The following is a 57671-nucleotide window of genomic DNA, read 5'->3' as shown; positions in this document are numbered from 1 at the left end:
TAACGAGTTATCTTTCTTTAAAAAAATCACAGGGCTCCCTTTAGGGTTGGGGCTAAACCTCTGTTTTTTTTAATTTCCAGTAGAAGTTTATTAAGTGGAATGATAATTATATTTTACTTTTTTAGCTCATTACTTTTTTATTTTTAGCGGTACTCGCTGAATCTTTGATTTATCTTGATGAACCGTTGGTCTTCGCTCAGGGTGACGGTAACAAAAAATTATTCATGGGTTAATATTGTTTTTTTTGTATTCATGACCCGAGCCTGAAAGGCGAACAGATGAAATAATCTCCGATTTTACTGCCTGATCCCGATAGCTATCGGGATTTAATGATTAAAAATGTGTTCTTTATTTACCTGACAGCCAATGGCTATCTTCCTTTTAATTTCTGATATTTCTTGAGGGTTTAAATTTAAGGGCGGATTTAATAGTGAAGTTTTGACTCTAAGGGGCATAAGATTATCGACAGGACTTCATGGTAATTGTTATGAAATAAAAGAATAGTTATTGAAGCTTTAAAAGCATTGCACTCACAAAGTGCAAAATATATATTATTTTAGCCTAGGTTAGACTCCATAAGTATTAATTTTTAAGAAATGGCTGAGAACAAAATTTGGCTTTCGACTCCCCACATGGGTGGCACTGAACAGAAGTATATTCAAGAGGCTTTTGATTCTAATTGGATTGCTCCAATAGGACTAAATTTGACTGTTTTCGAACAAAATTTAGAAAACTATTTGGGGTTGGGAAATGTTGCCGTTTTAAATTCGGGGACGGCGGCGATTCATTTGGGATTAATTCTTTTGGGGGTGGAGTCAGGGGATGAGGTGCTTTGTCAAAGCATGACCTTTTCGGCCTCTGCCAATCCAATTTTATATTTGGGGGCAACGCCTGTTTTTATTGATAGCGAACCTGAAACTTGGAATTTGTGCCCCGTTGCACTTGAAGCAGCCATTGTAGATAGAATTGCTAAAGGCAAAATTCCAAAAGTGATAATAGCGGTCGATTTGTATGGTACTCCTTATAAGATCGAGGCGATACGAGCGATTGCTGAACGCTATGGGATTCCTATTCTTGAAGATAGCGCAGAGGCATTGGGTAGTTGTTATAAAGGACAAAAATGCGGAACTTTTGGTGATATTAGTGTTTTATCTTTTAATGGAGGGAAGGTGATAACGACGTCGGGTGGAGGAGCGATTGTAGCTAATTCTGCAGTGTTAAAACAGAGGGCTATATTTTTAGCGACGCAAGCAAGAGAAGAGACACCGCATTTTGAGCATACCGAAATTGGATATAATTATCGAATGAGTAACATTTGTGCAGGAATTGGTCGAGGTCAAATGGAAGTTTTGGATGCTCATGTAATTTTAAGAAGGGAAATGCATGAATTTTATGTGGGTGTATTCAAGGATATTGCGGGGGTAACGGTTTTTACCGTACCCAATGACCATTTCTTTTCAAATTATTGGTTAAGTACCGTTTTGATAGATCCTAAAAAGACACTTGGAATTACTAGGGAAGCAATGCGATTAGCACTAGAGAAAGCAAATGTAGAATCACGTCCGTTATGGAAGCCGATGCATTTGCAGCCTGTTTTTCGCGATTTTCCTTATTATGGTAACGCTATTGCTGAGACCCTTTTTGCCAATGGACTTTGTTTGCCATCTGGTTCTAATCTTACAGAAGAGGATCGAAGTAGGATAAAAGCGGTGGTTTTCAATTTGTTCAGCGCGTAAAAAGAGTGAATAGGCCTTTCTGCCGTTGGGCAAAGAAAAAGGAATAAAAAAATTTTATTTGAATGCAATTAGTAGTAATTTTGACATTGTCTAAATATATATATTTTGAGTAATCATGCAAATCCCGATTCGACACCTATTCTCAAGAATTTTTTTTCTCGGGAGAATCTAAGGTTTAATATTCATAATCTAAGTTATCTGCCTAGATGGATTATCGTTATGATGGATTGCGCCGTTTTAATGGTGGCCTTTTTTTTTACCTATCTGCTGTTTAGAGGTACAGGACTAGATTATATTGTGACTACACATACGGCATTGTATCTTAGTTTTCTGTTTGGGGTTAATATATTCTTTTTTTGGTTGTTTAGAACCTATTCTGGAATTATAAGGCACTCTTCTTATATCGATGCTGTTAAGTTGTTGTTTTCACAAATGGCTGTTTTAATAATACTCTTGCTATTAAACTTTGCTTTTGAATTATTCTATGGGTATAAGGCCTTTTTAAATACCGCGCTTTTTATTAATATGGTTCTTTCTTTTTGTGGGCTGTTTATGTATCGTGTGATTGTAAAACAGACTTTCGAATATTATTTTTCAGAAAAAAGCGACATAAAATTATCGAGAACAATAATTTATGGAACAGATGCCAATGCGATATCAGTTGCTAATGCTTTAAAGTTAGAGTCTCCTCCTCGTTTTAAAATTGTGGCGTTTGTAGATAAGAATGATCAAAACTCATCTAAGCGGATGTTGGATTTACCTATTTTGATTTTAAAGAAGAAACTACCTACTCTCATGCGTTCCATTGGGGCTGAAGGCGTTATTATCGCCGATAAAAGTTTGTCAAAAGAAGAACGATTAGTCATTGTAGATCAATGCTTAGAGTTTAATTATAAGGTGTACATTATTCCCTTGATTACGGACTGGGAAAATCAAAAGGAGATCTCGCAAAAAGTAAAAACGATACAAATTGAGGATCTTCTGGAAAGAAAGCCAATTGTTTTGGATAATAAATCCATTTCGAAACAATTAAAAGATAATACCATTTTAATTACAGGTGCAGCAGGTTCTATCGGGAGCGAAATTGTAAGGCAGGTATTGCTTTATAATCCTAAAAAGATTATTATCCTGGATCAAGCTGAAACGCCATTGCATCATTTGAGATTAGAGACTGAAGTGCTGCCTACGAATTCCAAAATTAGGACGGTTGTAGGGGATATTAGAAATAGAGAGGCAATGGATAGGGTTTTTCGACTTTATAGACCCCAAGTAGTTTTCCATGCGGCAGCTTACAAGCATGTGCCCTTAATGGAAGAAAATCCTTCTCAAGCGATTCTTACCAATATTGGCGGGACTAAAAACCTTGCCGATTTATCCTGCCTGTACAAGGTTAGGAAATTTGTAATGATTTCTACAGACAAAGCCGTCAATCCTAGTAATGTAATGGGTGCAAGTAAGCGTATTTCAGAGAAATATGTGCAGTCCTTATCATTAAAAACGGAGCGAAAAGTAGGGGAAAAGACGACTAAATTTATTACTACCCGTTTTGGTAATGTTTTGGGTTCAAATGGGTCTGTAGTGCCGCTGTTTACTAAGCAAATTGCCGAAGGAGGACCGATTACGATTACCCATCCGGATATTATAAGGTATTTCATGACTATTCCAGAAGCTTGCCAGCTGGTTCTTGAGGCGGGTGCGATGGGTAAAGGGGGTGAAATTTATATTTTTGATATGGGGAAACCGGTTAAAATTATTGATTTGGCGAGAAAGATGATTAAGTTGGCGGGATACGTGCCGGATAAAGAGATAAAAATCCAAATTGTCGGTTTAAGACCTGGGGAGAAGTTGTACGAAGAATTGCTTAATGATACCTCCAAGACGATTCTTACGCATCACGAAAAAATAATGATTGCAGAGGAAATTCAAGACGAATTTGAATCTTTGCATGCTGATATTGAATCTTTAATCGATAATGCAGATTTTTTAGGGAATGATGAAATTGTAATGAAAATGAAGAAGATCGTACCGGAATTTAAAAGTATGAATTCTACTTTTGAATTGTTGGATGTGAAATAGGAACTAATTAAGTTTGATTAAAAAAAGCTCACAAGGATTTATCTTTGTGAGCTTTTTTTGTTTAGGGCAGTTGATTTTTTGTGGTTCTTTTGAATTTATTACTTCCGATAAGGAATGATAATTATATTTTTCTTTTGTCTTGATACAAAAGAAATACCGTTTGTGTATTCAATTCAGTATTCCGAAGGAATTCGGAATACTGTTTTCATATTACAACGGCATTGTACCGGAAGGTTTGTTAATACGATGTGCAACCCGATGGCACAACAAAAAATCAAGCCTGAAAATCAAAAGCTTGAAAACTGCTTTTTACCTGACAGCCATTGGCTGTCCTCCTTTTAATTTCAAATGTTTTTTCGTTGTTTTTTTTCGTTTTTAATTTAAGGGCGGGGCAGGAATCGATTCCGATCATGTTATTTTTTGTCCCACCAGATTGCATCATTTTTTGCAATGACTGGGAGAAATTAAAAAAGGGGAAACGAATGGGTGCTTCACTTGCGATTGCATATTGTTTTTTGAATTACTATTTTACTTTTTTCCTTGATGAAAAAAGTAACAAAAAAATCAAGCCTGAAAATTAAAAACTCAAAAACTACCTCAAAACTCTGTTCCGCAGCCCGAGCCGTTCGCCTTTCAGGCTCAACTTGCGGACTGCTGCCACTCCGTTTTTTCATTGTTTTTTAACGTTTTTAATTTAAGGGCGGGGCAGGAATCGATTGCGATTTCGTTATTTTTTACCTGAACCAGATTGCTTCATTCTTCGTAATGACTGGGAGAAATTAAAATAGGGAAAAGGGATGGGTATTTTGGGTATTTTTTAATTTTTTCCCCCAACCCTAAAGGGAGAAATTAAAAAAGGCGTGACCTTATTTGGTTTTAAAAAATTGGTTGTTGGCTATGGCTTCTTTTAAGGGTGTGACATCTTTTAGTGTTACTTTTTGTTCGAAAGCTGCAATATGATTGTCATGATGCACGTCAGATCCTACGTAAGCGTACATTCCTTTTGCCAGTAACTGCTCTGCTACTTTAGCGATTTGAGCGCCGTAATAGCCTACAACCGACAATAAATTGAGCTGAAATAGGCAACCTGCTCTTTTTAGTTTGGCATATTCATTAAAATTGTTGTGGTAAAACAAGTACCGTTCTGGATGTGCTAATACTGGGATGTAACCTGCTAGCTGCAAGTCAAAGAGAATGGAGTACAACTGAATGGGCGCATTGATGTATGACATTTCGACCAAAACATAGTTGTCTTTAAGGGTCAATAGGTCATGGGATTCAAAAAGGCGCACGAATTGGTCGTCCATAAAGTATTCGGCGGCGGCGTGGAAAGGAATTTTGATATTGTTTTTCTCAAACTGCAGTATTGTTTCCGTTTTTTTGGAGACGATCCCTTCGCGGGTATTCTCCCAAACATGCTCCCTAATATGGGGTGTGGTAATGAAATGCGTCACTCCAAAACCTTGAAGTGCTTGGGTAAGTCGCAACGTATCCTCAAAAGTTCTGGCGCCGTCATCGATTCCCGTTAATAAATGAGAATGAATATCGACATGGCCTTCTGGGATGAGGTCTTTTAAAACTGGCTTATTTTTGGAAAAGAAAAACACTGCTTTATTTTTAAAAAATGATACTACAAAGGAACACTATTTTAGGAGTTAGTTCGTATAAAAATATGTATTAGCCCAGTTAATATGAAAAGTAAACAATAGCAATTACGTACTTGCCGATGGTTTCTTTTCTTGAGGTGGTGGTAATCGTTAGCTACTTTGCTGTTTTCGATAAAGGGTTTTCGAAAAGGGATGTAGCATTTTTAAGATTAAGAATTCTAGTGTAATAAGGTAGTAGCATGGAGTTCTTTTTCTTCATCGAATTACATGGTTTTCGTAAATAATTTTAATTCTAAGTTTCTATGTGTTAAAATCAAAATTTGGAGACTAGTAATCAAAAATTAAGCACAATATTTGGGGCAAAAGGTTATATTTGTGCCCTATCAATACCACGAAGGGTTAGAATTTTGGAATACAAAGATTTAACCTGGGAATAGCCGCTTAGCATCCATACATGAATTACCAAGAAAAAACAGATACCGATTGGTTGTTTGAGATAACACCCAAAAACAAGTTCTTCTCCCTCAATCTCAATGAAGTTTGGCAATACCGGGATTTGCTACTGCTTTTTGTGAAAAGAGATGTGGTGACTGTTTACAAGCAAACCGTTTTAGGACCACTTTGGTATTTGATTCAACCTTTATTCACCTCGATTACCTTTACGATCATATTTAATAATCTGGCCGGTATCAGTACCGGAACCGTGCCTCCTTTTTTGTTTAATTTGGCAGGAATAACGGTTTGGAATTACTTTACGGCTTGCCTTACGGGAACGTCCAATACTTTTGGTGCGAATGCTGGAATTTTTGGTAAGGTGTATTTCCCTAGGTTGATCGTGCCTATTTCGATCGTGATTTCTAATTTGATTAAATTTGGAATCCAGTTCCTCATTTTCATCGTTTTTTACATTTATTATTACAGTCAAGGCGCTTTAGTTAGTTTGAACGCCGCTGCAGCATTCTTCCCCTTGCTTATTGTCTTGATGGGCGTTTTAGGATTGGGATTGGGGATGATTATTTCGTCTTTGGTAACCAAATACAGGGATTTTAGTTATCTAATTGGTTTTGGCGTGCAACTGCTGATGTATTTATCGGCGGTGATGTATCCTATGGCTTTGATAAAGGAAAAAATTCCGAGTTATGGCTGGCTGGTTCAATATAATCCACTAGCTTACGTCATAGAAACTGCGCGCTATATGTTATTGAATGTGGGGCAAATTTCGGTTTTTGGGTTGCTGTATACATTTGCTGTAACGGTGATTGTATTTTTAGTAGGGGTGTTGATTTTTAATAAAACGGAGAAAAGTTTTATCGATACCGTTTAAATTCCTCCCCCCCGGCCCCCTCCGAAGGAAGGGGAGTCGTTGCGAAGTCTTTGTCCTGTTAGAGGGTACTAGCGAATAAAAAAATAAAGTAGCAGCTGTTGTCATTAAATTGTGACTCAGAATGCGGAGCCGTGGACGGGCGTTAGGTAATTCATGGTTTGTTATGTATAATTAACAGCTTCAATTCAGCTAACCTTATAAGTTATTGAAGGTGTTCAACCCTTTATTTTTGAAGTGATAGTATAAGATTCATTCGAAATGGAAAAAGATAAAAAATGAAAACAGCATTAATTACAGGTGTTACAGGGCAAGACGGTTCTTATCTCGCAGAATTTTTACTTTCAAAAGGATATACCGTTCATGGAATTAAAAGAAGAGCTTCCTCGTTTAATACCGAAAGAATAGACCATCTTTATCAAGATCCACATGCAGAAAATCAAAAATTTATTTTGCATTATGGTGATTTGAGTGATGCTACTAATTTAATTAAAATCATTCAAGAGACCCAACCTGACGAAATTTATAATCTTGGTGCAATGAGTCATGTTAAAGTTAGTTTTGATATTCCAGAGTACACCGCAAATACGGATGGGATAGGAGCACTTCGTCTTTTGGATGCTATTCGCGTATTAGGTTTAGAGAAAAAAACAAAAATTTATCAAGCTTCAACTTCAGAGATGTATGGTTTGGTTCAAGAAGTACCACAATCAGAAACGACCTCTTTTTATCCTAGGTCTCCTTATGCTGTTGCAAAAATGTACGCTTATTGGATTACGGTTAACTATCGGGAAGCCTATGGAATGTTTGCTTGCAACGGGATTTTATTTAATCATGAAAGCCCGATGCGTGGAGAAACATTTGTGACTAGAAAGATTACTCGAGGAATAGCTCAGATGGCTCTTGGATTAGAGAAAACCCTTTATATGGGTAATATTGACTCTCAGCGAGACTGGGGACATGCTAAAGATTATGTCGAGGCCATGTGGTTAGTTTTGCAACACGATCAACCGGAAGATTTTGTCATCGCGACTGGAATTACCACTAGCGTTAGGGATTTTATTATTATGGCATTTAATGAAGTGGGTGTAACACTTGCATTTAATGGAGAAGGAATAGTTGAAGTTGGTGTTGTTGTTTCCTCCTCTAATGCTGAGTTTTCATTCGAAATTGGGCAAAAAGTCATTCAAATCGATCCCGCTTATTTTCGTCCTACGGAGGTTGATTTGCTCATAGGTGACAGTACGAAAGCCAAAACTAAATTGGGCTGGCAGCCAAAATACACTTTAGAGATGTTAGTTAAAGAAATGGTTCAAGCAGATGTAGCACTGTTTAGAAAAGAAAAATATCTTAAAAATTTTAAATAAGAAGCAGTAGGATATGGAATTCAATTCAAAAATATACGTGGCAGGACATCGCGGAATGGTGGGTAGTGCCCTTGTTGAAAACCTCGAAAGAAAAGGGTTTGTAAATATTATTACAAGAACTTCACAGGAATTGGATTTAACGAACCAACTGGCTGTGAAAACGTTTTTTGAATCAGAAAAGCCAGAGTATGTTTTTTTGGCTGCAGCCAAAGTAGGTGGGATCGTAGCCAATGACACCTATAGTGCTGATTTTATTTATGAAAACATACTTATTCAGACGCATGTAATTCATGAAAGTTATAAAAACAAGGTCAAAAAACTGCTTTTTTTAGGTTCCTCTTGTATATATCCAAAATTAGCACCCCAGCCATTAAAAGAAGAATATCTTTTGACGGGTTTGTTAGAAGAAACGAATGAGTCTTATGCTGTAGCAAAAATAGCGGGTATCAAGATGTGCGAAGCCTATCGAAAACAATACGGATGTTCTTTTATATCGGCAATGCCTTGTAATTTATATGGTTTTAATGATAATTACGACTTACAAAATTCACATGTAATTCCGGCCCTACTCAGAAAATTCCATGAGGCAAAAAGCAGTAAATCGCCAGAAGTTATCGTTTGGGGTACGGGAACGCCATTAAGGGAATTTCTTCATGCTTCTCAAATGGCAGATGCCTGTGTGTATTTAATGCAAAATTATGACGATGGTGGTTTTGTAAATGTTGGCTCTGGTAGCGAAATAAGTATTGGCGACTTGGCTAATATGGTTAAAGAGATTGTAGGTTTTCAAGGAGAAATTATTTTTGATACTACAAAGCCTGATGGAACACCAAGAAAGATAATGGACGTATCCAGACTTAGTTCACTAGGGTGGAAAAATGCGATTGCGCTAAAACAAGGAATCGAAAAAGTGTACAACGAAAAATTTTGTAAATCTTGAAACTTCCATTCCTGAACCGCTAAAACGCGATAAACAAAACAATGAATAAAGATATAATTCTAAAAGCCGAAAACATCTCAAAACAATACCGCTTAGGACAAGTAGGTACAGGTACGCTGAGTCATGACTTGAACCGTTGGTGGCATCAAGTACGTGGCAAGGAAAACCCCTATTTAAAAATTGGAGATACCAATGACCGTTCTACTAAAGGTTCTAGCGACTATGTATGGGCATTACAAGATATTAACTTTGAGGTAGAGCGAGGTGAAGTATTAGGGATAATTGGTAAAAACGGGGCGGGGAAATCAACGCTGTTAAAAATATTATCTCGGGTTACCGCACCTACAACGGGTAGTATTAAGTTTGGAGGTCGGGTGGCCTCTTTACTGGAAGTGGGAACAGGTTTTAATGGTGAAATGACCGGCAGAGAAAATATCTTTTTAAACGGTGCCATTCTGGGTATGACCAAAAAAGAGATTGCCTTTAAGTTAGACGAAATTATTGAATTCTCGGGTTGTGAACGTTATATTGACACTCCTGTAAAGCGTTATAGCTCTGGAATGACGGTACGTTTAGCCTTTGCCGTTGCGGCTTTCTTAGAGCCTGAAATATTAATTATCGATGAGGTTTTGGCCGTGGGTGATGCCGAGTTTCAGAAAAAAGCCATTGGTAAAATGCAGGATATTTCTAGGCAAGGAGGGAGAACGGTGCTGTTTGTGAGTCATAATATGGCGGCGGTCCAGAAACTGTGTACTAAATGTATTTTGTTGCAGAACGGGAGATTTGTTACGCAAGGAAAAACAGAGGAGGTGATTCAGTCTTATTTGGATCAATCGAATGTTAATCAAGCAGAATATTTGTTTGAAAAACCCAAATCGGCACAAATTTTAGCGTACACTGCCAAGTTAAGAATAGAAGATCTTGAAGGAAAACTAATGCCCGAAATTCCAGTAGGAAAACCTTGGCAAGTTAAAATATTTGTAGAGCTTCTTGAGCCTATCACAAATATGGTAATTGGTTTAGGAATGCAGGATATGCAAGACACAGCGATACGAACAGCGTGGTCTATAGCTGAAAATAGAGATAGCGGTAAATATGTTGCTGTTTTTATTGAAAAAAACATCGATTTTAACCCTGGACAATACAAATTAATAATTGGACTTTCTAAAGGGTTGCAAAGTGTACAATATCTTGACGAAGATATTATTATGACCTTTTCGGAAGTTATAGATACTCAAGCGGAATCAATAATTAGTAACAAAAGTGGTTTGATTAATAATCAAATGGAGGTTAAAGTTATTAAAAATTAAATCTATGTTTGATAGAACAAGTTATATCCTTTCTGACACTCCTTTAAAAAAAGACTTATTAAGGTTGTTTAAAAAAGAAGATAAATTAATTATCTTGGATATTGGAGGTTGCGAAGGAGAAGAATCAATAAGGTATTCCAAATTGTTCCCAAATGCAGAAATATTTATTTTTGAACCTTTGCCTTCAAATCAAGATTTAATAAAACAAAACTTTGCTAACTATAAAATTGATAATATAAAGCTTCTGCCTGTTGCTTTGTCAGACAAAGATGGTTTTGCGGATTTCTATGTGTCTTCTGGACATCCTGAAGATCAACAAACAGAATTGGACTGGAATTTTGGGAATAAGTCAAGTTCCTTACTGGAGCCTGAAGTATCTACAATTCATAAATGGTTGGAATTTAAAGATAAAATTAAAGTTCCGACAATGACCTTGTATACTTTTGTTGAACAAAATAAAATAGATAAAATAGATTTTGTTCATATGGATGTTCAAGGTGCGGAATTAAAAGTATTACTAGGAGCAAAGGACAATCTAAAAAACATAAAAGCAATTTGGCTCGAAGTATCCGATATTACGATTTACAAGAATCAGGTTTTAAGAAAAGAGATAGAAAGATTCATGAAAGAGAACGGATTTTATCTCGTCAAAACAGAAATGGAAGGTATTGCTGGGGATCAATTTTATATAAACAATAAGGAGCGTTCCCTTTTGTCTTTTTTTAATAATTTAAAGAATATTAAAATGCGGTTGAGCTTGAAAAATATATTTAGAAACAAAGAAAGTTTGCTCATTAATGAACATAAGAAAACATCTTACTCTCAAAGTGGAGAAGATTTAATTGTTAAGTTTATTTTTGATTGTATCGGTATATCAAAGCCAACTTATTTAGATATCGGTGCTCATCATCCCTATTATATCAGTAACACAGCATTGTTTTATGAAAACGGTTCAACTGGAATAAACATTGAACCCGATCCATTGCTTTTTAATGATTTTTTAATACATAGAAAAAATGATATTAATTTAAACATTGGAGTCAGTGACAAGAACGACGAATTGGACTTTTATGTTATATCATCGCCCACTTTAAATACTTTCTCAAAAGAGGAAGCTGAAAAGTATACACAAGAAGGTGATTATAATATTATCCGTATAGAAAAAATAAAAGTAAATACACTTGATTATATTTTGGATAAATATGCAAATTCTATTTTTCCTCAGTTTTTGAGTATTGATGCGGAAGGAGTTGATGAGTTAATTATAAAGGATATAAACTTTGAGAAAAATTATCCAATTGTTATTTGCATCGAAACAATAACATTTTCAACTAGTGGTAACGGTATAAAAAATAAATCTTTAATCAGTTTTATTGAAAGTAAAGGATATATGGTTTATGCGGACACCAATATTAATACGATTTTTGTCAAAGAAAATTTCTGGAAAAAAAAATAAGATGATTGTTGTAAAACTTCAAGGTGGATTAGGAAATCAAATGTTTCAATATGCAATTGCTAGTATATTGGCATTAGAAAATAAATCGAAACTGAAAGTTGATAATCTTTTTTTTGAAAATAAAGAAAAAAGTATAGGTTTTACACCAAGACAATTTGAGCTGTCTGTTTTTAACAATAAATACCTTGTGGCAACACAGAAAGAGATAAAAGCTTTTACTAACTTGTCCAAATTCAACCAAGTGAGACATAATTATGGCTTAAATTATCCAAAGGTGTTTGTGGAGACTTATTTAGGATATCACAATACTGTTTTGCAATTAAAATCACCTATTTATTTAGATGGATATTTTCAAAGTTATCATTATTTTGAAGGTTATGAAAGTTTTGTAAAAGACTTATTTTCCTTTTCTACAATGAATCTTGATGAGAAGAACAAAAAGATACTTACAGAAATTAATAATTCTGAAACAGTGTCAGTACATATTCGTAGAGGGGATTACGTAAATGACAAACTTACACAGCAGTTTCATGGAAATTGTTCAAAGGAATATTATTTAGAGGCAATACATAGAATGGAACAAAAAAGCAAAGGATTAACCTATGTCTTTTTTTCAGATGATATCGATTGGGTCAAAGAAGAATATGCAAATTTACTTGTAAAAAAACTATTTGTTGACGAAAATAAAGGTAGCGAAAGCTGGAAAGACATGTTCTTGATGACTTATTGCAGTCATAATATAATTGCCAACAGTTCTTTTAGTTGGTGGGGAGCCTGGTTAAACTCCTTTTCTGAAAAGACTGTGATTGCTCCCAAAAAATGGTTCCTAAATACGGATGCAAATGAGAAAACTAAGGACTTAATACCAGAGTCATGGCTGAGAATTTAAATAGTCCTGTAATTTCAATTATTATGCCTTGTTACAATGCATCTCAATTTATTAAAGAAAGTATTGAGAGTGTTTTGAGCCAAACTTATGAAAATTGGGAATTAATTATAGTTGACGATGGTTCTACGGATGATACAGCCACAATTATAAAAATATATGTTGCCGCTGATAATCGTGTTCGTTATTTTTATCAAGAAAATGGTAAGCAAGGTAAAGCTAGGAACCTTGGTTTAACAAAATCGAGTGGGTCTTTTGTTGCATTTCTAGACGCTGACGATCTGTGGTTGCCAGAAAAACTATTTGTTCAAATTTTAGAAATTGAAAAACACGATGTAGATTTAGTTTTTTCAGATTCTTATATCTTTAATGATAGCGAAGTAGAAAATTTGTCTCAAATAATGGGTATACCAGATGCTGTCTTTTATGATAAAAAATCGATACAAATGTTTTTAGAATACAATAGAATTCCAATTTTAACGGTTTTAGTTAAAAAAGAAAAAATTATTAGCTCGGGTGGTTTTTCTGAGCAAGTTCAAAATATTGAGGATTATCACCTTTGGTTAAAAATGCTAATATCAAACTGTACTTTTTATTCATCAAATTTTATTTCATCAAAATATAGAGTTCATCAAAATTCAGAGACCGCTGGCATTAACAGCAGTTCCAATAGAATTCTTATTACCTTATTTAACTTATCTGTTGAATTTCCGGTTTATAAAAAACAGATTGAACATGAATTAAAATTGAAGTTCAAACGTATCTATAAAACAAACCTTTTTACTAAATTAGAATTAGTTGTTTGGATTAAAAAAAACACAGCGTATTTATCAAAGTCAAAGCTAACGTACTTCTATTTGTTTTTAAATTATCTACTTCCTACAAAGGTTACTAAAAGATTTTTAATGCATATACTAAATGACTAAAATATCCATCATCGTTCCCTGCTACAATCAAGCGCAGTATTTACCTCACGCTTTGCAATCGGTATTAGATCAAACTTATACCGATTGGGAATGTATTATTGTCAATGATGGTAGCCCAGATAATACAGAAGCGGTTGCTGGAGAGTGGATAACTAAGGACACTCGTTTTAAATATATTTACCAAGAAAACGGTGGATTAAGTAGCGCAAGAAATGCGGGAATTACTATTGCAGAGGGAGAGTTTATTTTACCACTAGATGCGGATGACAGGATAAGTACTGATTATGTTGTTTTAGCCATTGCAGAATTTAAAAAAGATAGTTGCCTAAAGGTGGTTTATTGTAAGGCAGAAAAATTTGGAGACGAAACGGGTGAATGGCTTTTACCACGTTTCAATTTACAAAGGCTTTGTATTCAGAATCTTATTTTTTGTAGTGGTATTTATCGAAAAAGTGATTGGAAAAGAGTAGGAGGCTATGACACTAATATGGTTTATGGTCTTGAAGATTGGGAATTTTGGATTGCTATTTTAAAAGATGGAGGAAATGTATTTCGGTTAGATAGCACTTGTTTTTTTTATCGTGTAAAAGGCGAGTCTATGATAACAGTTTTGAATTCAAATCAGTTGCAAATTTCTAAAGAAATAGTTTGGCATAAACACGTGGCTTTTATAGTAATTTCAAATGAATATTTACTAAATGAATTGAGTAGACAAGAAAAAACATATGAGATAAAGTTGAAGAGCGAAAAATTTATTATCAACCTTTTGACTCAAAAATTTTTTGGATTTACTTTGTTTAAATTTTAAAATGGCTAAACTATATCCTTTAATATCAGTCATTGTGCTTAACTATAATCATGCACCTTATCTTGAAAAAAGAATTGGAAGTGTTTTAGATCAAACGTTTCAGGATTTTGAGTTGATTCTTCTTGATGATTGCTCGACTGACTCTAATGTTATTATAAATGAATGTAAAAAGTATGACAAGGATTCTCAGGTGTTTTTAAGTAAGTCAAATTCAGGCTCTCCTTTCGGTCTATGGGAATATGGAATCACGAAAGCAAGAGTAAATTAAATAAGTATTACTGAGAATTAATTTTTTTTTATGACAACAATAGCTCCTCTAGTATCTATAATAATACCCAATTATAACCATGAAAATTACTTAAAACACCGTTTAGAAAGTGTTTTTAATCAAAGCTATACTAATTTTGAAATCATATTGTTAGATGATTGTAGCACAGATAATAGTAGAGCAATCCTTTTAGAATATGCTCAAAATCCAAAAGTAAGTCATTGTGTTTTTAATCAAATAAATTCAGGTAATACATTTGTTCAATGGAATAAGGGTATTAGTTTAGCGAAAGGAAAGTATATCTGGATTGCAGAGTCAGATGATTTTGCAGTAAATACTTTTTTAGAAGATCTATTAAATGTTTTTTATCTAAATGACGAATTAGTTTTGGTTTATAGTCAATCAAATAAAGTTGATGAAAATAGTAGTAAAACTGGAAGCTGGATTGACTTTACAAGTGAATTCGGTAAAGATTTTTTCTTAAGTAATTTTGTAGTTGATGGAAATTATTTTATTGAGAGGTTTCTTATTTATAAAAATATAATCCCGAATGCAAGTGGCGTTTTGTTTTTAAGAGATAGAGCTATTCAATTAGGGGATTTAGATACTGATAAAGAAATGCGTTACTGCGGTGATTGGTTATTTTATATTAAACTAATTACTAATCATAGTTTAGGATTTGTTGCGGAGCCTTTAAATAATTTTAGATATCATTCAAATAGTGTAATTGCTAGGTCTAAACAGATTAATGACAGAGTGTACCTCATCAATGTTGTTAAAATAATGAGAGATAAAATGATTTCTTTTTTTACTATAGAATGCCCGAAAAACATAATTGAAATTAGTAAAATAAACAAAAAAATCATAAGGGAACATGAGTATGAGAAAGCCATGTATTTAATTAGGAATAATCAAAAAAGACTAGGATTTAAAGTGCTTTTGACTGTTTTAGATTTGTTTTTTATAAAATATAAATTTATGAAAAATTTTTTATTAAGGTGGGAACGTTTTATTAATACAATTTTGAAGAGATGAATCTAGTATCAGTTGTAATTCCAATTTATCAAGAGACTTTAAACAAGTTTGAAGTAATTGCGTTGGAGCAATGTTTTAAGATTTTACGGAATTATGAAATTAAATTTATCTGTCCTAAATATCTTGAAAACACTAATTTTCATTTCCTTCAAAAAAAAAGAGCAGATTTCGTTTTCTTGAATGACGAAAATTTTAAGTCAATAGCATCATATAATCACATGATGCTTTCTCCTTGGTTTTATAAAATGTTTGTGGACTATAAATACATCTTAATCTATCAATTGGATTGTTTTGTGTTTCAAGATAATTTAGTTTTCTGGACGGAACAAAAATATTCATATCTAGGTGCTCCATGGTTTAAAGAGAATTCAGGTGATTTTAACGAAGAAAAGTTTGAATTTGATGGGGTTGGTAATGGTGGTCTATCACTTCGAAACGTTAAAGATTGTCTTATGGTGTTAAAAAGCAATAGAAAAATTAAAAGTTTAAAAGACTGTATATTTATTCAAAACAACAAATATAATTACTGGCTAATAATTAAGGGAATTAATAGGTATTTAAAAAAACATTCTTTTAAAAGCATTAAATATGATTCAACTACTAATGAAGATAAAGTGTTCTCATCTGCATCAAAACGATTTAAAGGCTTTAATATACCGTCTCCCGAAGTAGCATCTCAATTTTCTTTTGAAGTAAATCCCGATTTATTATATAAGCAGAACAACAATCAATTACCTTTTGGTTGTCATGCTTGGCATAAATATAATTTAGAATTTTATATTCCTTTTTTATCTGAGTATGGTTATAAACTATAGTAAATAAAATGAAAGTAGCTTTTCTAATTTAGCTACAGGACGGACTGTTTTTTTTAAAATTAGTCTGTTTTACAGAAAAAAAGATATGTCCTTTGGTTGGAGAAAAAGTGTTTTTGAACTTAAACCGACAGAATTAGATATTTATACGACGACCTACTTGTTGAAGATAAAATTTTCTATTTTCAAAGCTGTAATATAACCGTCAAAAAAAATATAAATCAATTCGAAGGTAAGTTCAACTTTTTGTTTTTTATAGTGTTAAGTTAAAAAAAAAGTAAAGTATGATTCGACCATTTCTATCTATTGTAACTATAAATTATAACAATTGTATTGGTTTAGAGAAAACCATAGCGTCAATTATCTCACAAAATTATCGAAATTTTGAGTTCTTAGTGATCGATGGTGATTCTACTGATGGAAGTAAAGTGATCTTGGCAAAGAATAATGATGGAATAAATTATTCAATTAGCGAACCTGATACTGGTATTTACAATGCCATGAATAAAGGAATTAAAGCTGCCAGTGGAGAGTACTTGTTGTTTTTAAATAGCGGTGATGTATTAAATGGAGTTACAGCACTAGAAAATTTTATTTTGCATCCTGATTTTGTTGGAGATATAATTTATGGGGATTATAAATTTGAAAAAGGGGAGAAAGTTTATCCAGAATATTTAACGCCTTTATTTTTTGTGCGAAGTTCGTTGCCACATCAAAGTACTTTTTTTAAAAAGGAAGTATTTGATAAGATGGGGTTTTATGATGAGAAGTATAAAATAGTTTCAGATAGAGCTTTTTATATAAAATGTTTTTTGAGTAATCTGTTTGTTTTTAAGCATATAAATTTTCCTTTAACGGTTTATGATTTGTTCGGAATTAGCAATAATGTTGTGCATCAGGAAGAACAGGTTGTAGAGAATGAAACGATGTTCAAAGAATATTATGGTGTTTTTTATGATGATTATAAAAAAATGAATCAAATGATCAGCCAGCTTAATCAAGCGAGAAGAGAAACGCTTTTGGGTATCCTGAAACGGGTAATAAATAAAATTAAAAAAACATGTTACATCCGTTAGTAAGTGTTATAGTTACAACTTATAATAGAACAGATTATTTAAAATTAACTTTAGAAAGTGTTTTTAATCAAACCTTTACTGACTTTGAAATTATTGTGATCGACAATGGTACAGCTAATAATCTTAATGAGCAACTTTGTAATCAATTTGAAAAAGTAAAATATTTTAAGATTGAGAATAGTGGTGGGCCAGCAAGGCCTAGAAATGTTGGAATTCGCGAGGCACAAGGCAAATTTATTGCTTTCCTTGATGATGATGATTTATGGTTACCTGATAAATTAGAAAGGCAAGTAGCCATTTTAGAAAGAAAATCAGACTATGGTTTAGTGCATAGTTGTTGTGAGGTAATTGATGAAAACGGAAAGTTAAAAAATCAGGTAATAGGACGGCCGGGAACTCCAGATGTAAAACATGGTGATGTTTCGTTGCGAATGATGGGCAATTGGACTATTATGATGCCGACTCCCCTCATGAGAAAAGAAGTCATAGATAGAGTCGGATTTTTTAATGAAGAGATGCCCTCAGCTGGTGAAGATGTTGAGTTTTGGGTAAGATGTTCTTTTGAAGCTAAATTTTATTATATCGATGAATCATTAGCGCAATACCGTGTTCATTCGGGAAATATATCTGGGAGTTCTGCTAAATATATTGAATTACCGTTATATTTGAAAAAAGTGCTTAGTGAAGTTTATGATAAGGAAAAGATAAGCAAAGAAGACTATCAGCTTCTCCTATACCGGCTTTGTCAAATGCAGCTTAAAATGATAAAGCTAAATTTTTTCAAAACAATTCGATATGTTTTTGTACTCCATACTTTTTGGTTTTTGAAAATAAACAATAATAAGTTATTAATTAAGATGTTGTTTTTCAAGTAACGATATTTATAAAGGCATAAAAAATTCAAGTTTAAATGACAAATACCATACTTATTACAGGAGGAGCAGGAAATGTAGGGAGTGCTATAGCCAGTAAATTAGCTGAAAACTCCAATAATTTTATAGTTATCGTAGATAACCTTTCAACCGGTAGCTTGACCAAAATACCAAAAAGGGACAATGTAATTTTTATTAAGGCAAACACGAATAGTTACAATGATATAGTTCCCATTTTTGGTAGGTATAATTTTGATTATGTATTTCATTACGCGGCATTAGTTGGGGTAAAAAGAACGCTTGAGAATCCGATGATGGTTCTTGACGATATTGAAGGAATAAAAAATATTCTATCCTTATCTAAAAATACGGGTGTTAAAAGAGTTTTTTATTCCAGTTCATCAGAAGTGTATGGGGAACCGTTTGAAATTCCTCAAAATGAAAATACAACTCCATTAAACTCTAGATTGCCCTATGCGATAGTTAAAAATGTGGGGGAAGCATTCTTTAAATCCTATTATCAGGAATATGGTTTAGAATATACCATTTTTAGATTTTTTAATACCTATGGTCCAAATCAAAGTGAAGATTTTGTAGTGCCGCGATTCGTTAAAGCAGCTCTTAAAAACGAGCCTATTTATCTGTATGGTGATGGTTTGCAAACAAGATCATTTTGTTATGTAGCCGATAATATAGACACTTGTATTAAAGCAATGATGGAGTCTAAATGTGTTAATGACGTATTAAATGTGGGAAGTGATAAAGAAATGACCATACTGGATTTAGCCAAAAAGGTAATAGAAATAACGAATTCTAATTCTTCAATAATCCATTTACCTCCTTTGGAAGAAGGGGATATGACTAGAAGATGCCCAGATACGAATAAGATGAAAAATATTTTAGGACGAGAATTGATATCATTAGAAGAAGGAATAACAAAACTTATTAATCATTATGAGAATAGGAAGTAATCCTAATAGTCACAAAGTAGTTGATATAAGCACAACATCACATAGGGTAATTATTCCTGTTTATATCCCAAATGCAGAAGGGTACTTTAAAGATGCCTTAAATGTATTTAAAGTCTGTGTAAACTCTCTATTAGCAACGATTAATTCAGATACTGCGATTTCAATTGTTTCTAACGGATCATCTGCTGAGGTTAATGAGTATATATTTAGTTTATGCAGAGACGGTAAAGTGGATAGGGCAGTTTTTAACAATGAAAATGTTGGCAAGATGAATGCTGTAATTGCCGAAACCCGAGCCAGTTTTGAAGAATTTGTTACCTATTCAGACGCAGATGTTTTTTTTGATAAAGGATGGTTGAAGCAAACTTTTGCAATGTTTCAAAACGTCTCCAAAGCAGGTTTTGTTTCAATGAATCCAACACCAGGAAATTATACTCATGCTGATTCAACCTTAATGAAAAATCTATTTGCAGTTTTGTTCGAAAGAAAAAAAACAAGCACAATTTGCGATTTTAGTGATTTAGAACATTTTCATAAAAGTATAGGGCAGAATAAAAGTTTTACAGAAAAAAAGTTTCAGTCTTCTATTTTTTGTGTTTCTGCAGAAAATTATATTATTGGAGCAGGACATTTTTGCTGTTCCATTAGAAAAACACCAATCTTAAAATATGTGCCAACAGAGAAATGCAATATTGCAGTGTCCGGTGGGTCAGAATCAATATACTTAGACATTCCGTTTGATAGAACTGGTTTGTTTCGTTTGTCGTCGCCAAAAGCTTATGTATGGCATATGGGTAATGTATTAGAAAAGGATTGGGTAATAAAAAAAAATCTAGAGTTAGATGGGTTTGCAGAAGAAAGTTTTAGTTTTCATAATCTTAAAAAAGACGTTTTCAATATAAATCTATTGCCTTATTCCGTAAAAATACTTTTCGTAAAAGTACTTAAAAAACTGAAAATCATAATTTAATCAATGATAATACGATGATAAATTTATTTTTTAAAAAGGTAATTTACTATTTTTTGAATATTCCAGAAAAAAAAGGAAAGGTGTTGCTATCTGGTTTTTCACGGGGACTTCAAAATGTGATTTTTGAAGGTAGAAACATTGTGCCTGATCGGTGTAATTTTTCGGGAATTATAAAAATAGGTTATGCAACTACCTTAGGATATAATAATTTACTGGGAGGTGATATTACTATAGGTAAGTACTGCCAATTAGGTGCGGATGTAGCTTTGCATGCGACCAATCATCCTATTTCGTTTATGAGCACTTATATCAACTCTAATTTGTTTGACGGTGAATTAAAACAATTAAAAGAGAATAATAAAATTGTTATCGGTAATGATGTTTGGATTGGTCATGGTGTAATTATTGTAGGCAATGTGACTGTGGGTAATGGAGCTATTTTAGCGGCAGGAGCTGTAGTCACAAAAGACGTTTTGCCTTATTCAGTAGTTGCGGGTGTTCCTGCAAGAGATATTAGAAAGCGATTTTCAGATGCCATTATAACCGAAATTGAAGCTTTAAATTGGTGGGATAAATCAGAGAAAGAATTAGCAGCAATAAAACCCTTATTTTTGAAAGATTTTACAAATAGACATAGTATTTATGAGTAAAATAATAGTTATAATCCCCGCTCGTGGCGGATCGAAACGGTTGCCAAATAAGAATGTGATGCAGTTTGGAGAAATTCCCTTACTGGCACATTCTATTTTATATGCGCAAAAGAACCACGCTATCGTGGATGAAATTTATGTTTCGACAGACAATGCAGCTATAAAAGAGGTGGCGTTAAGCTATGGTGCGAAAGTAATAGACAGGCCAGATGAGTTGTCTGGGGATTATGAACCTACTATTACAGCGATCGAACATGGTTTAAAAACTATTGCTGCTGATGTAGCAAATGTTATTATCTTACAACCAACGAATCCGTTGCGCCCTGAAAATATGCTGAAAGAAGCTTATGAATATTATGAAAATAATAATTGTGATAGTTTGTTTACCGTTAGCCGAAATCACCAGAAATTAGGTAGAATAGACCAGCAGACTTTTATTCCTTACAATTATGAAGTGGGACAGCGCAGTCAGGATTTAGAGCCTTTGTATTATGAAAATGGGTTGTTGTATATCACTAAAGCAAAAGCCATTTTAGAACATAAAATTATAACAGAAAACGCATTTCCTTTCGAAGTAAATCATATTTTTGCGACTGTAGATATTGATACCCAAGACGATTTGGAGTATGCTGAATATTTAATTGAAGTTGGGTCTCGACTGCGCTCGACCTGACAGGGTGTTTTGTCAAATCGAGCGCAGTCGAGATTGGTTGTAATTGAGATTGGTTTATAATAGTTGCGTCTCGTCCTTCGGCTACGCTCAGGATGACACGCTCGACGTGACAGAAAGTATTGTAAAATTTCATTTGTCAAATCGAGCGCAGTCGAGATTGTTTGTAAATTTTAATTCATAACTAGTTACTGAAAAAATGAATCCATACATAGAAATAGCAGGACGAAAAATAGGATTAGATTATCCTCCTGTAGTCATTGCCGAAATAGGAATTAATCACGAAGGTTCCCTAAAAGTCGCCAAAGAAATGGTGGATGCGGCACATCGCGCAGGTGTTGAGGTGGTGAAACACCAAACCCATATTGTAGAAGACGAGATGAGCGGGGCTGCCAAGAAAGTAATTCCAGGAAACGCGACAGTTTCGATATATGAAATCATGGAACGTTGTTCTCTTAATGAAGCTGATGAGTTAGCGTTAAAAGAGTATGTAGAAAGTAAGGGAATGATTTTTATTTCGACCCCTTTTTCCCGTGCAGCTGCTGAACGATTAAAGAAGTTTGATATTCCTGCCTACAAAATAGGCTCGGGAGAGTGTAACAATTACCCATTACTAGAACATATTGCTTCTTTTGGCAAGCCTGTAATTTTGAGTACTGGCATGAACACTATTGAAAGTATTCGCAAGGCGGTGGCTATTTTTGACAAACATAAGGTAGTTGTAGCATTGCTGCATACGACCAATTTATATCCTACACCTATTCATTTAGTTCGTTTGGGCGCTATGATGGAAATGCATCATGCTTTTCCGGATAAAGTTTTCGGTTTGTCGGATCATACGCTAAATAATAATGCCTGTTTGGGGGCGGTAGCCTTAGGAGCTTCTATTTTAGAACGTCATTTTACTGATCACATGAATCGAACAGGACCAGATATTATTTGTAGTATGGACGAACAAGCAACACGGGAACTGATTGTTAATAGTGCTGAGTTGGCGCAGATGCGTGGCGGGATTAAAGAACCAGTGATAGAAGAGCAGGTAACAATTGATTTTGCTTTTGCAACGGTTTGTAGCATCAAAGCAATTAGAAAAGGAGACGTTTTGACAAAAGATACTATTTGGGTGAAACGCCCCGGTACAGGTAAGATTCTGGCGGAACATTTTTATGATGTAATAGGAAAAGTAGCCGTAAGAGATATTGATAATGATGAGCAATTAGATTTTGTAGATTTTGAATAATTTAAAAAAAATACTTTTTTTAACCGGAACACGAGCCGATTTCAGTAAAATTAAATCACTAATTTCTATTCTTGAAAAGCATCAGGGGTATGAAGTTTTTGTGTTTGTTACGGGGATGCATTTACAGGAGGAGTACGGTTATACTTTATTAGAAATTGAACGTTGTAACTTTAAAAACGTTCATACTTTTGAAAATCATACCCATGAGTCCACTATGGATTTGACGCTGGCTAAGACTATTGAAGGACTTTCCGCCTTTATAAAGAACATCAATCCAGATCTGATAATTGTACATGGTGACCGAGTAGAAACACTTGCTGGTGCTATCGTGGGCTCCTTGAATAATATTTTAGTAGCTCATATTGAAGGTGGGGAAGTTTCAGGAACGGTTGATGAACTGATTCGGCATAGCGTAAGCAAATTGAGTCATATTCATTTTGTTTCTAATGGGGATGCAGCCAAACGATTGGAGCAAATGGGCGAAGTGAAATCTTCTATTTATACCATTGGCTCTCCTGATATTGATATTATGTTTTCGGATGCGCTTCCAGATTTAGCGGTTGTAAGAAAATATTATGGAATTTCTTTTGAAGATTATGCCATTGTAATGTTTCATCCCGTTACTACTGAAGCCAAAGAAATGCAGCAGTATACAGCCGATTTTGTAGCTGCTATAGAAGAAGACAACCATAATTATGTTGTGATTTTTCCCAACAATGATTTAGGAAGTAAATTTATAATCAATGCGTATGAAAAGCTGAAGGAGAATCCTCGTTTCAGGGTTTTTCCCTCCTTACGATTTGAATATTTTTTAACACTACTTAAAAACTGCCAATTCATAATCGGTAATAGCAGTGCCGGAATAAGAGAAGCTCCCTATTATGGGATTCCAATAATTAATATCGGTACGCGTCAACAAAATAGAGCTGTTCATGCTGATATCGTAAATGTAGATTATCAAAAAGCAAGTATAGTTGAAGCATTAAGAAGTATAGATTCTCATCAAGTAGTACATTCGGATATCGATTTTGGCCAAGGGAATAGTGCGCAATTATTTCTAAAATCGATAGAGGACCAAAATTTTTGGGCGACAAAAAATCAAAAACAGTTTAGAGATATTTAATTAGTATCTAAAGTAAAACAACTATCAAAATAAATTCCATTATAATTCTTTATGTTTTTTAACTCCTTATCTTTTGCTCTTTTTTTACCAATCGTATTTGTATTGTATTGGTTTGTATTTAATAAAACGAAAAGATACCAGAATGCGCTGCTCATTGTGGCGAGCTATTATTTTTATTCTTGTTGGGATTGGCGTTTTTTGTTTCTATTGGTTTTTTCGACTTTCTTGGATTATTATACTGGAATTCAAATTGAAAAAAGTAAAACAGCAACCGCTAGTAAATTTTGGTTTTGGCTGAGTGTTATCGTAAACCTAGGTTTTTTAGGGGTTTTTAAATACTATAATTTTTTCGCTGCTTCTTTTTCGGAATTATTGAATGGAGTGGGATTACAAAGCAGTCCTTTATTACTCAATGTAGTTTTACCAGTGGGTATTTCCTTCTATACTTTTCACGGACTTTCGTATGTGATTGATATTTATTTAAAAAGAATAAAAGCAGAGAAGAATTTCGTCGATTATTCGTTGTTTGTTTCCTATTTCCCTTTGTTAGTTGCTGGTCCTATAGAACGTGCGACACACTTATTACCACAGTTAAAAGTAAAGCGCAATTTTGATTTTGAAAAGGCCAAAGAAGGGATTTATCAAATGATATGGGGATTGGTAAAAAAGGTGGTCATCGCAGATACTTGCGCCACCTATGCTAATGCCATTTTTGATAATTATACTTCGATGAATTCATTATCCTTGATATTAGGGGCGGTGTATTTTGCCTTTCAAATCTACGGTGATTTCTCCGGATATTCTGATATGGCTTTGGGGATGTCTAAATTGTTTGGCTTGGATTTGTTAAAAAACTTCAACTTTCCCTATTTTTCGAGGGACATTGCGGAGTTCTGGCGTAGGTGGCACATTTCGCTCTCATCTTGGTTTCGCGATTATGTTTATATACCCTTAGGAGGGAGTAGAGGTACGAAGTTGAAGCAAGTCAGGAATGTGTTTGCGATTTTTCTTTTGAGTGGTTTTTGGCACGGAGCTAATTGGACTTTCATCATTTGGGGATTCCTCAATGCAGCTTATTTTTTGCCCTTATTGCTGACCAATAAAAACAGGTCCAACCTAGACGATGTGTCCTTACATTGGGATATACATTCGTTAAAGGTATTTTGGAGTATGTTTAGTACTTTTTTATTGACTTGCGTGGCTTGGGTGTTTTTTAGAGCAAAATCAATAACGGAAGCAGTAGATTACCTACAGCGTATTTTTACCAATCAAAAATTCAGCTCGCAATATTTAGATAACGAACGCTACAGTTATGAATTGCTATTGATGATAACGGTATTCATTTTGGTAGAATGGAACAGTAGAACGCGAATTGAGCCTATATCAGGTAAGTACTCGGGTTTAAAACTAACATTATGTTTGGCAGCGATTATCGCTCTAGGAACTTATTCTGATTATAAAGAATTTATTTATTTTCAGTTTTAAGGAAAGGAAGTATAAATTTTCGTTTTGCCCCAGCCCTAAAGGGGGCCGAAAATTGGAGTTTACTCGTGATATTTTTTCTTTTTCACCCTTTAGGGAGGGGAAAAAAAAGAAAAAACAAGGAGTCTATAATATTGTAAATTTTCTTTTTACCCCGGCCCTAAAGGGAGCCGAAAATGGGAGTTTACTCGCGATATTTTTTCTTTTTCACCCTTTAGGGAGGGAAAAAAAAAGGAAAAACAAGGAGTTTGTAATAACGTAAATTTTCGTTTTACCCCAGCCCTAAAGGGAAGCGAAAATGGGAGTTGAGTCGATGTGTTTTTACTTTTTCACCCTTTAGGGAGGGGAAAGAAAAAAGAAAAACAAGGAGTTTGTAATATTGTAAATTTTCGTTTTTTCCCAGCCCTAAAGGGAGCCGAAAATGGGAGTTGAGTCGATATGTTTTTGCTTTTTCACCCTTTAGGGAGGGGAAAAAACAAGGAGTTTGTAATATCGTAAATTTTCGTTTTACCCCAGCCCTAAAGGGAGTCGAAAATGGGAGTTTACTCGATATGTTTTACTTTTTCACCCTTTAGGGAGGGGAAAAAAAAGTAAAAACAAGGAGTTTGTAATAACGTAAATTTTCGTTTTGCCCCAGCCCTAAAGGGAGCCGAAAATGGGAGTTGAGTCGACGTGTTTTTACTTTTTACCCTTTAGGGATGGGAAAAAAAAGAAAAAACAAGAACAAGGAGTCTATAATATTGTAAATTTTCGTTTTACCCCAGCCCTAAAGGGAGCCGAAAATGGGAGTTGAGTCGATGTGTTTTTACTTTTTCACCCTTTAGGGAGGGGAAAAAAAAGGAAAATTGAACAAGGAGTCTATAATATTGTAAATTTTCGTTTTACCCCAGCCCTAAAGGGAGCCGAAAATTGGAGTTTACTCGCGATATTTTTTCTTTTTCACTCTTTAGGGCGGGGAAAAAAAAGAAAAAAGCGCACTGTTTTTTTAAAGCTTCAAAGAAATAATAAATATAACGATTGAAACGAATAGGAATAAGATTAGTATGAAAAAATTTATAGGTTTCGTCGCCGTACTTATAGTAACAACTGGATTGTTATTGGTTGTATTGGACTTACTGTATACCCAAGTATATTTGCATTCTTCCCAGCGTGGGAAGATTGATTATGTGTACAATTCGAAAGCAAGAAACTACGATGTGGTGATTTTAGGCTCGTCTAGAGCTAACAACCATTTTGTACCTCAGTTATTTGAAGAGAAAGGCTTAAAAACCTTTAATTTCGGAATGAGCGGTGGACACTTGTTTGAGGCGGATTTACTGTTGAAATTAATGATAGAACGAAAATATAGCATCAAAAATGTTATTATTGAGACAGATTTGAATCTTTCTAATGAAAAAAGAGCAGACGGAATTTCGGCGAAGTTTTTGCCTTATATTCACGACTCCGAAACGATTGAACAGCAGTTTTCAGGAGAACCAGATTTTATAGAATTGTATTATATTCCTTTTTATCGGTATGTAGAGTTTGATAATCAAATCGGGTTTAGAGAGTTGTACAATACCATGAGGAAAGAACCTACTAGTTATTTGACTAATCAGGGATATCATGCTTTGGCCAATAAAAAAGGACGGATGAAAAATGATTTGACTAATCTAAAACCGATACACAACAAATATTATGAGGGTATAAAGCGTATTTGCGCGGAAAACCATATTAATTTGATTGCCGTAATGACACCAATGTGTACGAATGTGAAAGGGATGGATTATTTCGAGAAAGTTAATTCGATTTATCCGGAGATTCACAATTATGAGAATGCAGTAGAAGGGGATCAGTATTTCTCTTCTTGTGGACATATGAATGATGCTGGGGCCAGACTGTTTTCCACTAGAATAATTCAGGACTTTTTTTCTAAAAAGCAATAATTTACCAGAAGATGAACAATAAAATTATGATACTTTTTCCTGATGGAGTGGGAATACGAAATTATTTGTACTCAGGTGTTTTTGCTAATTGTGAAAAAGAATTGGTTTTATTTCATGCTTTTGATGTTCAAACTGAAAAAGCAATTTTAGAGATTACCAACATAACAGAATCGCATACCATTCCAAAATACAAAGAGACCGTTAAAGAAAAGTTTTTAAGAGAGCTAATATGTTTGTCGCGATTAAAGTACAATGCTAAAAAAGTAGGTAATCCAATATTGTTGACGCATTGGAAAACCGATCATCGCGGCATTTCTAAAAAGTTATTTTATAAATTAACGGAATGGGCTTCTATGGGGGTGACTCAGTATAAAACAATTGAAAAGTTAGAAAAGCAATATCAAAAGGAGATTCGAAAAACAGCTTTTTATAAAGAAATAAAAAATAAATTGATCGAAATTGCTCCCACGCAATTGTTTTGCTCCCATCAGCGAGGGTTGCAATGCGGACCCATTTTTGCGGCTGCGACTGATTTAGGGATCAAAACAGCTACAGCAATCTACTCCTGGGATAATTTACCAAAAGCACGAATGGCTTTGAGAGCAGATCAATATTTAGTGTGGTCCGATCATATGAAGCAGGAAATGGCAACTTATTATCCTGAAATTAATCCAGAAAAAGTGCTAATAACTGGAACACCTCAATTTGAATGTTATAATAATTTAGATAATATTATTGCAAAAGAGGAATTTTATGAGAAGTATAGCTTAGCGGACGATAAAAAAATAATTTGTTTTTCGGGGGATGATCTATTAACATCTCCGGATGATCCTAAATATTTGAACGATTTAGCCGAAGAGTTGATTCTGAAAGGGATGGATAAAGACTATCAAATTTTATTAAGACGATGTCCAGTCGATATATCCGGTCGATATGACGACGTAGTTGAAAAATATCCAGAACTTATAAAAGAGGCACCTCCTTTGTGGAATTTTGAAAAGAATAGCAGTTGGACAACCATTTATCCTTTGCCAGCAGATAATAAACTGTTGGTATCAACTGCCTTTTATTGTGACATCGTGGTCAATATAGGTTCAACAATGGCTTTCGATTTTGCCATGTTCAAAAAGCCGTGTATTTTTATAAATTATGATCAAGAGACACAGGAAAATCCAAATTGGTCGGTGAAAACCATTTATCAATTGCAACATTTTAGAAGTATGCCTTCAAAAAAAGCGGTGCTTTGGTTGAGTAGTAAAGACGAAATTGTTTCAATTCTCAATCAAGCAATAAAAGAAGGTAGCAGCCAGGAAATGAAGCAATGGGTAAATATCGTTTTGAGCAATTCAATAGCCTCCGTAAATATTAGAAAACATTTAGAACTATGCACATTTGTTTTATAGCTAATGAGTTTCCACTTCCAGGAATAAGTTTTGGAGGAATAGGTACTTTTTTATACTCGTATTCTAAAATATTAATTGAAAATGGTCATCAGGTATCCGTTGTGGGTGTTATTGATGGTACAGAAGTGCATAAATTAAATTTTGAAGGAGTCTATCTTCACTATAATCCGAAGTCAAAAGTTAAAGGATTGTCATGGTATTTCAATTCTAAAAATATAACGAAAGCAATTAAGGAAATTCACAAGGATAGTCCAATAGATATTGTTGAAGCCCAAGAGGCTGGTTTTGCATTTGTGGAAGTTCCTAAACATATCCCAAAGGTTATTAGAATGCATGGCGGACATAGTTTTTTTGCAGAATTCGAAAATAAAAAAATTAATAAATGGAAGGCTTTCCAAGAAAAACTATCATTTAATAAATGTGATGCGGTAATCGCTACTTCTGAATTTGTTAGAATACAAACAGCAAAATATATAGAATTTTCAAATAAAAGTAACATAACAATTAATAATCCGATATTAATGGATATGTTTCGTCCCGCCATGGCTTCTAAAGTGATAAAAGGGGCCGCTGTATTTGCAGGTACTATTTGTGAAAAGAAAGGGATTCGTCAATTGTGTCTGGCTATTCCTGATATCGTAAAACAAGTGCCAGAATTTCATTTATATGCTTATGGAAGGGAATGGTATTTTTCTGATGGTGTGAAATATAAAGATTGGCTTTTGGATCAATTGTCGGATGAAATTAAAAGTAGAATTACTTTCAGAGAGCCCGTGAAATATGAAGATTTGCCAAAAGTTTATGAATTTAGTGAGATTTGCATTTTTCCTTCTCACATGGAAGTGCAAGGGCTAGTTGCTCCGGAAGCAATGTCTATGAAAAAACCTGTAATTTTCACAAAATATGGTCCAGGTCCAGAAACAATAGATGATGATATTAATGGTTGGTTGTGCGAACCTAGAAGTTCAAAAAGTATTTCCGATACTGTAATAAAAGTTTTTAAATCGAGAAGCAGGTTTGTTGAAATTGGTGAGAATGCAAGAAAAAAAGTTGAAATGAAATTTTCGCCCGCGATTATATATGGTAAAAACATAAATTTTTATCTCCAAATTTTAAAGAAGTAAAATTTTCATTACATAAAAAATTTACGGTTCAGTAAACAAGTTGTTTATTGTGATATAAAAAATTGTGAAGAACGCCTTTAGGAAGTTGTGGAAATCTGCAGCTTGAGAATGTACCTAATCATTTTATAAATGCGGTTGATCAATCTATCAACTATCTACAAAAGTAAAGAAACTTTGGAAGAACGATTGGTTGGTCAGTTGAGCTCTTGGATTAGTAAACCAAATTCTGCTGTTTGAACTTAGTAGAAAGTAATAAAAATTGAAAAAAAATGGTTTATGTTTATGCATTATGTGATGTTTATTACGACTCGTTTTATTTAAAAGGGTTAAAGGAAGTGTACTCATTTTATACTTTTAATGTTGATAAATTTCCGAAATTCAGACAAGGCGTTTTTGCAGTATTAATAGAAGAGGGTGACTTAAATATAAAATTAATTATAGATTCAACTGACTCTAATGTTATTAGTAGTGAAGAGCTTATGTGGTGTGATGTTTATGGAAAAGTAAATTATAATAGTTGTAGTATACCAGAAGAGTATAGCCACAAGATAAAACCTATTGGGCCAAGTTTTGCTATAAAAATTTGGAGTTTACCTTTTGGTATTTTTATGTTCCTAATTAATTTTGTAAAATTTCATGAATCTATTTCGAATAAAAGAGAGTTTTTAGCAAATTATTGGAGACAAAATAATAGATTACCACTTGAAGCTTACCAGTCTTCTACATCGGTAGATAATTATGTTTTTTTTGCAGGCTCAATTTGGAAAAATGAAAGGATGACTAATTTGGCTAGATCTAAATTTATCGAAGCATGTAAAAAAAATAGTACTATTGTTTTCGAAGGTGGATTTACACCTAGAAACGATGGTGATAATTTGTATTTTGATAATTTGGTTGTTTCAAAAAGATACAGCTTAAAACAATATTTAAAAAACAGTAAACGATCAACTATCGTTTTTAATACGCCAGCAGTTTTATCTTGTCACGGATGGAAACTAGGTGAGTTTCTGGCTTTAGGGAAGGTAATTGTCACAACAAAACACATTAATATCCTTCCTGCTGACTTAGAAAACAATGTAGAAGTTGTTTATGTTAACGATATTGACTTGATTGAAAATGATGTAAAAGCAATTCTCCAAAATAAACAACTTAGAGTTAACTTAGGGAAAAATGCAAGAACATATTTCGAAACTTATTTGGCTCCCAAAAGTGTAATTAAAAAACTATTGTATCCTATTACCACTTTATGAAATTCCTAATCATCACACATGTTCCGCATATCATAGAACAAAATCAGTATTTTGCTTATGCACCCTATGTTCGCGAAATGAATATCTGGGCAAAGTATGCTGATGATTTAGTAATTGTAGCCCCGGAATCCAACCAATTTAAAACAGCAATTGATTCGGCTTATGAACAGGTTCGTATTGAATTTATTAGTATCAAAAATTTTGACGTTTTAAGTCTAAAAAATAGTCTCCGTGCGATTTTGAAATTCCCGAAAATCTGCTGGATAATGTATAAAGCCATGCGAGACGCAGATCACATCCATTTGCGTTGTCCGGGAAACATCGGTTTGATTGGGTGTTTTGTTCAAATATTGTTCCCAAATACACCCAAAACAGCTAAGTATGCAGGTAATTGGGATCGCAAATCAATCCAGCCTTGGACTTATGAATTGCAAAAATGGATTTTAAATAATAGCTTCCTGACCCGGAACATGCAGGTTTTGGTTTATGGTGAATGGGAAGGCAGTTCTAAAAATATAAAACCTTTTTTTACCGCCTCTTATAAAGAAGCAGATAAAGTGGCGTTAGTTCAGAAAAGATTAAATGGTATAATAGGGTTTATTTATGTTGGGACATTAGTGAAGGGGAAAAATCCAATGTATGCAGTGCAGTTAGTAGAGCAATTAATTCAAAAAGGCTATGATATAGTATTAAGTTTGTACGGTGAAGGCAGTGAACGTGTTACCATTGAAAACTATATTAGTGAAAAAAAATTGAGCAATAGCATTTTTATAAGAGGGAATCAATCTAAAGAAACCCTGAAAGAGGCCTATAAACAAAGTCATTTTGTTGTCTTAGCTTCGGATAGTGAAGGTTGGCCCAAGGCAATTGCAGAAGGTATGTTTTGGGGTTGTATTGCATTGGCAACATCAGTATCTTGCGTTCCGTTTATGTTCGATTATGGAAATAGAGGTCTTTTGTTAGAAATGAATTTAGAAAAAGATATTTCGCAAATAGAAATCGTTTTAAATAATCAAGCGTATTTTGAAACGATGCAAAAAAGGGGCTCGGATTGGTCCAGAAAGTATACTTTGGATTTGTTTGAAGAAGAGATTAAAAAATTGCTGCATTCATGAGGATTATTCAAATCATAGATTCATTAGAGGCGGGAGGAGCAGAACGAATGGCAGTAAATTATGCCAATGCCTTAGCCGCAAAAGTCGAATTTTCAGGTTTAGTTGCAACTCGAAAAGAAGGTACGCTTTTAGCTCAATTAGATAAAAGAGTGGATTATCTTTTTTTAAATAAACGAAATAGTTTTGATTTAAAAGCCGTTTTTCTATTAAGAAGATTTGTTATCAAGAATAACGTAAAAATAGTTCACGCGCATAGTACTTCCTTTTTTATTGCGTTTTTATTAAAGGTTGTTTGTCCCTCAGTAAAATTGATATGGCATGATCATTACGGCGACAGTGAGTTTTTGAATTCAAGAGCTACGTTAATTTTTAGAATGACACTTCCTTTTTTTGAAGGGGTAATTAGTGTAAATCAAAAACTAAAAGATTGGTCGGATCAAAAATTAAATTGTAAGAATACGGTTTATTTACCTAATTTTCCCTCTTTAGTAAATGAAACTGGGACACCTACTTTTTTAAAAGGAATTGACGGTAAACGCATTGTCTGTTTGGCCAATTTGAGATCACAAAAAAATCATTTTTTACTGTTGTTAGTGGCTAAAAAACTAAAAGTAACCCATCCAGATTGGACTTTTCATTTGGTGGGCAAAGATTTTGAGGATTCCTATTCAGCAGAGATTGGAAAGAAAATTGTGGAATATAATCTAAAGAAAACGGTCTTTATGTATGGTTCTAAAAATGACATTCAAAACATAATGCGACAAGCAACAATTTGTGTTTTAACTTCAAAATCAGAAGGGTTACCAGTTGCCTTGCTCGAATACGGAAGATGTAAAAAACCGGTAGTAGTAACTGATGTTGGAGAGATTTCTTCGGTGATTCAAAACGGAAAAAATGGTTTTGTAGTCCCACAAAATGAGGCGTTGTTTTATTCAGCTCTTGTTAAATTGATAGGAAACGAATTTCTACGCGATGCTTTTGGAGAAACATTTTTTAAGATGGTTAGTAGTAGTTATTCAGAAGAAGGAATTGTAAAGCGATATTTAAAGTGGTTACAAAAGATTGAAAAATGAAACAAGAAGAGCAATCCTATCTTTATTTAATTTTATTCCATGTGGCGATTGGGGTTGTTATTTTTTTATTCCCTTTTACTGCAAAAATATATGGGTACTCCATGTTTGTTTTAGGGGCCTATTATGTTATAAAAACCCAGAATAAAAATAATGAAGCCTTAATGACGGCGGCTTATATAGCTGGAGCCGAAGTACTGCTGCGAATGAGTGGTGGTAACATTACCTATGAGTTTTCTAAATATGGAGTGATGCTTTTTATTTTAATGGGGATGTATTTTAGTGGATTCTCTAAAGGAGCGGTGCCCTATTGGATTTTCTTACTATTGCTGGTTCCTAGCGTAATACTATCCACTTTTGTTTTGAATTTTGATACTAATGTTAAAAACAGTATCGCCTTTAATATTTCTGGCCCCGTCTGTTTGGCAGTAGCCTCTTTGTATACTTATCGAAGGAAAATAGCATTAAAGCAGATGAATTCTTTATTGTTGTGCATTGGACTGCCTATTTTAAGCTGTGCGACCTATTTGACTTTATACACTCCTAATATTCAGGATGTCATCACGAGTACAGAATCTAATTTTGAAACATCTGGGGGTTTTGGTCCCAATCAGGTGGCTACGTTCTTAGGATTGGGAATGTTCATTTTTTTTTCCCGCATTATTATGGAATCGAGATCAAAATTATTGTTGGTGCTTAATTTACTTATCGCACTCAATATTAGTTATAGAGGGATGGTTACGTTCTCTCGTGGAGGGATGATTACTGGTTTTTTGATGATAGTTTTATTGTTGTCTTTCTTGTATTTTAAATCCAATTTTAGGGGAAGGGTAAAACTAAATTATATCATTGTCGTCATTGCTTTGGCAATGATGGCTATCTGGGGTTATACCTCTTTTCAGACTGGCGGATTAATTAATAAACGATATTCCAATCAGGATGCAGCTGGACGGGTAAAAGAAAGTCAATTGACAGGTAGAGAAGATATTGCTCAAACGGAAGTTAATATGTTTTTGAATAACCCTATTTTTGGTGTTGGGGTAGGTAAAGGAGTTGAAGTTCGTGAAGTGGAATCGGGGACTTTTGTACTGTCGCATGATGAAATCACAAGAATGCTGGCTGAGCATGGCGCTTTTGGAGTTTTAGGTTTATTAATTCTTATTTTTACACCACTAGTATTGTATTTCGAAAACAAGTTTAACATGTTTTTATTGTGTTTTGTAGCTTTTTGGTTTTTAACCATTAATCATGCAGCGATGCGAACCGCTATACCCGCTTTTGTTTACTCCCTTTCCCTGCTTAATGTGCAGTTAGAGCTGCCTAAAAGAAAACAGCAGGAATCGTTTCTTGGTGTCTCGAAATAACTTTGGTCGTTACAAATAGCTATACTATTTTGTTGAAAGAATAGTGTTATTTTAAGACGATATGGGAACAAAATCACTAAATTGCGAGAATTACCACGATAAAATAATGCCAAAAAAGAAAATACATTTTGAAATATCGGAACGTAAAATGATTCTTCGTCTCTTCGATGTTGTTCTTGTTTTGGTCGCGTTGTATTTTGTTGGGACTTTTTTTGATTTAGACTATTTAGAAGCGGTTGTGAGCAGTGGCTACTGTGCCCTTTTTTTTGTATTGTACCTTAGTGTTTTTGCAACTATTTTTGAAATGTATAATCTACAGGTTGCTAGTAACGAGTTTCAGGTGTTAAAAAGCACGCTATTAACGGCTTCCACTACGGTGTTAATTTATCTATTGACGCCCGTTTTTTCTCCTGAACTTCCCTCAAACCGTCTGCAGATTTTAGTTTTTTCTGGGGTTGTTTTTATAACATTGATTTTCTGGAGGTTATTTTACGTCCAGTTTTTGGCGAGTAACCGATTTCTTCAGAATGCAGTATTAGTTTGTGATAAGGATCAAGTGGAAGAATTAATTTTAGGATTAGAAAATATTGATCCACATTATAAGATTGTAGGGTATGTAAGTGCTGATACAACTGAAAATAGTGATTTTAAGCACTATCATTATGTAGCGTCTATAAACAAAAAGGACTTGGCTTCTTTTGTCAAGAAAAATGGTGTTTCAGAAATTGTAATTGCGGCTCAAAAAACAGTAGGAATTACTGCTGAACTTTACCAACAACTGATTAAACTTTTAGAATCCGGAAAATTGATTCGGGAATATACGCAGGTTTATGAAAGTAAGACCTATCGCATACCCGTGCAGTACATGGCACGCGATTTTTATCATTTTTTTCCTTTTAGTCGAAATAATCATAATAAGTTATATTTAGCAATTGTGAGGTTTTTTGAAATAGGTCTTTCGACAATTGGTCTGGCTTTTTGTTTGATTTTGATTCCAATTATTGCATTGGGTAATGCATTGGGAAATAGCGGTAAATTATTTTATACACAAGAGCGTGTTGGTAAGAATGGAGTCGTCTTCTCTATTTTAAAATTCAGGAGTATGAAGAACAATTCTGAGCATAATGGAGCTGTTTTTTCTACAAATGGCGATGCGAGAATAACTGCGTTCGGAAAATTTATGCGTAAAACCCGCATCGATGAGTTTCCTCAATTTCTTAATATTTTAAAAGGAGATATGGCGGTTATAGGGCCTCGGCCAGAACGTCCTTTTTTTGTAAAAGAAATTTCAGAAATTATGCCGTTCTATGAGACCAGGCATATTATAAAACCGGGACTTACTGGATGGGCACAAGTTAATTATTCGTATGGAGAATCGATTGATGATAGCCTAATTAAATTGCAATACGATCTTTATTACATCAAACACAGAAGCTTTTATCTGGATTTAAATATTGCACTAAAAACCATTACAACCGTATTGTTTTACAGAGGGCAGTAAGGGGTAATAACAATGACAATAACAAGGGTAAATTGTAATTTTAAAAACCAATTGTTTTAAAAGTGGCTGATTTAATTCAAAAATAAGTCTCGATTTTGCTTTAAAAATCATTTGAAATGTTGTCTACATGATTTTAAAATAGTTAACGCAGTTTTATAAAACCACTTTCCGAAACTCCCGAATGCTTTCTGGGCGAGATAAAGTAAACTCACTTTTCTAGTACTATATTTCGATGCTATTTGACTGTCCGCTAAGGGAACTAAAAATAAAAAAAACAGAACGCAGATGACGCGGATTTGATGGATAAAAACGGATTTTATTAATTTTAATGCGTTTAATCTGTGGGTTAATTTTTTAGATTGTTATACCAATGCTATTTATAATACCAATACTATTTGTAAAACAGCCCAATTGTCAGTTCGAGCGGAGTCGAGAGCTACTATTGCATCTCGATGCATCTCGATGTGACAAAAATTAGTTTGGACTATATTGTACTTGTTTTTGGTATAAAATGAAATAAAATAAAATAAAAAAAACAGAACGCAGATGACGCGGATTTGACGGATAAAAACGGATTTTATTATAATCTGTGGGTTAATTTTTTAGATTGTTCTGGGTCGCTGTCAGTCCTTTAATATCAAGAGATATACTGGATTTCTTTATCTAGATAATAATGGGAATCTTCTTTTGGTTTTTTAGTGCTAATTTTACCAACAATACACCACTGGTAATAATAAGAGGTAACACAATCAATAAATGCGCCTTGTTGAGGAGTATAATTAAGTATACAGCTAAAGAAAACAGGTTAAACCAGCAGAGATTGTAAATCCATTTCTTGTTGCCTTTATAATAGAAATAAAGTAGCACAAGCAAGGCGGGGTTAAACAATAAAACATTGTAATTGTATGCCAATTCGTGATGACTCGAATAAAATCCAACAAACAAAAAGAACAATCCTAACATTCCCATTAATAAAAAGTAGATTTGGTTTATTATTTTGCGATTCATAAAGAGTATCAATCCTAGAAGAAGCAAATAAGTATAGCAGTTATTCCACCAGGAACTTGGCGGTGCTTCATTTAGATCAAGCAGCGTTTTGTTTTCCTTAGCTAGCAACTGATTTTTGAAAAGCACTGTTTTTAGGCTTTTTTGTAATTCGAAAGGTAAAAAAATTTGCGTTCCTAATTGATCTACCTTTTTTCCAAAAATGATACTGGTTCCCAACTTTTCGTAAAAGTGACCGTCAAAATAAGGATATAGTATGGTTCTGTAAGTGATCTCAGTATCGGTATTTTTTACGATAGCAGTGGTATCTAATGTTTTATTGATGATGTCCACTACCATCGAGGTGCAGTTTTTATCGATAAATTTATAGGTGTAATGACTTTCTCCCGAAGCCAAAGAAGTATTCAGATTGTCAAATAGTTTTTGTTTTAGATTAGCGGGAATATTTAATTCCTGTTCATAAACAGATCTTCTTTCGTAGGTGTAGTCGTTAATGAAATCAGTGTATGGATGTGCTACGGCAAAATACTGAAGGTCACCTTTTGTAAATTTAGCAACAAAGTTAGGCGTGTTAAAGTCAAAGGCTCCATAATTATAAACCAAATCTATAAATTGGTTCGGGTCGCTAATGCGAATGGCTGTATGTCCAAAAAGAGAATACGATTCATTTCCGGTACCGCAAGTCAATACACTGACACGCGCATTTTCTGACAATATCGGGGTTTGAGCAAAAGCGGTACTGACCGTGGTGACAAATAGTAGAAAGAGGGTTATTTTTTTTAAAAGGGAAGTATTCATTGTTTTATTGTTGGTATAGTTAATTTCTAAAAAGGGACAAATCCACTTTTAACGAAAATATATTCGAATACAAAGCAGCACTTTGATTTCCTAAATCGGTTAATGCGTAATCCACTTGGATGCCTTTGTATTTAAACCCTAATCCAATATTAGGTTGGAAACCTACTTTATTGGTGTTGTCTAGTTGTTCAACATTTTGGAAATTGCCCACTCCAGCACGTACAAAAACCAGATCCGTATATCCAAATTCGAATCCTAAAGCAGGATCTACACTCACAAAATCAGAAGAAATCAGATCATTAGTTTTGGCAAAGCGCATGTTTACATTGGCTGCAGCCATAATGCTATAGTCGTATCGGATTATGAATTTTTTAGAGAGCCCTAATTGTGCTTTCGGAGCTGTAATTTCGGTACTTTCCGGCAGTTCTTGGTTTTGTCCCGGTACAGCATCTGCAATTTTTTGATATTCTTTTTCGTTTATATTCCATACATTATAAGTAGTGGTGATGTCGCGAACCATCAATCCAAATTTCCAATTGTTTTTTTCAAATTGGAGTCCAACATCAAATCCAAATCCCCAGGAATCCGCAAATTTACCTATAATTCTTCTTATAACTTTGGCGTTTACTCCATATTGAAATCCAGGAACGGGTAATTTTCGAGCATAAGAAAAGGTGAAGCCGTAATCAGCCGTAGAAAAAAGACTGATGCGGTTGTAATCAATGTTTCCCTGACTGTCTATTAATTCAGTAGTATTCAAAATATCATCGACCCCAAAACGGATTAATGAAATACCCCAAGCACTGCGGTCGTCAATGGGACTTGCATAGCCAATATAATCGTATTGGGCAATATTGGCAAAATAATTGGCATGCATCAAAGCTAGTTGATGGTCTTCTAAATTCATTAGTCCTGCAGGATTCCAATAGCCCGAATTTACATCGGCAGTCGAAGCCGTAACCGCATTTGCCATCCCTAAGGCTGCCGCATCGACTCCAATATTCATAAACTCATTTGAATATTTTCTAACAGCTTGTCCGTAATTTACGGTACAAACTAAAAGGAATAAAAAGAATTGATTTTTTTTCAATCGTATTTTTTTTGCCAACCCAAGGCGGGATTTAATTTTCATCAAAAATATAATATTTTGCTGAGCTTAGTTCGTTCTTTTGCTAAATAAATGGGATTGCTATTTGGACTGTTGATAATCTCTATAAAAAACGGGTGCTGCATTCACTTATTATATTAAATTTGTCAGCTAAGACTTTAAATTTTAATTTGCGATGAACATTAAAAAACACATTCCTAATTCCATAACATTACTTAATCTGCTATGTGGCTGTATCGCGATGGTCTTTGTGACTCAGTCCGATTTTGAAATGGCTTTTTATTTTGTTTGTCTAGGCATCTTTTTAGATTTTTTTGATGGTTTTTTTGCGCGTTTATTGAAAGTCTCAGGTCCGCTGGGTTTACAGTTAGATTCGCTAGCAGATATGGTTACAAGTGGAGTAGTACCTGGATATGTGATGTTTTTTTTGCTTTCGAATAGTCAACATGAAATTTCAACGCACTTTATGATGCCTTACCTAGGGTTTATCATTACCATGGGTTCCTGTTACCGATTGGCTGTATTTAATATCGATACCCGTCAGACGAATTCATTCATTGGGTTGCCAACGCCAGCTAACGCTTTGTTTATTTTAAGTTTGCCTTTGGTGAGAGATTATTCAGATTCTTTAGTTGTTCTCGAAATCTTGACAAATCAATGGGTTTTGTTAGTGATCACACTTTTTAGTGCTTATATCTTGAATGCTGAGATTCCACTGTTTTCTTTGAAGATTAAAAAGTTTAACCTTAAGGATAATGCACTCCAAATTGTCTTTTTATTCCTTTCTTTTTTATTGTTGATTTTTTTCCAATATGCAGGAATTCCATTGGTCATCATTGGGTATGTACTACTGTCAATAGTGAGCAATAAATTTTTATTGGATGAGAAAAAAAAGCGTTAAAAGAAAGCCGCCTGTAACTCGCAGGACTAAAAAGAAGGCTTCTTTTTTCTCTGGAAAGGTGTTGCGTTTTACAATCAGTTCTTGTTTTATAGTTCTATTTTTAGGACTGGGGTACCATTATCGAAATGGTCTAGCCTATTATTTTAGTTTTAAATCAAGTAAGGTTTTGCAACAGGAAGCGGAGGACAAGCGCATTTCAGATGTTAGAAATTACCAGGTTTTAGATAAGCATGAAGGAAAAGCAATTGGACTTGATGTTTCTGAATATCAAGGAAAAATCAGCTGGATGGATGTTGATACCTTAGAAAATAAATATCCCGTGCACTTTGTATTTATTCGTGCTACTGTGGGTAGTGACCGATTGGATAAGCAATTTGATGACAATTGGCTTGGCGCCAAAAAAAACAAACTGATTCGAGGAGCCTATCATTACTATCGTCCTAACGAAAATTCTATAGAACAAGCTGAACTTTTTATTAAAACAGTAACTTTAAGAAAAGGAGATTTACCTCCTGTTCTGGATATTGAAAAACTACCTGAAAATCAGTCTGTGGAGCGACTAAAAGTGGGGCTAAAAAGATGGTTAAAAAAGGTAGAGGAACATTATAAAGTAAAACCTATTATTTATACCGGTGAAAGATATTATGACGATTTTTTAAAAGAAGAATTTAGTGATTATCTTTTTTGGATTGCCAACTATAATTTCTATCGTGAGAATATAGAAGAGGATTGGTTGTTTTGGCAATTCACTGAAAAAGCTTCTGTTTCTGGAATAAAAGGCAATGTTGATGTAAATATCTATAATGGTGATTTGCAGCAGTTGCGATTTATTACCATTGAATAACGCGATTTAGTTACTAAGATTAGGATTATTTTTTTGGAGCGAAAAAAGTAATTCCAATTATAATGATTAGTACAATTATAAATACGGCTACTGAAATCGCATTTGCAAAATTAACAGTCCATCCAGCCCAAGCCATTCTTTTTGGTGGTAAAATTCGTTTGTCTTCTTTGTTGTAATAAAAGATTCCCAACTTCCAATTGTTAGGGTCTTTGTGCCATTTCTCTAAAGTTTCTTTGCTTGGTTTTTCGTTTTGATTCATTGTAGGGTTAGTTTTTAGATTAAGAATTTTTTGGTTGCTAAAGTTGTGTCAAGGAAAATATATTTGTTCCTAAGCTTCATAAGAATCAAGAAATGTACTCAATAGCTTTTAGTAGTTCTATAGTTTAGTGCTTCGGAAGGGGGCGAGAGTATCGAGAGCCTTCCTTGCTCAATTATTCTTAATAGTGTTTTTTTGTAACATCCAGTCACCCCCTCCTTCGGAGGGGATCGGGGGGGGAGGTCTTTAAAACTCGATTTTTTTCTTTCTCAATTCGAAATTCTGTCCTAGGTACACGCGACGTACCATTTCATCTTCTACTAATTCTTCTGGCACTCCTGCTTTTAGAATTCCTCCTTCAAACATAAGGTAAGTTTTATCAGTAATAGCTAAGGTTTCCTGTACGTTGTGATCCGTGATGAGAATTCCGATATTTTTATTTTTTAATTGCGCTACAATTCTTTGAATGTCTTCTACAGCAACGGGATCGACACCAGCAAAAGGTTCGTCCAGCAGGATAAATTTAGGGTCGGTAGCTAGGCATCGTGCAATTTCGGTACGACGACGTTCTCCTCCAGACAGTAAATCACCTCGATTTGTGCGGATGTGCTCTAAACTAAATTCATCGATTAGGCTTTCCATTTTGGCAACTTGCTCTTCTTTAGAAAGGGTAGTTAGTTGTAAAACACTCAAGATATTGTCTTCGATGCTTAATTTTCTAAAAACAGAGGCTTCTTGTGCTAAATAGCCAATTCCTTGCTGCGCCCTTTTGTACATAGGATAATCGGTAATATTTAAATCGTCAAGATAAATGTTACCTGAATTTGGTTTAACCAATCCTACAATCATATAGAAAGAAGTTGTTTTTCCAGCACCGTTAGGACCTAGCAGACCAACGATTTCACCTTGATTTACTTCGACCGAAATTCCCTTTACGACACTTCTGCCTTTGTATGTTTTTACTAAATTCTCAGCTCTTAAAATCATATGCTTTGGTTTAAACGTTAATCGTTTAATTTGGTTAATCGTTTCAAATAAACGAATAACCAAATTAAGAAATAACCCTATTAACAATTATTTAGTTTCTTCCCAAGTTTAGTTATTGGCCTAACAAGGTCAGGAACTACTTTTTAATCAAAAAGAAGAGTGTTATTTTGTTGTGGTTTCTTCTAATGCTTCCCAGAACTCATACGCTCTACGTAAATGAGGTACTACGATGGTTCCACCAACTAAGGTTGCAATTCCCATTGCTTCCATCATTTCGTCTTTCGTTACTCCAATTTTATGACTGGTTTCCAAATGGTATTTTACACAATCGTCACAACGTAAAACAGCCGAAGCTACTAGGCCCAATAGTTCTTTTGTTTTCACATCAAGAGCACCAGCAGCATACGCATTAGTGTCAAGGTTGAAAATACGTTTCACTATTTTGTTGTTGTCAGCCAGTAATTTTTCGTTCATTCTAGAACGGTATTCATTAAATTCTTCAATAATAGCAGCCATAATTATTCTTTTTTATTTTTAGATACAAATACCGAGATAAAGATACTTGCTTCATAGATTAGTAACATTGGAATTGCAACAATAGTTTGGCTTACTACATCTGGCGGCGTTACGATGGCAGCTATAATAAGAACAAGTACAATTGCATATTTTCTATAGGTTCTTAAAAATTCAGGGCTTACAAGTCCTAGTTTTGTCAAGAAATAGATGATAATAGGTAATTCAAAAAACAATCCACTTGCCAGCACGGATGTTTTTACCATTCCGATATAAGAATCAAGTGTGAATTGATTGAGTACTACAGGACTGACTGTAAAGGTAGCGACGAAGTTTACTGACATGGGAATCACTACAAAATAGCCAAATAATACTCCGATAAAGAAAAGTAGTGATGAAAAAAAGATGAATGCTTTGGCGTTTTTCTTTTCGTTTACATAAAGTGCAGGACTGATAAATTTCCATATTTCCCATAGGATATAAGGGAAACTTAGAATAAAACCGGCCAGAATACAGACCCAGATAAATACATTTACTTGTCCTTCCATCTCTGTATTCTGAATGATAAACGGCATTTCAGTAATACAAATACTATCTGCAAATCCCAATGAATGGGATAGGTCACAGAAAAAATGATAGGTAAAGAATGAAGGTCTGGTGGGCCCAAATATAATGGTGTCAAATAAGTAATCACTAAAAAAATAAGTGGCAAAAGCCATAATTATTATTGCTATTGTACTACGTACTAATAACCATCTTAAATCTTCAAGATGATCTAAAAACGACATTTCGTTTTGGTTTTTCTTTGCCATTATGCTATTCCTTCTTTTAAAATATCGTGTAAATGTAAAACGCCTTTGTACTCGCCATGGTCTACCACGACTAATTGTGTAATAGAGAAATCTTCGAGAATATTCAATGCGTCAACAACCATATCGTTGGATTGAATTAATTTTGGATTTTTAGTCATAATGTCCTTCGCAGTTAATTCTGAAAATGAATCTCTTTCGTTCAACATTCTTCGTATGTCACCATCGGTTATAATTCCGATAACTTTATCGTTTTCAATAACTGCGGTAACACCAAGGCGTTTCTCTGAGATTTCAAAAATAACTTTTTTGATTGGGGTATCAGGTGAAACCATTGGTTTTAAAGTATGCTCTAACATGTCTTTAACCTTGAGTAATAATTTTTTGCCCAAAGCACCTCCAGGATGATATTTAGCAAAATCCTCTGGTTTAAAATTTCTGATTTCCATTAGGCAAACTGCAATAGCATCACCCATAACAAGCTGTGCAGTTGTGCTGCTAGTAGGCGCTAAGTTAATCGGGCAAGCTTCTTTTTCTACAGTGGTGTTCAACACAAAATCAGAACCTTTTGCAAGGAAAGAGGTCATATTTCCAGTTATGGCGATCAATGTGTTTCCAAAACGCTTTAAAAGAGGGACTAAAACCTTTATTTCTGGACTGTTTCCGCTTTTGGAGATACATATAATAATATCCTCATTTTGTACCATCCCTAAATCACCATGAATGGCTTCAGAGGCATGAAGAAACATAGAAGGCGTCCCAGTTGAATTAAAGGTAGCGACCATTTTCTGGGCAATGATGGCGCTTTTTCCTATTCCGGTAACGATTAATCGTCCCTTGGAATTGTAAATTGCTTGTGTAGCTTTTGAGAAATTTTCGTCAAGAAAGTCTGTCAGTTTTTTAATAGCTTCACTCTCAGTAAGTATGGTTTTTTTGGCAATAGCCAAAATATTTTCTTTAGAAATCAAAACAGAATATTTTAAATTTGTGAGTGTAAAAGAAAGTTGTATCTTTATATGGTGCAAATTTATACAAAATACCACATAATACCATACAATAAAGAATGAATTCAAATGAAATTGATATCCATAAAGAATTAAAGAAATATTTTGGCTTTAGCCAATTTAAGGGGCTGCAAGAACAGGTGATTAAAAGTTTACTCAATAAACAAAATACATTTGTAATTATGCCTACAGGCGGTGGTAAATCGCTCTGTTATCAACTCCCCGCTTTAATTCAGGAAGGAACAGCAATCGTTGTTTCTCCTTTGATTGCTTTAATGAAAAACCAAGTAGATGCCATTAGGAGTTTATCTACAGAAAGAGGTATTGCCCATGTTTTAAACTCATCACTGACAAAAACAGAAATTGCTCAAGTTAAAGCGGATATTACTTCTGGATTAACGAAGTTGCTCTATGTTGCGCCAGAATCTTTGACAAAAGAGGAAAATGTCAACTTTCTTAAAAATGTAACCATATCTTTTGTAGCGATTGATGAAGCGCATTGCATCTCCGAGTGGGGGCATGATTTCAGGCCAGAATACAGAAATCTAAAAAACATCATTAAACAATTAGGTGATGTACCAGTCATTGGTCTTACCGCTACCGCTACTCCAAAAGTTCAGGAAGATATTCTGAAAAATTTAGATATGTGTGACGCAACTACTTTTAAAGCATCATTTAACAGGCCTAATCTATATTATGAGGTACGCACAAAAACAAAAAATGTTGAATCAGATATTATTCGTTTTATAAATCAGCACAAAGGGAAGTCTGGAATTATTTATTGCCTTAGCCGTAAAAAAGTGGAAGCCATTGCTCATGTATTACAAGTTAACGGAATTAGTGCCGTTCCTTATCATGCCGGATTAGACGCAAAAACACGTGCAAGACATCAGGACATGTTTCTTATGGAAGATGTAGATGTAGTGGTAGCGACGATTGCTTTTGGGATGGGAATTGATAAACCAGATGTTCGTTTTGTAATTCATCATGATATTCCAAAATCACTGGAAAGTTATTATCAAGAAACGGGTCGTGCCGGTAGAGACGGTGGAGAAGGACATTGTCTGGCTTACTATTCGTATAAAGATGTAGAAAAGCTAGAAAAATTTATGTCTGGTAAACCGGTTGCCGAACAGGAAATTGGGTTTGCTTTACTACAAGAAGTAGTGGCCTATGCAGAAACTTCTATGTCAAGAAGAAAGTTTTTACTCCATTATTTTGGTGAGGAATTCGACAGTAAAACTGGTGAGGGTGCTGATATGGATGACAATGTAAGAAATCCAAAAGCGAAAGTAGAAGCCAAAGATCAGGTTGTGAAATTACTAGAAGTAGTACGAGATACGAAGCATTTATATAAATCTAAAGAGATTGTTTTTACCTTAATTGGCAGAGTCAATGCTGTAATAAAAGCACATAGAACTGATTCTCAATCTTTTTTCGGTTGTGGTGTTGCTTTTGATGAGAAATATTGGATGGCCTTATTGAGACAAGTGCTTGTGGGAGGCTATTTATCTAAAGATATTGAAACCTATGGTATCGTAAAAATAACAGGTAAAGGATTGGATTTTATTAAAAAACCAAGTTCTTTTATGATGTCTGAAGATCATGAATACAATGAAGCCGGAGACGAAGCAATTGTAAGTGCATCTAAATCTTCGGGAGCAATAGATGAAGTGTTGATGGGTATGTTGCGTGATTTGCGTAAAAAAGCATCTAAAAAGCTGGGAGTACCGCCATTTGTTGTTTTTCAAGACCCTTCACTTGAAGATATGGCCTTAAAATATCCTATTTCTCTCCATGAATTGATAAATATTCATGGAGTCGGAGAAGGAAAAGCGAAGAAATATGGTGCCGAATTTGTCGAATTAATAAATCGTTATGTGATAGATAATGAGATTATACGGCCAGATGATTTGGTTGTAAAATCGACAGGAATCAAGTCAGCCATGAAATTATATATTATTCAAAATGTCGACAGAAAATTGTCTTTAGATGATATCGCTAAAGCGAAAGGGTTGACAATGGAAGCCTTGCTTAAGGAAATGGAGCAAATTGTCTATTCAGGGACTAAATTGAATATCAAATATTGGGTCGATGAAATGCTTGATGATGATCAGCAAGAGGAGATTTATGATTATTTTATGGAATCAGAATCAGATAAGATAGAAGGGGCCTTAAAAGAATTTGAAGGGGATTACGACATTGATGAATTGCGCTTAATGCGAATAAAATTTATCAGCGAAGTCGCGAATTAAAAAAAGTATTCAGTTTACAGTAATCAGTTTGCAGAATTTAGTGTTCAGAAATACAGTAAACTGAATACTAATTACTGACTACTGATTACTTTCTTCATAAAGTTCACCACGATGTGGTTTCAAGGCATCACGTACTTGAATCATGTTTTCATCAGTAACGACCATAAAAGCAATAGCCTGCATTTCGCCTTGAATTGTAAAACCGGTAATATTTAAAGGCAACTTTTCTATTGCTATATATTCTTTTAAGTGAATTTCGTGATGTTCAGCAGTTTTTGCCGAAGCAGGGCCACGGAAATCCCATATTAGTTTTATTTGTCTAGACATGCTAAATTAGTATAAGGTTCAAGAGGCAAAGTTACAAAGTTTAGAAGACGAAAAACAATTACCGACAAAACAAACAATCAAATCCACTTCAAAATACTATTTTTGCACTTTGTTTTTCGATAAAGACAAGGAATAGATAACCGAATTATCACTCAAAAATGCCTCAAGAACACCTATTACAAGTCTCTCCGGAAATTGCTGCAAACGAAATGTTGCTAAAGGAATACCTTGGAAAACTGCTAAAGATTTCTCCAAAAGAAATTCAGCATGTTTCTATTTTAAAGCGTTCTATTGATGCACGTCAAAAAGCAATTAAAATCAATCTGAAAGTGACGGTTTATTTGAAAGGAGAGCCTTTTGAAGAAAATAAAATACAACTTCCTGATTACGGAAATGTAGCAAACGCTCAAGAAGTAATTGTTGTTGGGGCTGGGCCTGCCGGACTTTTTGCCGCCTTGCAGCTTATTGAATTGGGCTTAAAGCCAATAGTGATCGAAAGAGGGAAAGATGTTCGTGGCCGCCGTCGTGACTTGAAGGCGATCAATGTAGATCATCTTGTAAATGAAGATTCTAATTATTGCTTTGGAGAAGGCGGAGCAGGAACGTATTCTGACGGAAAATTATATACACGATCTAAAAAAAGAGGTGATGTAACTCGAATTTTGGAATTATTAGTGGCGTATGGTGCTACTCCAGATATTTTAATAGAAGCACATCCACACATTGGAACCAATAAATTACCTCAAATTATTCGGGATATTCGAGAGAAAATCATCGAGTGTGGCGGGCAAGTGCTGTTCGAAACCCGTGTGACTGATGTTTTAGTAAAAAATAATGAAGTTCAAGGAATCGTAACCCAAAAGGGAGATACGATTTTAGCCAATAAAATGATTTTGGCTACGGGGCATTCTGCAAGAGATATTTTTGAATTATTAGATAGGAAAAAGATATTTATTGAGGCGAAACCTTTTGCCTTGGGCGTTAGAGCAGAGCATCCGCAATCCTTAATTGACAGTATTCAGTATAGCTGTGATTATCGGGGCGAACTTTTGCCACCGGCGCCTTATAGTATTGTGAAGCAAGTGGGAGGCAGAGGAATGTATTCCTTTTGTATGTGTCCCGGCGGTGTGATTGCGCCTTGTGCGACAAGTCCTGGTGAAGTGGTGACTAATGGTTGGTCTCCTTCAAAAAGAGATCAAGCTACGGCAAATTCTGGTATTGTAGTCGAATTGAAGCTGGAAGATTTTAAGCCTTTCGCAAAATATGGAGCTCTTGCCGGAATGGAGTTTCAAAAAAGTATCGAGCAAAAAGCATGGCATTTGGCTGGGGAAAGCCAAAAAGTTCCCGCGCAACGCATGATTGATTTTACACAAAGTAAAGTTTCTTCGGAAATTCCGAAAACCTCTTATGTTCCTGGAACTACATCAGTAGAAATGGGTCAAGTTTTTCCAGGTTTTTTAACTCAGATTTTAAGGGAGGGCTTTTCTGAATTTGGGAAATCCATGCGTGGGTATTTGACTAACGACGCGATATTGCATGCACCAGAATCAAGAACATCGTCACCTGTACGAATCCCAAGAGACCCAATTACCTACGAACATCTACAGATAAAAGGATTGTATCCTTGTGGAGAAGGAGCAGGTTATGCGGGTGGAATTATTTCGGCTGCTATTGATGGCGAGAAATGTGCCTTGATGATTGGCGAAAGTCTACATAAAAAACCCTCGATTTAATTTTATATAAATCGAGGTTGGTATTTTTAGTTGTTCTTTCTAATTAAGGAATCAGAATTATTTTCCCAGTACTTTTTCTGCTTTCCAAGAAATCATGTGCTTTTTTACCTTCAGATAATTTAAAGGTAGTAGGAGTTGCAATAGTAATTTTATTGCTGCTAATCCAGTCAAACAATTGATGGGCTCTTTTAATGCGTTGTTTTTTAGATGTTAAATAGCTCCATAAATCACCACCGGTTAAGGTTTTTGAAGTGTCCATTAACATTCTTGGGTTGATAAAATCTGGATCTCCGCCTGCCATACCAAAAAATACTACTTGTCCACAAGTTTTGGTTACTTCAAAACTATCACTTAATGTGCTGCCTACACTGTCGTAAACTACATCTACTCCATTGGGACAGTATGATAATACCTTAGATTTCCAGTCTTCAGAATATAAAAACACTTTGTTAGCTCCGTTTTTTAAAGCCATTTCTGCTTTAGATGCTGATGAGGTTAGACCAATAACGGAGGCGCCTAATAATTTGCTGATTTGAGTCAAAAACTGACCGACTCCTCCCGCTGAAGCATGGATGAGTACTGTTTCTCCTTTTTGTGTTTTATGACTGTCAGTCGCTAAATAATGAGCGGTTAATCCTTGAAGAAGAATGGTGGCGGCGGTTTCGAAACTAATGGCATCTGGTAAAGGAATAGCATGTTCAATTTGAACGGCTACCAATTCTGCATTAGCTAAGGGGACATCAGCAAATGCAATACGATCTCCAACATTGAACTTAGTATTGTTTGAATCAACCACTACACCTGCACCTTCGTAACCTGCAATAAAAGGAGGATTTCCTTTTAAATGATAATTTCCTTTTCGGCGGTACACATCTGCATAATTTAATCCTATCGCACGCATTTCGACTAGAATTTCATTTTTTTTAAGAGTTGGTGTTGGTATGTCGATATATTCAAGAACATCTGAAGTACCAAATGCCGAAAAAGTAAGTGCTTTCATATTTAAAATTGTATTTCTTTGAAAGGCAAAGTGAATTAAAAATCAGTAGGGTTTTCTACAATCATAAAAAAGATATAATTGATGTTAGCTAACTTATTTTTTTTAAAAGATGTTTGTGGATTTTGTCGTACAATAATTTTTCATCAATTGGTTTGGATATGTAATCATCCATTCCTACGGAGATGCATTTTTCTACGTCGGCAGTGGTGACATCAGCAGTAAGGGCAATAATTGGAATTTTAGAATTCAGAACATTACGGATGTATGAGGTAGTCTCAAAACCATTCATTATTGGCATTTGTAAGTCCATTAAAACGATATCATAGTCATTTTTTTGAAGTAAATCGACAGCAATCTGGCCATTATCAGCTATCTCAATATCAAATCCAAAATCTAATAATATTATTTTAATTAAAAGTTGATTTAAGATTACGTCTTCGACAACTAATACTTTTATTCCTTTGGTCGTTGATTCTTTGGAAATATCAAGTCCTATCGTTGCCAGTTCGGTGGCGCTTGCGATTTCTTTTGGGTTCGGTTTCATAAAATTCATTGTAAACCCAAAAGAGGATCCTTTTCCTTCTTCACTAAATGCTATTATTGTTCCTCCTTGCATTTCGACCAATTGCTTAACGATAGCAAGACCGAGCCCTGTTCCTCCATAAGAATTACTAATTGCTTTTGTAGCCTGTTCGAAATTTTTAAAGATGTGCGCGAGTCTGTCTTGAGCAATTCCAATGCCCGTGTCGGTTACAAGAATTTCAATGGTACAAGATTCAGTATCCTCGTTCAACAGGCGCGTGTTTACGCTTATTTTTCCTTTTGAAGTAAATTTAAGAGCGTTACTCATTAAATTTAAAATAATTTGACGCAAACGCATCGGATCCCCAATCAAAAGTGTAGGGATAGCTGGATCATAGTTATGGGATAGCGCTATGTTTTTTTCCAACATCTTTTGTTCAAAAAGATGAAGCGTCGCAGAAATGGACTTCGATAGTTTAAAAGCCGTTTTCTCAAAGCTCATCATTCCAGCATCTACCTTTGCTATGTCTAAGATGTCATTAATTAAAATAATTAAAGCATCTCCTGATTCTTTTATGGCAGTAATATATTCGGTTTGGGATTGATTTAACTCTGTCTTTAAAACGACATTGGTAAATCCAATAATCGCATTCATTGGAGTTCTAATCTCATGGCTCATATTTGACAAAAATTGCTGCTTTGACCTCACGGCTTCTTCTGCAATAAGTGTTTTTTGCTCTGCATTAATTTTTGATTCAATTAATGCGTTTTTTGCCAAGACTTGTTCGGTTACTTCGTAGGCGATTATAGTTACTCCCGATATCGTTTTGTCTGCCTCATAATAAGGCTGATATACAAAGTTAAAATAAGCCTGCTCTAATTGGCCATTGCGAACTAAAGGCGCCAAAAGTTCATTTCCGTAAAACGGAATTCCTGTGGTGTAGACCTTATTCAACAATACAGGAAATTCCTTATCCTTAAGTTCAGGCAAAATAGTGGTAAATTCTTTTCCTTCGACGTCATTACCCTTTCCCCACATGTTTTTGATACTGTCATTTGCTAAAGTAACTACCATCTTTTCACCTTTTAATATTGCTATGGCAAAAGGGGATTTAGTAAGCAACATATTATAGCGTTTCTCACTGTCTTCAATTTTTTTCGATGCTTTTTTTTCAGTCTCACGCTGTTTCTCCCATGCTTTTTTTTCTTTCGATTGAAGTTCAACGGATAATCGCCGTACTTCAGAAATATCTTTGATTGCCAAAAGGATTAATTGCTCTCCATGTGTTTTTTGATAAATGCTTTTAGCATTAAATAATATTGTTTTTTCACCTCTATCAGAAAATAGATTTGTTACTTCCAGATCCTGAGAACTTATGTCAATGGTAAGAATATTTTGAATTAGCAAGCGTAATTCTGGGATATCCCATTGCTTGTTGTTTAGGTCGAAAAGAGCAATTCCTTCGGCCTCGTCCTTACGGATGGAATATTCTTTACAAAAAGATTTACTGGCCGATTTGATTTCTAAGTCTTCATTGAGTATCAACATGGGTTCATTGATCGTCGCAATAATTTCTTCGGAATATTCGTATGATTCTGCTAATAGTGCAATATGATTTTTCAGTTCTTTATTTTCAGTCACATCTTCAATCATCTGAATGATGTAATTCACATTATTATTTTTGTCTAGCAATGGTGAGTTAACAACACTCCAGTAGCGTTCTTCAAATTCACCCCCTTCTGATCGGGGTCTTCTAATATCATGTTTTTGAATGTCCATTTTATCGGCAACATGATACTGAAGTACGCGATTTAAAGAAGTCCGTAACTTATTCAGTACGTCTGACGATTTATTTGTGGGATTATCAGGAAACACATCAAAAATGCTTTTGTTTACAACATCTGCCCGTTCAGTCATTGTAGCTTTTAAATAGGCATCAGAGATAGTAACTATATTAAAATGGGAATCTAACACTAGTAATAGCGCTGGAGATTGTTCAAATAGGCTGATGTAGTCGCTACTATCCATAGAATATTAAATTAAATACTGCGGTATTTTTATGCTTTTAAATCGTAATAATTTAAGATTCCTTTTTTAATAAAAATCAGGTAAAGATACATAAAAAACGATGCGATATTATTTAATTATTTGGTAGTAAATCATTCGGATAAAAATAAATTATAGTTTGCGATTTTGGCTTATAAAATGATTTATTTTAGCGGAACTATTCCTTTTTTCAGTAAAAATTTAGAGGTATTATTATAGGTTTAATGTTTTTTTAGCCACTATTATTGGTTGCGATTAATTCGCTATCTTTAATTTCAATGTATGAAAGCAAGTCGAAAAACAAGATTGGTCGTTGTTTTTCAACTTGTCCATGAAATGATTGGAATTGTTTTGAATTTGTTATTCTGTATCAGCTATAAAGTCAAGGGCTATAGAATTCATGCAGTATCTTTTTCCCGTGGGGGCAGGGCCATCATCAAAAAGATGACCTAAATGACCATCACATCTTCCACAAAGGGCTTCAATTCGCTCCATGCCTAGCGAGTTGTCTTTTTTATAAATAACACTGTTTTTATTGTCTTGTTCGAAAAAACTCGGCCAACCGCAGCTACTTGAAAATTTGGCTCCAGAACGAAATAATTTGTTACCGCAGGCCGCACAGTAATAGGTTCCTTTTTCATCTGTGTTCCAAAATTTTCCTGTAAAAGGTCTTTCGGTATCGGCATTTCTAGTTACTTCATACACATCTTCGGGTAATACTTTTTTCCACTCGGCATCCGTCAGATGTAGTTCTGTGGTATCTGTATTAGAATAAAATGGGTTTTCCGGTTTGCTAATTTTATTTTCCATAATTTTTGATTTTTGTAGTTTAGTTTGCTTTTTCGCTGTTTGGCCGTAGGTAATAGATAGAAGTAACTGAAGCAAAAATATAGAGCTCATAATTGCTATTCTTTGCATGTGTAAGTGCTAGTCGTTTGGGGTAGGAACACCTGTTTTAGTATGCCGTTTTGATAGTTAATGGTTTTATTTTATTGTTTGTAACAAATATAAGCATCGATTCTGCTTTGTGGTGTGTTATACTTTGGGTATTAACAGCTATTTATATAAGTTTTAACTATTGTTATTTATGGATAGAAAGTGTTTTTGATTTTGCTGCTGACTAATTCTTATAATCCTGTTCTCATGTTAACTAAATGTTTTTTAAATCCCACTTTTTCATAAGCTCTAATTGCCGAGGGATTATCATTATAGACATCTAACCTCATTTCTGTTATGTTTTGAGACTGACACCATTCTTTTAGGGTATTAATAATAATTCCATTGATTCCCTTTCCTCTGTATTTGGGATCCGTATACATAAATCCTAGATAAGCGTAACTGTCGTGATTCAAATAGGGTTTTGCTGTTTCTATTCGAGCATAACCGGAGCCTACAATTTCAGAGTCGATTTCAGCAACGAGTATTTCAATATGCGGTGCGCTAATCATCATTTCGATGTCGTAATAATTAATTTTACCCTCTTTTAAAGTAGGGTCAAAAGGGCGTTCGGCAGTAATGATTCCTTTTTCAAATTCTAGAAGTAACTTCAAGTCTTCTAGTCGTGCTTTGCGGATATTTATTTTATTCATTTTCATAGCGGTTTTTGGTTATCAAAAGTAAGAAAGAATCTGCGAATGGTTTTTATCGAATACAGATCTAATTCCAACGAATTGTTTTAACTTCAACAAATCGAAACAGAACGTTAAAGGATACGCTATTATTTAACTTTTGTGTATTTTTGTAACGCTAAAAATAATTATGATAGAAGAAAATGTAATATTAGTTAATAAGGACGATGAACAAATTGGATTGATGCCCAAGTTAGAGGCGCATGAAAAAGCAGTTTTACATCGTGCTTTTTCAGTTTTTGTTTTGAATAGTAAAAATGAAATCATGCTGCAACAGCGTGCTCATCAAAAATATCATTCTCCGCTACTTTGGACAAACACCTGTTGTAGTCATCAAAGGGAAGGGGAGTCAAATATTGAGGCTGGGAGTAGACGATTGTTTGAAGAAATGGGTTTTAAAACAGAACTCAAAGAACTTTTTCATTTTATATACAAAGCTCCGTTTGATAATGGTTTAACAGAGCATGAGCTTGATCATGTCATGATTGGTTATTATGATGAAAGTCCACTGATAAATCCAGAAGAGGTAGAAGCCTGGAAATGGATGGCTATTGATGAAGTGAAATATGACATGCAAGAACATCCTGAGATTTATACCGTTTGGTTTAAAATAATTTTCGATGAATTCTATCATTTTTTGGAAGATCATAAAATTTAATACTATCCTAACCCTTAATTTGCTTATCCAAAATTCATTCGTGATTTCTAACGGAGGCAAAGGTTTAAATTATAAATAAGTATGAAAGTAACTATAAGTAGAAAGGCTCATTTTAACGCAGCACATCGATTGTATCGTAAGGATTGGACTTTCGAGAAAAATGATGCTGTCTTTGGAAAATGCAACAATCCTAATTATCACGGACACAACTATGAGTTAATTGTAGGTGTTACTGGTGAAATTGATCCTGAGACTGGTTATGTCATGGATATAAAGATTTTATCGGATATCATTAAAGACGAGGTAGAGAATCAGTTCGATCATAAAAATTTAAATGTAGATGTTCCCGAATTTGAAAACCTCAATCCTACAGCCGAGAATATAGTCGTGGTTATTTGGAATAAAATAAGAAAGAGAATTAAGGCAGAATTTGATTTAGAAGTCATTCTATATGAGACTCCCCGTAATTTCGTAACGTATAAAGGAGAGTAATGGAATTAAAAATAGGGGATAGTATTCCGAATTTTAAAGCGAAAGATACCAATGGAAATGACTTTAACAGTCAAAAATTAGTTGGACAAAAACCATTAGTCATTTATTTTTATCCTAAAGACAATACACCAGGATGCACCGCACAGGCATGCAGCTTTAGAGATCAATATGAAGACTTCAAAGACTTAGGCGCTGAGGTTATTGGAATTAGTAGTGATAGTGTCGAGTCTCATCAAAAATTCTCCAAACAGTATAAATTGCCGTTTATTCTTTTATCAGATCACGATAAGAAAATCAGGAAACTTTTTGGCGTTCCTTCTGGAATGTTCGGTTTGCTTCCGGGAAGAGTGACTTATGTTACCGACAAAGAAGGAGTAATAATAATGATTTTTGATAGTATGATGGCTTCAAAACATATTCCAAAAGCGTTAGAAGCAGTTAAAAAACTAGTTTCTTAATTCAGAAAACAGCATTATATATTTGTAAAACAGAGAAAGCTGTTTTTTTAAAATAAATGAAAATGAGTAAAAAAATATATCCATTACAGTTTAATCCCATATTAAAGGAGAGGATTTGGGGGGGCGAAAAACTGAAAACCGTTCTCAATAAATCAATTACGTCAAATATAACAGGAGAAAGTTGGGAGTTATCAACCGTTGAAGGTGATGTTAGTGTCATTGCTAATGGAGATTTGAAAGGGAAGTTATTGACCGACGTTATTGATGAAGCTCCAAATGAAATGTTAGGGACAGCCGTTCATGAACGTTTTGGGAGGCAGTTTCCATTACTCTTTAAATATTTAGATGCTCGAGAAGACTTATCAATTCAAGTTCATCCCAATGATGCTTTGGCAAAGAAAAGGCACAATTCTTTTGGAAAAACAGAAATGTGGTACATCATGCAAGCGGATGAAGGATCGGAGATAATTGTTGGCTTCAAGGAAGATTCTAATGCACAAGAATTTTTAGAAAAGGTAGAAAGTAAAACCTTAGTTTCTATCCTGGATAGTGTAGAAGTAAAAGAAGGGGATGTATTCTTTCTTGAAACAGGAACGGTGCATGCTATAGGTGCGGGATTAGTAGTGGCAGAGATTCAGCAAACATCAGATATTACTTATCGAATTTATGACTTTGATCGGGTAGATGCACAGGGCAATACCAGAGAGTTGCATTTAGATTTAGCTGTTGAAGCTATAAATTATCACAAGCTAGATACCCGTAGAGAATATTTAGAGGAAGAAAATCAGTCAAACACAATTGTAAACTGTCCTTATTTCACGACAAATTTTATTCCGTTGACAGATGCGATAAACATTTCGAAGACTGGAAATAGTTTTACGGTATATATGTGTATTGACGGAGCATTTGAAATAGAGTACAATAAGGATATCTATCAGTACAAAAAAGGAGACACAGTACTAATTCCTGCAGCGATGGACTATTATGCAATCAGTGGAAAAGCTTCAATTTTAGAAATTTACATTTCATAGTTAGTAATAGAAAGATTATATGTACTTTTGCAGACGCAAATTAAAATTAAAAATAAAATGGCAAATATTAAGAACTTAAAAAAAGACATCAACTACGTATTAGGAGATATTATTGAAGCAGTTTACTTGTTCGAGATTTCTACTACTGGCAAACCAACAACTGAAACTAATGATTTAATTGATGAAGCTATCGCTGCTTTTGATGTTTTGATCACAAAAGTGAACGCTAAGAATGTAGAAGATAAAAAAGCACACTTCAAACAAATCAATGTTGAATTGGAACAAACTGCAAATCAATTGATTGCTAAAATCAACGAATTGTAGTCAAGAAAAACGATAAAAAATAGCAGATTTGTTTTGGAAAACACGAATTCATCTGTATATTTGCACCCGTAATGAGACGCCAGCGTAGCTCAGTTGGCTAGAGCAGCTGATTTGTAATCAGCAGGTCGTGGGTTCGAGTCCCTCCGCCGGCTCATCGTAAAACCATCTAACTTTCGTTAGATGGTTTTTTTATTTTAGACCTAGTGAGATTACTCATTTTGGCAGTTTTTGAATAGAAAAAATAATCTTAAATTAAATAGGTTTTTTATTTGGAGAATTGAAATTCTGCTGTATATTTGCACCCGAAATGAGACGCCAGCGTAGCTCAGTTGGCTAGAGCAGCTGATTTGTAATCAGCAGGTCGTGGGTTCGAGTCCCTCCGCCGGCTCATCTTAAAACCATCTAACTTTTGTTAGGTGGTTTTTTTATGCAATGTGTTTTCGATTTGAAGATGAGGTAAAGGAGGATGGAGTGACTAAGGATTAAGTCGATAATCTGTGGAGCAATAAAAGTCAGGTTTAAGGGATCATAACGAAAACCTGTGGAGTAGCAAAAATTAGGCATATATATTAGTTAGCCTAAAAAGGAAAAACTCAATGTTTCTCACGCCTCTAAAT

At 34.5% G+C, this 57671-nt stretch carries 52 protein-coding genes and 2 tRNA genes; 41 read left to right on the top strand and 13 right to left on the bottom strand.

Translation table 11 applies throughout. The annotated features are described in order from the left end of the window. The first annotated feature begins 596 nt into the window (after positions 1-596). Positions 597-1736, top strand: coding sequence for a DegT/DnrJ/EryC1/StrS family aminotransferase (locus BMW63_RS16380; RefSeq protein ID WP_074724535.1), 1140 nt, complete (start codon positions 597-599; stop codon positions 1734-1736). Positions 1737-1841: 105 nt separating this feature from the next. Beyond that, positions 1842-3812: a polysaccharide biosynthesis protein gene (locus BMW63_RS16375; protein ID WP_074724534.1), complete on the top strand. Its 1971-nt coding sequence runs from the start codon at positions 1842-1844 to the stop codon at positions 3810-3812. A gap of 866 nt (positions 3813-4678) precedes the next feature. Here the strand turns inward: BMW63_RS16375 and BMW63_RS16370 are convergent. Continuing rightward, entirely contained in the window at positions 4679-5419 is a 741-nt protein-coding gene (locus BMW63_RS16370; protein WP_074724533.1) for a tyrosine-protein phosphatase, read from the bottom strand. 454 nt (positions 5420-5873) lie between these two features. Between BMW63_RS16370 and BMW63_RS16365 the strand changes: the two genes are divergently transcribed. The 28 genes from BMW63_RS16365 (at position 5874) to BMW63_RS16215 (ending at position 36354) form a co-directional block, all read left to right on the top strand. Then, positions 5874-6743, top strand: coding sequence for an ABC transporter permease (locus BMW63_RS16365; RefSeq protein ID WP_074724532.1), 870 nt, complete (start codon positions 5874-5876; stop codon positions 6741-6743). Positions 6744-7018: 275 nt separating this feature from the next. Then, the gene (gene gmd, locus BMW63_RS16360) at positions 7019-8107 is read left to right on the top strand and encodes a GDP-mannose 4,6-dehydratase (protein ID WP_074724531.1); all 1089 of its coding nucleotides are present in this window, start codon (positions 7019-7021) and stop codon (positions 8105-8107) included. Between the two features lie 13 nt (positions 8108-8120). Then, a complete protein-coding gene (locus BMW63_RS16355) occupies positions 8121-9047 on the top strand; it encodes a GDP-L-fucose synthase family protein (protein WP_074724530.1) in 927 nt (308 codons plus the stop codon). Between the two features lie 41 nt (positions 9048-9088). Next, positions 9089-10357: an ABC transporter ATP-binding protein gene (locus BMW63_RS18485; RefSeq protein WP_074724529.1), complete on the top strand. Its 1269-nt coding sequence runs from the start codon at positions 9089-9091 to the stop codon at positions 10355-10357. A gap of 64 nt (positions 10358-10421) precedes the next feature. After that, a complete protein-coding gene (locus tag BMW63_RS17945; RefSeq protein ID WP_175460303.1) occupies positions 10422-11813 on the top strand; it encodes an FkbM family methyltransferase in 1392 nt (463 codons plus the stop codon). Beyond that, complete coding sequence (locus BMW63_RS16335; protein WP_245745003.1) at positions 11782-12702, top strand: alpha-1,2-fucosyltransferase; 921 nt, start codon at positions 11782-11784, stop codon at positions 12700-12702. Before BMW63_RS17945 ends, BMW63_RS16335 begins: the two co-directional genes overlap by 32 nt. Further along, positions 12687-13625, top strand: coding sequence for a glycosyltransferase family 2 protein (locus BMW63_RS16330; protein ID WP_083380535.1), 939 nt, complete (start codon positions 12687-12689; stop codon positions 13623-13625). The genes BMW63_RS16335 and BMW63_RS16330 overlap by 16 nt, the downstream gene beginning before the upstream one ends. After that, complete coding sequence (locus BMW63_RS16325; RefSeq protein WP_074724527.1) at positions 13618-14433, top strand: glycosyltransferase family 2 protein; 816 nt, start codon at positions 13618-13620, stop codon at positions 14431-14433. Before BMW63_RS16330 ends, BMW63_RS16325 begins: the two co-directional genes overlap by 8 nt. Position 14434: 1 nt before the next feature. Further along, a complete protein-coding gene (locus BMW63_RS16320; protein WP_074724526.1) occupies positions 14435-14701 on the top strand; it encodes a glycosyltransferase family 2 protein in 267 nt (88 codons plus the stop codon). A 30-nt stretch (positions 14702-14731) separates the two neighbouring features. Continuing rightward, entirely contained in the window at positions 14732-15736 is a 1005-nt protein-coding gene (locus BMW63_RS16315; RefSeq protein ID WP_074724525.1) for a glycosyltransferase family A protein, read from the top strand. Continuing rightward, positions 15733-16551 carry a DUF5672 family protein gene (locus tag BMW63_RS16310; protein ID WP_074724524.1) on the top strand — a complete coding sequence of 273 codons (819 nt, stop codon included), beginning with the start codon at positions 15733-15735 and terminating at the stop codon, positions 16549-16551. The genes BMW63_RS16315 and BMW63_RS16310 overlap by 4 nt, the downstream gene beginning before the upstream one ends. Before the next feature lie 281 nt (positions 16552-16832). Further along, entirely contained in the window at positions 16833-17624 is a 792-nt protein-coding gene (locus tag BMW63_RS16305; RefSeq protein ID WP_074724523.1) for a glycosyltransferase family 2 protein, read from the top strand. Next, positions 17609-18499: a glycosyltransferase family 2 protein gene (locus BMW63_RS16300; protein WP_074724522.1), complete on the top strand. Its 891-nt coding sequence runs from the start codon at positions 17609-17611 to the stop codon at positions 18497-18499. Before BMW63_RS16305 ends, BMW63_RS16300 begins: the two co-directional genes overlap by 16 nt. A 35-nt stretch (positions 18500-18534) precedes the next feature. Beyond that, positions 18535-19467, top strand: coding sequence for an NAD-dependent epimerase/dehydratase family protein (locus tag BMW63_RS16295; protein WP_074724521.1), 933 nt, complete (start codon positions 18535-18537; stop codon positions 19465-19467). Beyond that, positions 19451-20437: a glycosyltransferase family A protein gene (locus BMW63_RS16290; protein ID WP_074724520.1), complete on the top strand. Its 987-nt coding sequence runs from the start codon at positions 19451-19453 to the stop codon at positions 20435-20437. The genes BMW63_RS16295 and BMW63_RS16290 overlap by 17 nt, the downstream gene beginning before the upstream one ends. Before the next feature lie 14 nt (positions 20438-20451). Beyond that, a complete protein-coding gene (locus BMW63_RS16285; protein WP_074724519.1) occupies positions 20452-21087 on the top strand; it encodes a CatB-related O-acetyltransferase in 636 nt (211 codons plus the stop codon). Then, entirely contained in the window at positions 21080-21760 is a 681-nt protein-coding gene (locus BMW63_RS16280) for an acylneuraminate cytidylyltransferase family protein (RefSeq protein ID WP_074724518.1), read from the top strand. The genes BMW63_RS16285 and BMW63_RS16280 overlap by 8 nt, the downstream gene beginning before the upstream one ends. 196 nt (positions 21761-21956) lie before the next feature. After that, positions 21957-22997 carry an N-acetylneuraminate synthase family protein gene (locus tag BMW63_RS16275; RefSeq protein WP_074724517.1) on the top strand — a complete coding sequence of 347 codons (1041 nt, stop codon included), beginning with the start codon at positions 21957-21959 and terminating at the stop codon, positions 22995-22997. Next, complete coding sequence (neuC, locus tag BMW63_RS16270; protein ID WP_394333767.1) at positions 22987-24120, top strand: UDP-N-acetylglucosamine 2-epimerase; 1134 nt, start codon at positions 22987-22989, stop codon at positions 24118-24120. Before BMW63_RS16275 ends, neuC begins: the two co-directional genes overlap by 11 nt. 51 nt (positions 24121-24171) lie before the next feature. Beyond that, entirely contained in the window at positions 24172-25605 is a 1434-nt protein-coding gene (locus BMW63_RS16265; protein WP_074724515.1) for an MBOAT family O-acyltransferase, read from the top strand. A 1040-nt stretch (positions 25606-26645) separates the two neighbouring features. After that, the gene (locus BMW63_RS16250; protein WP_074724512.1) at positions 26646-27527 is read left to right on the top strand and encodes a hypothetical protein; all 882 of its coding nucleotides are present in this window, start codon (positions 26646-26648) and stop codon (positions 27525-27527) included. A gap of 11 nt (positions 27528-27538) precedes the next feature. Continuing rightward, positions 27539-28930: a hypothetical protein gene (locus BMW63_RS16245; RefSeq protein ID WP_074724511.1), complete on the top strand. Its 1392-nt coding sequence runs from the start codon at positions 27539-27541 to the stop codon at positions 28928-28930. Further along, on the top strand, positions 28912-30054 hold the full coding sequence (locus tag BMW63_RS16240; RefSeq protein ID WP_074724510.1) for a glycosyltransferase family 4 protein: 1143 nt from the start codon (positions 28912-28914) through the stop codon (positions 30052-30054). The genes BMW63_RS16245 and BMW63_RS16240 overlap by 19 nt, the downstream gene beginning before the upstream one ends. Before the next feature lie 269 nt (positions 30055-30323). Continuing rightward, a complete protein-coding gene (locus BMW63_RS16235) occupies positions 30324-31304 on the top strand; it encodes a glycosyltransferase family protein (protein ID WP_074724509.1) in 981 nt (326 codons plus the stop codon). Then, entirely contained in the window at positions 31301-32419 is a 1119-nt protein-coding gene (locus BMW63_RS16230; RefSeq protein WP_074724508.1) for a glycosyltransferase, read from the top strand. The genes BMW63_RS16235 and BMW63_RS16230 overlap by 4 nt, the downstream gene beginning before the upstream one ends. Beyond that, on the top strand, positions 32416-33492 hold the full coding sequence (locus BMW63_RS16225) for a glycosyltransferase (RefSeq protein WP_074724507.1): 1077 nt from the start codon (positions 32416-32418) through the stop codon (positions 33490-33492). The genes BMW63_RS16230 and BMW63_RS16225 overlap by 4 nt, the downstream gene beginning before the upstream one ends. After that, entirely contained in the window at positions 33489-34853 is a 1365-nt protein-coding gene (locus tag BMW63_RS16220; RefSeq protein WP_074724506.1) for an O-antigen ligase family protein, read from the top strand. Before BMW63_RS16225 ends, BMW63_RS16220 begins: the two co-directional genes overlap by 4 nt. Before the next feature lie 103 nt (positions 34854-34956). Beyond that, positions 34957-36354: a sugar transferase gene (locus BMW63_RS16215; RefSeq protein ID WP_245745004.1), complete on the top strand. Its 1398-nt coding sequence runs from the start codon at positions 34957-34959 to the stop codon at positions 36352-36354. A gap of 663 nt (positions 36355-37017) precedes the next feature. Here BMW63_RS16215 and BMW63_RS16210 read toward each other — a convergent pair. Continuing rightward, complete coding sequence (locus BMW63_RS16210; RefSeq protein ID WP_074724505.1) at positions 37018-38157, bottom strand: lipoprotein N-acyltransferase Lnb domain-containing protein; 1140 nt, start codon at positions 38155-38157, stop codon at positions 37018-37020. A gap of 19 nt (positions 38158-38176) precedes the next feature. Beyond that, entirely contained in the window at positions 38177-39247 is a 1071-nt protein-coding gene (locus BMW63_RS16205; RefSeq protein WP_245745001.1) for a putative type IX sorting system protein PorV2, read from the bottom strand. Positions 39248-39440: 193 nt separating this feature from the next. On the opposite strand from BMW63_RS16205, the gene BMW63_RS16200 reads away from it, so the two are divergent. Both BMW63_RS16200 and BMW63_RS16195 read left to right on the top strand, forming a co-directional pair. Further along, positions 39441-40166: a CDP-alcohol phosphatidyltransferase family protein gene (locus BMW63_RS16200; RefSeq protein ID WP_074724504.1), complete on the top strand. Its 726-nt coding sequence runs from the start codon at positions 39441-39443 to the stop codon at positions 40164-40166. Then, the gene (locus BMW63_RS16195; RefSeq protein ID WP_074724503.1) at positions 40147-41010 is read left to right on the top strand and encodes a glycoside hydrolase family 25 protein; all 864 of its coding nucleotides are present in this window, start codon (positions 40147-40149) and stop codon (positions 41008-41010) included. Before BMW63_RS16200 ends, BMW63_RS16195 begins: the two co-directional genes overlap by 20 nt. A 25-nt stretch (positions 41011-41035) precedes the next feature. Here the strand turns inward: BMW63_RS16195 and BMW63_RS16190 are convergent, their stop codons facing one another. The 5 genes from BMW63_RS16190 to BMW63_RS16170 form a co-directional block, all read right to left on the bottom strand. After that, on the bottom strand, positions 41036-41269 hold the full coding sequence (locus tag BMW63_RS16190) for a DUF5808 domain-containing protein (RefSeq protein ID WP_074724502.1): 234 nt from the start codon (positions 41267-41269) through the stop codon (positions 41036-41038). Between the two features lie 243 nt (positions 41270-41512). Beyond that, positions 41513-42253, bottom strand: a complete 741-nt coding sequence (gene lptB, locus BMW63_RS16185) for an LPS export ABC transporter ATP-binding protein (RefSeq protein WP_074724501.1) — start codon at positions 42251-42253, stop codon at positions 41513-41515. 162 nt (positions 42254-42415) lie between these two features. Next, positions 42416-42769, bottom strand: coding sequence for a carboxymuconolactone decarboxylase family protein (locus tag BMW63_RS16180; protein ID WP_074724500.1), 354 nt, complete (start codon positions 42767-42769; stop codon positions 42416-42418). A gap of 2 nt (positions 42770-42771) precedes the next feature. After that, positions 42772-43578: a twin-arginine translocase subunit TatC gene (gene tatC / locus BMW63_RS16175; protein ID WP_074724499.1), complete on the bottom strand. Its 807-nt coding sequence runs from the start codon at positions 43576-43578 to the stop codon at positions 42772-42774. Next, positions 43578-44543 carry a KpsF/GutQ family sugar-phosphate isomerase gene (locus BMW63_RS16170; protein WP_074724544.1) on the bottom strand — a complete coding sequence of 322 codons (966 nt, stop codon included), beginning with the start codon at positions 44541-44543 and terminating at the stop codon, positions 43578-43580. Before BMW63_RS16170 ends, tatC begins: the two co-directional genes overlap by 1 nt. Positions 44544-44638: 95 nt before the next feature. On the opposite strand from BMW63_RS16170, the gene BMW63_RS16165 reads away from it, so the two are divergent. Continuing rightward, the gene (locus BMW63_RS16165) at positions 44639-46834 is read left to right on the top strand and encodes a RecQ family ATP-dependent DNA helicase (RefSeq protein ID WP_074724498.1); all 2196 of its coding nucleotides are present in this window, start codon (positions 44639-44641) and stop codon (positions 46832-46834) included. Between the two features lie 78 nt (positions 46835-46912). Here the strand turns inward: BMW63_RS16165 and BMW63_RS16160 are convergent, their stop codons facing one another. Next, positions 46913-47161 (bottom strand): hypothetical protein, encoded by a 249-nt coding sequence (locus BMW63_RS16160; RefSeq protein WP_074724497.1) that lies wholly within the window; start codon positions 47159-47161, stop codon positions 46913-46915. 158 nt (positions 47162-47319) lie between these two features. On the opposite strand from BMW63_RS16160, the gene BMW63_RS16155 reads away from it, so the two are divergent. Then, positions 47320-48894, top strand: a complete 1575-nt coding sequence (locus BMW63_RS16155; RefSeq protein ID WP_074724496.1) for an NAD(P)/FAD-dependent oxidoreductase — start codon at positions 47320-47322, stop codon at positions 48892-48894. A gap of 43 nt (positions 48895-48937) precedes the next feature. Here the strand turns inward: BMW63_RS16155 and BMW63_RS16150 are convergent, their stop codons facing one another. From BMW63_RS16150 to BMW63_RS16135, 4 genes are all read right to left on the bottom strand, one after another. After that, positions 48938-49894: a quinone oxidoreductase family protein gene (locus tag BMW63_RS16150; protein WP_074724495.1), complete on the bottom strand. Its 957-nt coding sequence runs from the start codon at positions 49892-49894 to the stop codon at positions 48938-48940. Between the two features lie 88 nt (positions 49895-49982). Then, on the bottom strand, positions 49983-52445 hold the full coding sequence (locus BMW63_RS16145; protein ID WP_074724494.1) for an ATP-binding protein: 2463 nt from the start codon (positions 52443-52445) through the stop codon (positions 49983-49985). A 378-nt stretch (positions 52446-52823) separates the two neighbouring features. After that, entirely contained in the window at positions 52824-53273 is a 450-nt protein-coding gene (gene msrB, locus BMW63_RS16140) for a peptide-methionine (R)-S-oxide reductase MsrB (protein ID WP_245744999.1), read from the bottom strand. Between the two features lie 317 nt (positions 53274-53590). Next, a complete protein-coding gene (locus BMW63_RS16135; protein ID WP_074724492.1) occupies positions 53591-54052 on the bottom strand; it encodes a GNAT family N-acetyltransferase in 462 nt (153 codons plus the stop codon). A 169-nt stretch (positions 54053-54221) separates the two neighbouring features. Between BMW63_RS16135 and idi the strand changes: the two genes are divergently transcribed. The 7 genes from idi to BMW63_RS16100 all read left to right on the top strand — a co-directional run bounded on the left by idi (position 54222) and on the right by BMW63_RS16100 (position 57442). Continuing rightward, positions 54222-54749: an isopentenyl-diphosphate Delta-isomerase gene (gene idi, locus BMW63_RS16130; protein ID WP_074724491.1), complete on the top strand. Its 528-nt coding sequence runs from the start codon at positions 54222-54224 to the stop codon at positions 54747-54749. Positions 54750-54830: 81 nt separating this feature from the next. Beyond that, on the top strand, positions 54831-55241 hold the full coding sequence (locus tag BMW63_RS16125) for a 6-pyruvoyl trahydropterin synthase family protein (RefSeq protein ID WP_074724490.1): 411 nt from the start codon (positions 54831-54833) through the stop codon (positions 55239-55241). Continuing rightward, entirely contained in the window at positions 55241-55699 is a 459-nt protein-coding gene (locus BMW63_RS16120) for a peroxiredoxin (RefSeq protein ID WP_074724489.1), read from the top strand. Before BMW63_RS16125 ends, BMW63_RS16120 begins: the two co-directional genes overlap by 1 nt. Positions 55700-55761: 62 nt before the next feature. Further along, positions 55762-56730: a type I phosphomannose isomerase catalytic subunit gene (locus BMW63_RS16115; protein ID WP_074724543.1), complete on the top strand. Its 969-nt coding sequence runs from the start codon at positions 55762-55764 to the stop codon at positions 56728-56730. A 57-nt stretch (positions 56731-56787) separates the two neighbouring features. Further along, entirely contained in the window at positions 56788-57054 is a 267-nt protein-coding gene (locus BMW63_RS16110; protein WP_074724488.1) for a hypothetical protein, read from the top strand. 78 nt (positions 57055-57132) lie between these two features. Beyond that, a tRNA-Thr gene (locus tag BMW63_RS16105) sits at positions 57133-57206 on the top strand. Positions 57207-57368: 162 nt separating this feature from the next. Beyond that, positions 57369-57442 (top strand) — tRNA-Thr (locus BMW63_RS16100). The last annotated feature ends 229 nt before the right edge of the window (positions 57443-57671 follow it).

Origin of the sequence: Flavobacterium frigoris, assembly GCF_900111075.1 — a bacterium.
Classification (GTDB): Bacteria; Bacteroidota; Bacteroidia; order Flavobacteriales; family Flavobacteriaceae; genus Flavobacterium; species Flavobacterium frigoris.
This window is presented reverse-complemented; position numbering and strand designations above follow the sequence as displayed.

What these genes read in the sequence shown, in the direction of transcription:
- BMW63_RS16380 (WP_074724535.1), top strand. Translation starts at nt 597, where the DNA reads ATGGCTGAGAACAAAATTTGGCTTTCGACTCCCCACATGGGTGGCACT.
- BMW63_RS16365 (WP_074724532.1), top strand. Translation starts at nt 5,874, where the DNA reads ATGAATTACCAAGAAAAAACAGATACCGATTGGTTGTTTGAGATAACA.
- gmd (WP_074724531.1), top strand. Translation starts at nt 7,019, where the DNA reads ATGAAAACAGCATTAATTACAGGTGTTACAGGGCAAGACGGTTCTTAT.
- BMW63_RS16355 (WP_074724530.1), top strand. Translation starts at nt 8,121, where the DNA reads ATGGAATTCAATTCAAAAATATACGTGGCAGGACATCGCGGAATGGTG.
- BMW63_RS18485 (WP_074724529.1), top strand. Translation starts at nt 9,089, where the DNA reads ATGAATAAAGATATAATTCTAAAAGCCGAAAACATCTCAAAACAATAC.
- BMW63_RS16330 (WP_083380535.1), top strand. Translation starts at nt 12,687, where the DNA reads ATGGCTGAGAATTTAAATAGTCCTGTAATTTCAATTATTATGCCTTGT.
- BMW63_RS16325 (WP_074724527.1), top strand. Translation starts at nt 13,618, where the DNA reads ATGACTAAAATATCCATCATCGTTCCCTGCTACAATCAAGCGCAGTAT.
- BMW63_RS16320 (WP_074724526.1), top strand. Translation starts at nt 14,435, where the DNA reads ATGGCTAAACTATATCCTTTAATATCAGTCATTGTGCTTAACTATAAT.
- BMW63_RS16315 (WP_074724525.1), top strand. Translation starts at nt 14,732, where the DNA reads ATGACAACAATAGCTCCTCTAGTATCTATAATAATACCCAATTATAAC.
- BMW63_RS16310 (WP_074724524.1), top strand. Translation starts at nt 15,733, where the DNA reads ATGAATCTAGTATCAGTTGTAATTCCAATTTATCAAGAGACTTTAAAC.
- BMW63_RS16305 (WP_074724523.1), top strand. Translation starts at nt 16,833, where the DNA reads ATGATTCGACCATTTCTATCTATTGTAACTATAAATTATAACAATTGT.
- BMW63_RS16300 (WP_074724522.1), top strand. Translation starts at nt 17,609, where the DNA reads ATGTTACATCCGTTAGTAAGTGTTATAGTTACAACTTATAATAGAACA.
- BMW63_RS16295 (WP_074724521.1), top strand. Translation starts at nt 18,535, where the DNA reads ATGACAAATACCATACTTATTACAGGAGGAGCAGGAAATGTAGGGAGT.
- BMW63_RS16290 (WP_074724520.1), top strand. Translation starts at nt 19,451, where the DNA reads ATGAGAATAGGAAGTAATCCTAATAGTCACAAAGTAGTTGATATAAGC.
- BMW63_RS16285 (WP_074724519.1), top strand. Translation starts at nt 20,452, where the DNA reads ATGATAAATTTATTTTTTAAAAAGGTAATTTACTATTTTTTGAATATT.
- BMW63_RS16280 (WP_074724518.1), top strand. Translation starts at nt 21,080, where the DNA reads ATGAGTAAAATAATAGTTATAATCCCCGCTCGTGGCGGATCGAAACGG.
- BMW63_RS16275 (WP_074724517.1), top strand. Translation starts at nt 21,957, where the DNA reads ATGAATCCATACATAGAAATAGCAGGACGAAAAATAGGATTAGATTAT.
- BMW63_RS16265 (WP_074724515.1), top strand. Translation starts at nt 24,172, where the DNA reads ATGTTTTTTAACTCCTTATCTTTTGCTCTTTTTTTACCAATCGTATTT.
- BMW63_RS16250 (WP_074724512.1), top strand. Translation starts at nt 26,646, where the DNA reads ATGAAAAAATTTATAGGTTTCGTCGCCGTACTTATAGTAACAACTGGA.
- BMW63_RS16245 (WP_074724511.1), top strand. Translation starts at nt 27,539, where the DNA reads ATGAACAATAAAATTATGATACTTTTTCCTGATGGAGTGGGAATACGA.
- BMW63_RS16240 (WP_074724510.1), top strand. Translation starts at nt 28,912, where the DNA reads ATGCACATTTGTTTTATAGCTAATGAGTTTCCACTTCCAGGAATAAGT.
- BMW63_RS16235 (WP_074724509.1), top strand. Translation starts at nt 30,324, where the DNA reads ATGGTTTATGTTTATGCATTATGTGATGTTTATTACGACTCGTTTTAT.
- BMW63_RS16230 (WP_074724508.1), top strand. Translation starts at nt 31,301, where the DNA reads ATGAAATTCCTAATCATCACACATGTTCCGCATATCATAGAACAAAAT.
- BMW63_RS16225 (WP_074724507.1), top strand. Translation starts at nt 32,416, where the DNA reads ATGAGGATTATTCAAATCATAGATTCATTAGAGGCGGGAGGAGCAGAA.
- BMW63_RS16220 (WP_074724506.1), top strand. Translation starts at nt 33,489, where the DNA reads ATGAAACAAGAAGAGCAATCCTATCTTTATTTAATTTTATTCCATGTG.
- BMW63_RS16210 (WP_074724505.1), bottom strand. Translation starts at nt 38,157, where the DNA reads ATGAATACTTCCCTTTTAAAAAAAATAACCCTCTTTCTACTATTTGTC.
- BMW63_RS16200 (WP_074724504.1), top strand. Translation starts at nt 39,441, where the DNA reads ATGAACATTAAAAAACACATTCCTAATTCCATAACATTACTTAATCTG.
- BMW63_RS16195 (WP_074724503.1), top strand. Translation starts at nt 40,147, where the DNA reads ATGAGAAAAAAAAGCGTTAAAAGAAAGCCGCCTGTAACTCGCAGGACT.
- BMW63_RS16190 (WP_074724502.1), bottom strand. Translation starts at nt 41,269, where the DNA reads ATGAATCAAAACGAAAAACCAAGCAAAGAAACTTTAGAGAAATGGCAC.
- lptB (WP_074724501.1), bottom strand. Translation starts at nt 42,253, where the DNA reads ATGATTTTAAGAGCTGAGAATTTAGTAAAAACATACAAAGGCAGAAGT.
- BMW63_RS16180 (WP_074724500.1), bottom strand. Translation starts at nt 42,769, where the DNA reads ATGGCTGCTATTATTGAAGAATTTAATGAATACCGTTCTAGAATGAAC.
- tatC (WP_074724499.1), bottom strand. Translation starts at nt 43,578, where the DNA reads ATGGCAAAGAAAAACCAAAACGAAATGTCGTTTTTAGATCATCTTGAA.
- BMW63_RS16165 (WP_074724498.1), top strand. Translation starts at nt 44,639, where the DNA reads ATGAATTCAAATGAAATTGATATCCATAAAGAATTAAAGAAATATTTT.
- BMW63_RS16160 (WP_074724497.1), bottom strand. Translation starts at nt 47,161, where the DNA reads ATGTCTAGACAAATAAAACTAATATGGGATTTCCGTGGCCCTGCTTCG.
- BMW63_RS16155 (WP_074724496.1), top strand. Translation starts at nt 47,320, where the DNA reads ATGCCTCAAGAACACCTATTACAAGTCTCTCCGGAAATTGCTGCAAAC.
- BMW63_RS16150 (WP_074724495.1), bottom strand. Translation starts at nt 49,894, where the DNA reads ATGAAAGCACTTACTTTTTCGGCATTTGGTACTTCAGATGTTCTTGAA.
- BMW63_RS16145 (WP_074724494.1), bottom strand. Translation starts at nt 52,445, where the DNA reads ATGGATAGTAGCGACTACATCAGCCTATTTGAACAATCTCCAGCGCTA.
- msrB (WP_245744999.1), bottom strand. Translation starts at nt 53,273, where the DNA reads ATGGAAAATAAAATTAGCAAACCGGAAAACCCATTTTATTCTAATACA.
- BMW63_RS16135 (WP_074724492.1), bottom strand. Translation starts at nt 54,052, where the DNA reads ATGAATAAAATAAATATCCGCAAAGCACGACTAGAAGACTTGAAGTTA.
- idi (WP_074724491.1), top strand. Translation starts at nt 54,222, where the DNA reads ATGATAGAAGAAAATGTAATATTAGTTAATAAGGACGATGAACAAATT.
- BMW63_RS16125 (WP_074724490.1), top strand. Translation starts at nt 54,831, where the DNA reads ATGAAAGTAACTATAAGTAGAAAGGCTCATTTTAACGCAGCACATCGA.
- BMW63_RS16120 (WP_074724489.1), top strand. Translation starts at nt 55,241, where the DNA reads ATGGAATTAAAAATAGGGGATAGTATTCCGAATTTTAAAGCGAAAGAT.
- BMW63_RS16115 (WP_074724543.1), top strand. Translation starts at nt 55,762, where the DNA reads ATGAGTAAAAAAATATATCCATTACAGTTTAATCCCATATTAAAGGAG.
- BMW63_RS16110 (WP_074724488.1), top strand. Translation starts at nt 56,788, where the DNA reads ATGGCAAATATTAAGAACTTAAAAAAAGACATCAACTACGTATTAGGA.